The 57,671-nt window shown below is 43.7% G+C and carries 36 protein-coding genes and 2 tRNA genes (1 of these 38 running past the window's edge); 20 read left to right on the top strand and 18 right to left on the bottom strand.

The features are described from left to right. From M23134_RS25960 to M23134_RS25930, 7 genes are all read right to left on the bottom strand, one after another. Nucleotides 1-512: the 5' end (the start) of a hypothetical protein gene (locus tag M23134_RS25960; protein ID WP_002701280.1), read on the bottom strand. Its footprint begins 1,420 nt before the window's first position; 512 of the gene's 1,932 nt are visible here — the first part of the coding sequence; it begins with the start codon at nucleotides 510-512; its stop codon lies off the left edge, out of view. A 230-nt stretch (nucleotides 513-742) separates the two neighbouring features. Beyond that, nucleotides 743-2,176 (bottom strand): fibronectin type III domain-containing protein, encoded by a 1,434-nt coding sequence (locus tag M23134_RS25955; RefSeq protein WP_002701278.1) that lies wholly within the window; start codon nucleotides 2,174-2,176, stop codon nucleotides 743-745. A 369-nt stretch (nucleotides 2,177-2,545) separates the two neighbouring features. Further along, complete coding sequence (locus M23134_RS25950; protein WP_082226697.1) at nucleotides 2,546-5,416, bottom strand: SprB repeat-containing protein; 2,871 nt, start codon at nucleotides 5,414-5,416, stop codon at nucleotides 2,546-2,548. Nucleotides 5,417-5,541: 125 nt separating this feature from the next. Beyond that, on the bottom strand, nucleotides 5,542-7,692 hold the full coding sequence (locus M23134_RS25945; RefSeq protein WP_002701274.1) for a hypothetical protein: 2,151 nt from the start codon (nucleotides 7,690-7,692) through the stop codon (nucleotides 5,542-5,544). Nucleotides 7,693-8,410: 718 nt separating this feature from the next. Then, entirely contained in the window at nucleotides 8,411-13,402 is a 4,992-nt protein-coding gene (locus M23134_RS25940; RefSeq protein WP_045114351.1) for a hypothetical protein, read from the bottom strand. A gap of 595 nt (nucleotides 13,403-13,997) precedes the next feature. Next, a complete protein-coding gene (locus M23134_RS25935) occupies nucleotides 13,998-14,636 on the bottom strand; it encodes a hypothetical protein (RefSeq protein WP_002701271.1) in 639 nt (212 codons plus the stop codon). 627 nt (nucleotides 14,637-15,263) lie between these two features. Continuing rightward, complete coding sequence (locus M23134_RS25930) at nucleotides 15,264-16,871, bottom strand: T9SS type A sorting domain-containing protein (RefSeq protein WP_045114350.1); 1,608 nt, start codon at nucleotides 16,869-16,871, stop codon at nucleotides 15,264-15,266. A 257-nt stretch (nucleotides 16,872-17,128) separates the two neighbouring features. On the opposite strand from M23134_RS25930, the gene M23134_RS41870 reads away from it, so the two are divergent. The 3 genes from M23134_RS41870 (at nucleotide 17,129) to M23134_RS25885 (ending at nucleotide 21,723) form a co-directional block, all read left to right on the top strand. Beyond that, nucleotides 17,129-17,413, top strand: coding sequence for a hypothetical protein (locus M23134_RS41870; protein WP_045114349.1), 285 nt, complete (start codon nucleotides 17,129-17,131; stop codon nucleotides 17,411-17,413). 1,165 nt (nucleotides 17,414-18,578) lie between these two features. Then, complete coding sequence (locus tag M23134_RS25900; protein WP_002701264.1) at nucleotides 18,579-18,773, top strand: BAR domain-containing protein; 195 nt, start codon at nucleotides 18,579-18,581, stop codon at nucleotides 18,771-18,773. Between the two features lie 730 nt (nucleotides 18,774-19,503). After that, nucleotides 19,504-21,723: a DUF5916 domain-containing protein gene (locus tag M23134_RS25885; protein ID WP_002701260.1), complete on the top strand. Its 2,220-nt coding sequence runs from the start codon at nucleotides 19,504-19,506 to the stop codon at nucleotides 21,721-21,723. Nucleotides 21,724-21,921: 198 nt separating this feature from the next. Here M23134_RS25885 and M23134_RS25880 read toward each other — a convergent pair. From M23134_RS25880 to M23134_RS25865, 6 genes are all read right to left on the bottom strand, one after another. Then, nucleotides 21,922-21,995, bottom strand: a tRNA-Ser gene (locus M23134_RS25880). A 1,028-nt stretch (nucleotides 21,996-23,023) separates the two neighbouring features. Further along, on the bottom strand, nucleotides 23,024-23,191 hold the full coding sequence (locus M23134_RS41865; RefSeq protein WP_002701258.1) for a hypothetical protein: 168 nt from the start codon (nucleotides 23,189-23,191) through the stop codon (nucleotides 23,024-23,026). Nucleotides 23,192-23,197: 6 nt separating this feature from the next. Then, nucleotides 23,198-23,365, bottom strand: coding sequence for a hypothetical protein (locus tag M23134_RS41380; protein ID WP_157558653.1), 168 nt, complete (start codon nucleotides 23,363-23,365; stop codon nucleotides 23,198-23,200). 477 nt (nucleotides 23,366-23,842) lie between these two features. Next, the gene (locus M23134_RS25875; RefSeq protein ID WP_002701254.1) at nucleotides 23,843-25,531 is read right to left on the bottom strand and encodes a PhoX family protein; all 1,689 of its coding nucleotides are present in this window, start codon (nucleotides 25,529-25,531) and stop codon (nucleotides 23,843-23,845) included. A gap of 29 nt (nucleotides 25,532-25,560) precedes the next feature. After that, a complete protein-coding gene (bla, locus tag M23134_RS25870; protein WP_002701252.1) occupies nucleotides 25,561-26,466 on the bottom strand; it encodes a class A beta-lactamase, subclass A2 in 906 nt (301 codons plus the stop codon). A 46-nt stretch (nucleotides 26,467-26,512) separates the two neighbouring features. Further along, entirely contained in the window at nucleotides 26,513-27,103 is a 591-nt protein-coding gene (locus tag M23134_RS25865; protein ID WP_002701251.1) for a DinB family protein, read from the bottom strand. A 362-nt stretch (nucleotides 27,104-27,465) separates the two neighbouring features. Between M23134_RS25865 and M23134_RS25860 the strand changes: the two genes are divergently transcribed. The 9 genes from M23134_RS25860 (at nucleotide 27,466) to M23134_RS25815 (ending at nucleotide 41,885) form a co-directional block, all read left to right on the top strand. Continuing rightward, the gene (locus M23134_RS25860) at nucleotides 27,466-28,080 is read left to right on the top strand and encodes a Crp/Fnr family transcriptional regulator (RefSeq protein ID WP_002701248.1); all 615 of its coding nucleotides are present in this window, start codon (nucleotides 27,466-27,468) and stop codon (nucleotides 28,078-28,080) included. A gap of 80 nt (nucleotides 28,081-28,160) precedes the next feature. Continuing rightward, nucleotides 28,161-28,589, top strand: coding sequence for a hypothetical protein (locus tag M23134_RS25855; protein WP_002701247.1), 429 nt, complete (start codon nucleotides 28,161-28,163; stop codon nucleotides 28,587-28,589). Between the two features lie 564 nt (nucleotides 28,590-29,153). After that, nucleotides 29,154-29,774 (top strand): restriction endonuclease subunit S, encoded by a 621-nt coding sequence (locus tag M23134_RS25850; RefSeq protein ID WP_002701243.1) that lies wholly within the window; start codon nucleotides 29,154-29,156, stop codon nucleotides 29,772-29,774. Further along, on the top strand, nucleotides 29,752-31,047 hold the full coding sequence (locus M23134_RS25845) for an N-6 DNA methylase (RefSeq protein ID WP_002701242.1): 1,296 nt from the start codon (nucleotides 29,752-29,754) through the stop codon (nucleotides 31,045-31,047). The genes M23134_RS25850 and M23134_RS25845 overlap by 23 nt, the downstream gene beginning before the upstream one ends. A 162-nt stretch (nucleotides 31,048-31,209) precedes the next feature. Beyond that, nucleotides 31,210-32,625 carry an exodeoxyribonuclease I gene (locus M23134_RS25840; RefSeq protein WP_157558652.1) on the top strand — a complete coding sequence of 472 codons (1,416 nt, stop codon included), beginning with the start codon at nucleotides 31,210-31,212 and terminating at the stop codon, nucleotides 32,623-32,625. A 749-nt stretch (nucleotides 32,626-33,374) separates the two neighbouring features. Beyond that, nucleotides 33,375-36,140 carry a type I restriction-modification system subunit M gene (locus M23134_RS25835; protein ID WP_002701238.1) on the top strand — a complete coding sequence of 922 codons (2,766 nt, stop codon included), beginning with the start codon at nucleotides 33,375-33,377 and terminating at the stop codon, nucleotides 36,138-36,140. Further along, on the top strand, nucleotides 36,133-37,443 hold the full coding sequence (locus M23134_RS38905; protein WP_002701237.1) for a restriction endonuclease subunit S: 1,311 nt from the start codon (nucleotides 36,133-36,135) through the stop codon (nucleotides 37,441-37,443). Before M23134_RS25835 ends, M23134_RS38905 begins: the two co-directional genes overlap by 8 nt. Nucleotides 37,444-37,909: 466 nt before the next feature. Beyond that, the gene (locus tag M23134_RS25820; protein ID WP_002701235.1) at nucleotides 37,910-41,200 is read left to right on the top strand and encodes a type I restriction endonuclease subunit R; all 3,291 of its coding nucleotides are present in this window, start codon (nucleotides 37,910-37,912) and stop codon (nucleotides 41,198-41,200) included. Nucleotides 41,201-41,204: 4 nt separating this feature from the next. Continuing rightward, on the top strand, nucleotides 41,205-41,885 hold the full coding sequence (locus M23134_RS25815; protein WP_002701233.1) for a M48 family metallopeptidase: 681 nt from the start codon (nucleotides 41,205-41,207) through the stop codon (nucleotides 41,883-41,885). 110 nt (nucleotides 41,886-41,995) lie between these two features. Here the strand turns inward: M23134_RS25815 and M23134_RS25810 are convergent, their stop codons facing one another. Then, nucleotides 41,996-42,238: a hypothetical protein gene (locus M23134_RS25810; RefSeq protein ID WP_002701232.1), complete on the bottom strand. Its 243-nt coding sequence runs from the start codon at nucleotides 42,236-42,238 to the stop codon at nucleotides 41,996-41,998. A 39-nt stretch (nucleotides 42,239-42,277) separates the two neighbouring features. Here M23134_RS25810 and M23134_RS41375 point away from each other — a divergent pair, with 39 nt between their 5' ends. Together M23134_RS41375 and M23134_RS25805 are read left to right on the top strand one after the other, a co-directional pair. Continuing rightward, nucleotides 42,278-42,442, top strand: coding sequence for a hypothetical protein (locus M23134_RS41375; RefSeq protein WP_157558651.1), 165 nt, complete (start codon nucleotides 42,278-42,280; stop codon nucleotides 42,440-42,442). Between the two features lie 21 nt (nucleotides 42,443-42,463). Continuing rightward, the gene (locus M23134_RS25805; RefSeq protein ID WP_002701231.1) at nucleotides 42,464-42,967 is read left to right on the top strand and encodes a hypothetical protein; all 504 of its coding nucleotides are present in this window, start codon (nucleotides 42,464-42,466) and stop codon (nucleotides 42,965-42,967) included. 105 nt (nucleotides 42,968-43,072) lie between these two features. Here M23134_RS25805 and M23134_RS25800 read toward each other — a convergent pair. Beyond that, nucleotides 43,073-43,147 (bottom strand) — tRNA-Pro (locus M23134_RS25800). Nucleotides 43,148-43,365: 218 nt separating this feature from the next. On the opposite strand from M23134_RS25800, the gene M23134_RS25795 reads away from it, so the two are divergent. Then, nucleotides 43,366-44,577: a site-specific integrase gene (locus M23134_RS25795; protein WP_075164077.1), complete on the top strand. Its 1,212-nt coding sequence runs from the start codon at nucleotides 43,366-43,368 to the stop codon at nucleotides 44,575-44,577. A gap of 351 nt (nucleotides 44,578-44,928) precedes the next feature. After that, a complete protein-coding gene (locus M23134_RS25790) occupies nucleotides 44,929-45,420 on the top strand; it encodes a hypothetical protein (protein WP_002701229.1) in 492 nt (163 codons plus the stop codon). Nucleotides 45,421-46,498: 1,078 nt separating this feature from the next. Here the strand turns inward: M23134_RS25790 and M23134_RS25785 are convergent. The 3 genes from M23134_RS25785 to M23134_RS25775 all read right to left on the bottom strand — a co-directional run bounded on the left by M23134_RS25785 (nucleotide 46,499) and on the right by M23134_RS25775 (nucleotide 53,054). Continuing rightward, nucleotides 46,499-47,131: a histidine kinase gene (locus M23134_RS25785; RefSeq protein ID WP_002701226.1), complete on the bottom strand. Its 633-nt coding sequence runs from the start codon at nucleotides 47,129-47,131 to the stop codon at nucleotides 46,499-46,501. A gap of 319 nt (nucleotides 47,132-47,450) precedes the next feature. Next, nucleotides 47,451-52,187: a PKD domain-containing protein gene (locus tag M23134_RS25780; protein ID WP_002701225.1), complete on the bottom strand. Its 4,737-nt coding sequence runs from the start codon at nucleotides 52,185-52,187 to the stop codon at nucleotides 47,451-47,453. A 315-nt stretch (nucleotides 52,188-52,502) separates the two neighbouring features. Beyond that, the gene (locus tag M23134_RS25775) at nucleotides 52,503-53,054 is read right to left on the bottom strand and encodes a Pvc16 family protein (protein WP_002698108.1); all 552 of its coding nucleotides are present in this window, start codon (nucleotides 53,052-53,054) and stop codon (nucleotides 52,503-52,505) included. 421 nt (nucleotides 53,055-53,475) lie between these two features. On the opposite strand from M23134_RS25775, the gene M23134_RS25770 reads away from it, so the two are divergent. The 4 genes from M23134_RS25770 to M23134_RS25755 all read left to right on the top strand — a co-directional run bounded on the left by M23134_RS25770 (nucleotide 53,476) and on the right by M23134_RS25755 (nucleotide 57,432). Further along, entirely contained in the window at nucleotides 53,476-54,789 is a 1,314-nt protein-coding gene (locus tag M23134_RS25770; RefSeq protein ID WP_002701224.1) for a hypothetical protein, read from the top strand. A gap of 107 nt (nucleotides 54,790-54,896) precedes the next feature. Continuing rightward, nucleotides 54,897-55,352 carry a hypothetical protein gene (locus M23134_RS41860; protein WP_198145093.1) on the top strand — a complete coding sequence of 152 codons (456 nt, stop codon included), beginning with the start codon at nucleotides 54,897-54,899 and terminating at the stop codon, nucleotides 55,350-55,352. Nucleotides 55,353-55,389: 37 nt separating this feature from the next. Further along, nucleotides 55,390-56,763, top strand: coding sequence for an ATP-binding protein (locus M23134_RS25760; RefSeq protein WP_002701222.1), 1,374 nt, complete (start codon nucleotides 55,390-55,392; stop codon nucleotides 56,761-56,763). A 375-nt stretch (nucleotides 56,764-57,138) separates the two neighbouring features. Continuing rightward, nucleotides 57,139-57,432 carry a GIY-YIG nuclease family protein gene (locus M23134_RS25755; protein WP_002701221.1) on the top strand — a complete coding sequence of 98 codons (294 nt, stop codon included), beginning with the start codon at nucleotides 57,139-57,141 and terminating at the stop codon, nucleotides 57,430-57,432. The last annotated feature ends 239 nt before the right edge of the window (nucleotides 57,433-57,671 follow it).

Here is a 57,671-nt window from a genome sequence, read left to right as displayed (position 1 = left end):
AATGCACTTACGCTCCACCTGCCTTTGGGGCGCACCTCTACGCCTGCCCCTAAAAAAATGTGTCCATTCATAGTATAAGGCGAAAAAAACATGCTGTTGTGCCCGGCATACAGCGTAACACTTTTGTAGGTGGGGCGTATGCCAAACTGGTTGAGGTCGAACGAGGGCAATGCCCCCTGAAAATCGGCATTCTGATTGGTAAAACTAAAGGACACGGGGATGGCAAGGTTGAACATCGAGAAACTAAAATCGCCAGAAACCAAATAGCTATAGGGCTGGCGCAGTGCCTCGGTACCCGATGCCCCATAAAATATCTGACTAATGTCTACCGAGCCGTCCAATCGTGGTTTTTTTTGGTCCCACATCCGCTTGACATCGCTCAGGCTTTGGGGCGTATTTTGGGCGTACACGTGGCAATTGCCTCCTATGGCAAACCATACTACGAGCCACCCACAACACATCATTTGTTTCAAATAAGTGCTATATTTTCTTTTATATACATTGGGGTTCATGAGGGTTAGTATTTTTATTTAGTTGGGAGTTGGTAGCTTCTACAGTCTTAAGCTTTTAGCCCTTAGCCTTTAGCTTTAGGCTGGTTTGCAAGCCTGTTGCCAATTTCACAGATCACTGATTATTAACTGTTTATGAAATCGAGAGTTAGTAGTAGGGAATCGGAAGCTACTGACTCCCGACTACGGACTACCGACTCCCAACTACGGACTACCGACTCCCAACTATAAGACTAATCATTCAATAAGTGATAATCTAGTTTAGTAATCGGCATTTTTCCCGCAATCATTCGATTATCGGTGTTTACCGTTATATTGTTGAAAGCCACCTTTAGGCGGGCATTGTTAAAAGTGCTGACCACTACATAACCTTCGCCCGAAAACTGTCCGTTGCCTCCGGTTACTGTAGTCAATTTTACCTCAAAATCAGCCACTTTTATCACATCGCCCTGCACCAAAGCAGGTTTAGGATTCTTGTTGTTCATATTATAAGCTGGCGGAGCGGCTCCACACTGTACTTGGTTTTTTGCGTAAGCTTCTGTTGTTATTTTTTGGGTTTGGGTAGGCTCACTTTTGATCTCTCCACACGCCGAAAACACCGCAAACTCGTATTCGGTACCGGCTTGTAGCTGGTCTACCTCCAGGGTAGTCAAAAACGTGCGCTTTTCGTACCACTTCTCGGCACCCACCTTGCGGTACTGAATCACATATTCGCCTGCCCGGCTAGTGGTGGCAAAACCCACCTCTATGTTTTCGGGGCTAATGTTTTTCAAGCGCAAGTTGACAGGAGGCTGACAGTTTTCGCCATAGATAAACTCTACCACCCGGCTACGTCCATCGTTCATAAACAAGTTGCGCCCTTCGACATTTTTCGCCTCTACCCAAAACGCATAGCGTTCGCCCGGTTGCAAACCCAGGGCATTGCCCGTGTGTACCATCAGGTTTGCCTGCGTAAAACCACCATCAATCGGGTTGATTCGCCCTGAGTTTACCGCCACATTCACATCGGTAATGTCTTTGCTTACTCTGGCAATTCTTAAGTGGTATTGCGCCGCAAAACCCGCATGGCGAGGCGTCCACTCAAACTGAATGGGCGCATTGTGGCTGTTGGTTTTCAGCAAGTTGCGGGTTTTGGTTACACTGTTGTACTCTAACCTCGTGATAAAAGGCTCAGGCGGAGGACTCAAGCGAAACGACACAGGCAAAGGTACTAAGTCAGATACTACCAGATTTTCGCGGCGGGCATCCAACACTTCTACCCCAATGATGTATTCGCCATCGGGCATCTTTTTGCGTCGCAGGTAATCCTGGGGCGCAATGCCTTTAAAAATCAAGTTGTTGTACTTAAGCATGGGCAACAAATCGCTGCCGCTCAAATACAAGGGTACCCCTCCCTGCAACGTAACAGGTATTGCACGCCTGGTTTGCAAGCTTGCCTGCGCTCCGGTAATGCTGATGCGTATTTTGGCGTTGTACTGCTTGCGGCGAGTATCTTTTAGCAGCAGCATTATCCGCATCTTGTTGGCGCCTACACTGGTATAGTCTTCTATATAAGGACTATAGGGCGGGGTAATGGCTATGTTCCCCGTCACGATTCTGGCTTGGGCGTGCAACTGTTGCCACCCTGCTGCCAGTAGATATATAAATAGTAATGTGATCTTTTTCATTGTTATTTTTTTTATTAGTCCAGAGTTGGGAGTCAGTAGTCAATAGTCGGGAGTTGGTAGTCAGTAGTCGGGAGTTAGTAGTCAGTAGTTGGGAGTCAGTAGTCAATAGTTGGTAGTTAGGAGTCAGGAGTCTATAATTAGTATCATATTCGCAAAAGTGATAAAAACTATCATTTTAGAGTTGAGAGTCGGTAGTCGGGAGTTAGTAGCTAATATCATCTTCGCAAAAGTGATAAAAACTATTGTCTACCGACTACGGACTCTGGTCTCCTGACTAAAAGCTCCTGACTACGGACTACCGACTCCCGACTAAAAACTATGGACTCTTGACTATTAAAAAACTCCCGTCTACCGACTACCGACTAAAATTTAAAAAACTACAAACCGAATCATTTTGCGCTCTTGCGGGGTGTCTACAATGAGGTAATGAACCCCTTGCGAAAGCTTGCCCGCTGCGTCGAAGCTAAAGGTATGGTTCTTGGTGGCTTTGCCCTCTTGCTTGGTTACCTCTTGCCAATTGTAGCCATCGTATATTTTGGCTTTTATATCGGTAGGCTTTTTCAACTCAATATTAAAGCTAAACTTGCCATTGTTAGGATTCGGAAACAGCTTGTATACCTTGATGTTGCTCTCCTCAGAGTTGCCTCCTCCTGCCAATTGCTCTTCGGGTTTTTGGTAATCCTTTACGGTAATGGTTTTCTCTACCACCGAGTAACAACCACCCAACCAGGCGTAGAGCCTAATGGTATAAGTACCCGTTGCCGGAAAGGTAAACACTTGTTCGTAGTGGCTTTCGTCTTTTTGCATGGTAGGTTGGTTGCCCTTATCGTTGGGTACCACTTCCCACTTCAAACGGTCGGGCAGGTCTTGCCCCACGGCTTGAATAATAGACGCCTCAATTGCCGATACACTGGTGTTTACGGCTACCTCTTCGTCCATCAAAAAATCAGCTTCTAACAAATTGTCCGATTCGGTCACTACCAAACGCTCAGTATGGGCACATTGCCCCTTTTGGTTAGTAATAGTCAAGGTGTATTCTCCGGCTTTAGCCAAAGTTACTTTTTGAGTATGCGACACAAAACTACCGTCTGCCGATGCCCAATGGTATTTTGCCCCAGGGTTACCCGCATCCAGGGTAACCGATTGCCCTTTACAGATGGTCACATCTTCGCCCAGGTCAGATTTAAGTTCACGTGGATTGTCTAAGGTATAAGTAGTGGTTACTTCGCATTGATTGCCATCTATTACCTTAAGGGTATAAGTACCCGCCGTTAAGCCCGACACCATTGCCCCTTGCTGGGGTTTGCCCGTAGCACCCGCCCAGATATAGGTATAGTTGCCCGCACCACCCGATGCTTGTGCCATCAATTGCCCATCATTGCCATTGTAGCAAGTAGGATCTTTAGACCCACCTATTACCTGAGTCACCTGCAAAGGAGTAGGCTCACTCAAAGTATAAGATTGGCTCAAAGTACAGCCGTTTTGGTCGGTAATGATCACTGTATACTTACCTGCGGTCAGGTTTTCGGCTTTGGTATTTTCACCGTTGGGGACGCTCCACTTATATATATAAGGCGCTTTGCCGCCCGATGCTTTCACCTCAAGGCGTCCGTTGTTGCCACCATTACATAGCAGGTCTTTTTGGTCTACCAATGCAATTTGCAAGGCAGCAGGGTTGAGCAAGTTGGCAGCATTGGCTACCGCCAAATAAGCATTCGGGGCGTCTTTTAGCTGGTAAGTATACTTGCCTGGCAATAGTCCGCTAATAGTGTGACTGCCTGCCGTGTTGAAAGTCTCGGTTTTGTTGGTGGCACCCATCAATTTGACCGTATAAGGGGTGATGCCTCCTTTGAATTCAAAAGTAATGCTTCCGTTGGCGTTGTCGGTACACAAAGGATCGGTGCTTGCCAGCAATGCTTTTTGCAAAGGATCGGGTTGAGTCATTTTCACGCTTCTTGTCCAGGTTTTCTCACAGCCAGTGGCGGTTTTCACCTTAATGTGGTAAGTACCTGCGGGTACAGCTATCTCTCTGGTGGCTTGGTTTGTTGCCGACGAATAAGTACGCCCACCGTTGATCGAATAGCGATAAGGCGCTTTGCCGCCACTCACTTTTACCCTGATGTTGCCTTGCCCATCGTGACGGGCAATTTGGTATTTGCGGCCGTCTACTGCAGTATATTCGTTGGCTGGTGCCACCGAAGCAATGTTGAACACAGGCACCAATGGTATGTGTATGATTTTGGTGGCAGGTTGGCAAGCGCTTAAGCTTCCCGCACTGTTTACATTGAGCAACCAATAAGCCCCTCCGCCCAGGCGGGTAAAGTCTATTCTGCCGCCATTGCCCTGCTTGGTATATTTGTCGCTCACACTTTTGCGGTAGCGTTTGCCTCCATAAGGTATACTCCCATTGGCATCTTCTATCAAGCGCACCAATGTATACTCAAAGCGGTTGCTGTTGCCATTCATCGTGGTAGAAGCAATGCTAATGGCTGCGTCTAAGTCGGCACTACAAGTGGTGCCTTTTACCCGAGGTGTACTAATCACAGGAGCCTTGGGGTAAAAGCGAATGTGGTTACTGGCAAGCGTCGACAACTGGGGCATACCTTTGGGGTACACCTGAAACCGAATGTTCTTGTTGTACTTGTTATTGATCACGTTGCTGCCGTAAATATCGCTTAAGCGAAAGTTTAAGTATTTGTGGCTGGTTTCTTTGTAGTACACTTTATTGTCTTGGTCTATTATTTTCCAGGTATACCTGCTGTAGTATTTGCCATAGCAAGTACGGTTGGTTACCCGCGCATAAGTATCATCGCAATAATTGGTTCTACTGGTAGTGGGCTTTTCTTCTTTAAATAGATTTACTATCAAGTCGTATTTGAAGCTACTACAATTGTTTGAACGCCCCCTAAAAGTGCTGTTGCGACAAGTGCTAATATCCCAGGTATTGTCATACCAGATGTGTTTGACTGGAATAAACAAGAAGGTCTTTCTTGCTTTAAAATATATTCTTATCTGATTGGGCTGTTGGTTATACACCGCAAAGCCATTGCGATAAGCCACAGGATATATCCTGTTTCCATTGCGTTTTACGTGGTAGTACTTGTCGGTTTGACTGTACCCACAACCTGTGCTGGTATTAAAGTTTACCTTCAGGTAATATTGCTGTGCCTGCCCTACTGCACTTATTCCCACCAGCAGCCACATCAAGAGTAGATATCTGAGATGTATTCGTCGTTTCATTGTGTATTGGGTTTGGTTAGTTTTTTAGTTGGGAGTCGGGAGCTTTTAGTCAGGAGTCGGTAGTCAGGAGTATTGTCTCCTAACTTTGGACTACCGTCTACCAACTACTGACTACCGACTCTCGACTATTGACTAACTATTATTTCTTTACTAAATACAGATTGTCCACCACCCTTAAATTCAGCCTTGAGGCAATACCTGTAGCTTACATTAGGGTGTATTTTGGTATCCTTAAATGTGCGGGTGTTGCCACCTACCGTAGAATACAATTGTAAAGGCTCAAACTCTTTGGCTCGGTAAATTAGAATCTTACTGACATTTTTGAGGGGGTATTCCCACTTTAGGCGAATGTGCTGCTGTTGGGTGTTTACCTCATAGTTGATCTTGCGAATGGGTTGCTTGAGTCCCCGGTCAATGATCTTGCCCGCTACAGGTTTTGCCGGAGCCGACTCCAGCCCTGCTGCGTCTACTGCCACCAAAGTGTATTGATACACCTTATTGGCTTCTATGTCCTTGTCGGTATAGTCGCTATAGACGTTGGCGCTTTCTTCATTATTTTGGGGCTTGTTTTTCTCAAACAAGGCTATTTGTTTCCATTCGTTGGTTCCTATTTTAGCCCGGTACAGCACGTGTTTGCGCACATCATGACTACTACTCTTGATCCATTTAATCACCACTGCCGTATCGGTTGACATGACCAACTGAAAGGCGGGTTGTACGGGCGGAATAGTGTCGGGGCGCAATACTACGTAGGCGTCCGACATGTCAGACTGGTTCAGGTATTGGTCTAGTGCCATTACCTTGTAGTGCACCGTGGGAGTAAGGGTATTGAGCGAAACCGTGTCGACAAAAGAGGTCTGGCTCACAATGCGGCGGCTCACCAAGGCATATTCGGCATTGGCAAAATTGGCTCTAAACACTTTGTAACCTTTCACGTCTTTGTCGGGCACTGCCTGCCAGCTCAACCTTACTACTCCGTTGCTGTCAATCTTACCCATGAGTTGGGTAGGCTTTACAGGCGGTATAGAGTCGGGCTGTTGGGCAAGGTAAGGAAACGTTTGACTGGTTTTGGCGGCTTTGTCTACCACTTTTATGCGGTAATAACTTGCACCACCGTTGCCCAGGTCTACATAGGCGCGTACATTGGGCACCAATATGCTTTGATGAATCGCTTGATACCTGCCATCGGCTTTGCGGGCACGCTCTACCCAAAAACCCTTGATACGCATCTCTTTGTTTTTTGGAAAACTCCAGCGCAACTGCACTTTGCCCCCTGGCATTACCTGAGGCTGATCCATTACTGGCATCAAAGTCTCCAGGCTTTTGCCTTTGCCCGATACCACTTTCGACGGCTTGCTTTTTTCGCCGAAAGGCGTTACTCCATACACCCTATAATGGTATACTTGCCCATTGGTGGGCAACGAATCATTATAAAACATTTGATTGTTAGGGCGTTGGGGGTCGTTTTGTACCGGATTGGTTACAGGCAAGGGGCTCGCCAACTCAAAGTTTTTGCCGTCAGCCGAACGCTCCACAAAATAACTTGTAAACAAGTGTTCGTGGTAGCTTCTGTTCCAGCGTAGTACTGCGGCTTGGTTGCCAAAATACGCCTTGAGGTCTACCGGAGCAGGCAGCGGTTGGTAGTCGCTGGCACCAGTATAGCGAAAGCCTCCCTCTATAGCATATTTTGCCTTGGGCACTTTGGGCACTACTTTGTACAAATACTTTTCGTTGGGGCGGATGTTGCGGTCTACCCAGGCCAAGCCCATAGCTTTAGCCACTACAAACGACTGATCGGCGGCAAGCAATGCATAAGTAAAACGCATGTTTTGCTCCCTTACAGTGTTGGCTATTTTGGTAAAGCGGTCTTTGGCAGTTTGGGTTTCGGCGCTAAAAGTTTTGCCATACAAAGCCTGGGCAGCAATTGCCGCTTGTTTTTCAATCGTTGGGTTAGCCACCAGTTTTTTCCAGGCAGCCAAAGGCAACGGCTTGAAGGTCTGTACGGGTATATCCAATCTGATCGCCTTGTCAAGCACTTTGCCGTCTTTCCATACCAAAAACTTTTGCAGCGTGTAGCCATATTTTGTGGTATACTTCCAGGCAACGGCATTGTTGGGCGCCCACCGCAAAGCAATAGAATCGGGGTAAGCGCGGGTGATCAGTCCCACGGCAGGTTTGGCGTCTTCTTGGGTAGACTGGGCATAACCAAATTGGCTAATGCCGATCCATACCAGCAACAACCACAACAGGCGCAGGTATTTTTGATGCAATATCATAATGGGCTTCAAGGTATGAGCTATCTAAGTAATTACGAATTATCAATTACGAATTACGAATGAATGAAGTCTTTTAGGTAACTGAAAATCAGTGCTTTAAAACCCCGGACACTCCTAATTGCGAATTATCAATTACGAATGAATGAAGTCTTTTAGGCAACTGAAAATCAGTGCTTTAAAACCCCAGACACTCCTAATTGCGAATTATCAATTACGAATAGATGAAGTCTTTTAGGTAACTGAAAATCAGTGCTTTAAAACCCCAGACACTCCTAATTGCGAATTATCAATTACGAATGGATGCAGTCTTTTAGGTAACTGAAAATCAGTGCTTTAAAACCCCAGGCACTCCTAATTGCGAATTATCAATTACGAATAGGTAGCTCATTGTGTAATATGTAAATGTCAAATAAGATTCTAATTTTTAAGCTAGTATGTTCAATTGTTGTCGTACCGATATACATCGGTATTCAAGCTCTTCGCTTGATTGTTTTATGGTTAAAATGGTTGCGCAAAGCGAAGAAAATCTTAATTAAGAATTAGGACTATACAAAGCTCTTGGCTAGGGCGACCACAAGGGTAGCCCCTACTCCTTGATTTATTCATAAACACTTGTATATCAATCATTAATAACACTTCGTATATTCTTAATTAAAAAAGCCTCGCTTTGCGAACCATAAAACCATTGAACAATTCAACAATTAATTTATCTACCAGCTTACCTCACCGGGTTATAAATCGTCATTGTTTTGGTCGATATTGGCTCGGTAGTACCCGGCAAGATGTACTTTACAGTCACATCGTATTTGCCATAAGGTATGCGGCTAAACTGACCTTGCATTAACGACTTCTCCTCGTTGGTAAGAGACAACCCTTGAGTAAGGCGATGAGCGGCTTGGTTTTGCAAATCCCTCAAATCGCGCTCGGCGTAATAAGGAATATTGTACACAAAAGCAGCGTTTGAAGGCATATTCATTGCCTGCCCACTCTTAATCTCTCCCGCTTCCAGCATTTGGTGGCTGATATCCTGCAGCAGCTCGGTGCCATATACAGGAGGCGTGCCTATGGTGGCAGTGTTGCGCCAGCCAATGCTTAAGTGGTGGTTATAAGGGTAGTTTTTGTATACCAATGGATAAATATCACGACGATACCAACGGCTGTCGGTCAGGCGGGCTTCTAATTGCACCAAAGGTTTGGCGGCAGCCGTACCCAACAAGTCAGCCTTGTCAAATATCTCACTTGTTGCTACTGTTAAACCAAGGCGGTCTACCTGCGGAGAAACAAACTCTTTCCACTTGGAACGGGTATTGAGCCTTGCCATTTTTTTGGCAAAGGTGGCATACTCGCTCGTGCGAAAATGATAGCCTAGGGGTCCTAGTATAGAGGTTTCTTTGCTGTTGGTGAGTACTTCGTCAATGCTTCCGGTATTGATGGTCACATTTTCGTCGCCTTCCAACTTGCGGCTTTGCTTGGTTACGTTAGCATCTATAGCTTTGCCTGCTTTAGGTATGTTTACCAAGTCTACCTGGTATACTTTGGCAGGGTCTAGCTTTTCGGGCATCGTAAAGGCTACTTTTTTAGCCGAAGCGTTGTAAGTAAGCGGTACATCTACGGGTTTTTGGGCGCCCGCCTGACGAATCCGTACTACTTGTTTTTCCCATTGATCGGCGTCGGGCTTAAACAAATAAGCTTGCCCTTGTGCCAACTGGATATAGCCTTGGCGGCTTTGGCTAATAAAGTAGTTGCGTTGGCTCACTACAGGGTAAGCATAGGCTACATTGGCAAGCGGCACATAAGTAGGTGCATCGCCCGACACAAAGTCGCTGGTTACTTCTTCGCTTACATCTTTTACTGGTTTCCAGGTATTGTTTACTTTTTCTTCAAAAACAACTTTCACCGTTACTTTACCCGCTTTTTGTGGGGCAAGCACTTCTTCAGGAATCAACGCCAACACCGTGTGGTCGTCGTTCCATTGCAGCTTTCCGGCTACTTCCTGGTTGTCTACAGTCAGTTTAAAATGCTGTAATTTAATTCGATAAGTTTTCTTGATTTCATCGATGTCTACCATTTCAAAAGGCTTGTCAACCGGGAGGTTAAACACCGCCTGAGGCGAGGTAAATACATCTACTTGTTGGGTTTGGTTGCGTGGCGTGAGTTCAGACACTACGTTCACCCCGCTGAGTACCGATCCGCCTACCAGTTCGCAAGGTTGCCCCAGGGTTACCTCAAAACGGCAATTGCCCTTGACCAAACCTCCCAAAATACTAAAGTAGCCACCTACGGTACCCTTCATCCAGGCAGGGTTGGGTAGTTTGGCTTGTAATAGAGCTCCTGCGCCCATTTTCAGTATTTGGTAACGTTTTTCAGAACCAAACAAGTTTACTTTAATGCCTATCTCACAGTTGAGTCCGGCATAAGCTTGCCCTTGAGCATACCAGCCATTGATACCCACTGTGCCCTGGCGTCCTTTACAGCGTACATTATCGCCGTATTTTTTCAGCATTACGTCAAAACCTGCATCGCCTTCAAATTTGCCATAAAATACCAAAAAGGAAAGGTCACCCGTATTGACGCCCATATTGGCACCAAACACTACACCGCCGCCTTGCAGCAACGACATTTCTTCTCTTGATTCGGGGTAACGTTCTTTGAGTACGTCAAGAATGTGACGAGGAGGAGTGGGCATTTCGGGAATACTGTTACCCGTCATAAAATATGCCCCAGTTTCGGCAAGCCCTAACAAACGCAATTTGATGCGGTTTTCGGGAGTACCTATGTGTACATACCATTTGCCTGGCTCTACGTGGAACACGGCTTGTCCGCCGCCGTCGAGCACACCACCTGCTACGTTGATGTTCACGTTGAGGTTGCCATGCAGGGTTTTATTGTCTACGTCGAAGTCTATGGCAGCATCGGCAGTAATGGCACCGTTTTCACCCGCTCCCGTATTGAGGTTGCCACTCGATGCTTCAGGAATTAATTTGTTGATTTGATCGCCAATTAAGCCGTTAGGCGCTTTCATTTTAGAAGCTACGTCGGCAAGGCGTTTTACCTGATCTCTCAGTTGGGCTATAGGCACAGGCAACTTTACGTTTAAGAAAGTAGCGCGTCCTCGAAAGCCTACATATTTCAGACCGCCCGAATTGTTGAGGGTCATCTCAAAAGTAGCTTTTATCTTGTAGGTTTCCAGGGTAGGACCTCCCAAAACAACGGAGGCTTTTAAGCCAAGGAAGGCGTCTTTGTTGGGCAAGTAGGTAACGCCCGAAGGAGTGTAGCCCAGTGCAGCATTTGATACGTTTTCGCTGAATCCGGCAGGAGCCATTTTGTAATAAGCACCACCACCAAAACCATAAAACTTAATGCTACCCTCAGGGGTGATAGGAATACCAGTAGGCAAGGTAGCCATGGCGTCGGCATACCAATAACGCATGCTATTTACATTGCCAAACATGACAGTTGCCTGTAGCTCTACGCCCATATTCTCAGGACCAAAGCGTACATCCATCATTCCCTTAAAGCCATCGCCAAAGGTAAAGTCTTCTTTAAAAAACTCTACGCTTCCCATCAGTTTAAAAGCACCTGCATCTACGTCTACCAGTACTTTGTCTACCTCAATGTCGCTGTATACAAACTTCTGACTGATGTTGCCTTCTTCCAAAGCGCCCCAGATAGTAAAACCACCTTCGCCTTTGAAACTTAAACTTTTAGATTTACCACTTTTGCTCCCTCCTACCAGGTTTACTCCAGCCTTAAACTTGATCCCGAACAACTCTTTGCCCGAATTATCAATCTTGCGTACTGTGCGTATTTCCTGAATTTCCAAGGGATACTTGCCCAATTGGGTTTGGTCTACCTCTGAGCCCGCCGAAAATTTACCTAAATCTATGTAAGGCTTTTGGGTTTGAATCACCAATTGTTCGAAGCGCATATCGGGAACATACACAAACTTGCTGTCTTTGTCTACCTTTTCTTTGCTTGCTATGGTGGTTTTGTTTACTGGCTCGGGCAACCCTGGGCTACTAGGCGTACCTGGCTTACCAGGGGTACCCGGTGTACTTGGATTATCTGCCTTTTTCTTACCAATGGTCAGCTTACCGTTCAAAGTAGCTTTTGCCACAAACTGGTTGTCTTTGACCGATACCTCTAACACCGACGAAGGGTCAAAAGTCATGGTGGCAAGCCACAAAGGTACATTTACTGGTTTGCTGTAGTTAGCGTGAAACAAGTATTCGTCCTTGATCGGGTCAATCATACCATCATAAGACACAAAGCCTTCGGCAATGGGTAGTTTGATGCCTCCGTTGAAACGCGCATATTTTACCTCGTTCGACAAAAACGACATTTCGAAATAGTCTACCGAAAAGAACCATTTTCCCATTTTGCCTTCGTCGCCTGCAATCAAGTTTTGGGCAATAAAAGTCCCGCTAAATCCGGTTTTGTCCAGCAATACATCCTTTCCAGAAAAAGAAGTACGCGCCTGAGCAGTGCCTTTGTTAAACTGGGGTGGTAAAAATACGGTTACTTCTGATATAAAAACACCTCGCCAAAGCTCTACTTGGTTCCCCGTGATAGAGGTCAAGGCAAGCTCGCTGCCAGGGTTGGTAGGTAAACCAGGGTCGCCAGGAGTGCCAATGGGTCCTCCACTAGGGTCGCCAGGATTACCGGTAGGGAAACCTTCAGGCAAACGAAAATCGGGCGAGTTGCGGAGGTCACTAAAATCAAAAATGGCGTTGGTTACTCTAAACCCAAAACCATTCAGCGATTTTACCTGAAAAGTTTGGTCAAAACTTACTTTTGCCAATAAATCGTTCCAGCTTTTAATGTCTGCTTTAAAGTGTCCCTTTACGCGTTGGTTGGGATCGGTGCTGCGTGAGCCATCCGGGTTTTCTGGTATCAACCAATCACGTGAAAAATCCAACGATGCCGACAAGCCCAATTGCTTAAAACCGTTGCAGTCAAACGATACAAAAGTTTCGTTATCGCCGCCTTTCAAGGTAAGCAAACTATTGCCAATGTCCATCGGAAAATCTTCGAGCAAACTCAACCGCCCGTTAGAGATACCGCCTGTACTGCTAATGTGGATGTTGCTGCCACGAAAAGCCAACCTACGTTTACCCGCACCAGGTTTTTTACCTTCTTCGCCTGGCTTTAGCTGGGCTTGTTGGTCGGTGGGTTGGGTATCGGGTAGCTCTAGTGACATGTACGCCACCAAAGTAGCTCCGGTAGGGGTCAATATCACACTGTCTATCACCACCACATACGCTACGTTGCCAATGGTGCGCTTAATGCCCACCGGAAGCTCGACCAGGGTTTGCGGCTTTAAGAAAGACACGAAACGGTTTTCGCGATCGACTTTCTCTAATAAATCGTGGGCTTTCTGAATCCACTCCTTGACGTTGGGAGGAGTTTTGGTCTGAGCCACACGCTTTTGCCACAACTGCCCCATGGGGTCATTGGTTGTTGAAAAAGCATGGGCAGGAAGTGAAATGTTTTGTAATTGTGTAAAACTACGGGTTTGCCCCAAAGTGTATCTTTTTTGGGCTTTTGTCCGTTGGGTTTGCAGGGTGTCTGTTATCACCCGATGTGCTTTAGCCTCAATATGACAAAGCAGTGTAGCGAGCAGGAAGGCGAGCACAGCCAAAGCTGTAGTACTCCCTCGTGCTGCATGCAAGTAGCGTATGCGCCAACATGCAAAACTTGTTCTCAGCATTTTTAAGGTAGTTTAGTGGTTTGAGTAAATGGTATCGTGAAATACCTAAGATAGTATAAGCTTATCATCTTAATTCAGAACAATATTCGGTAAAAGAATATGTAATTCAAATATTTATACCCCTACAAATGGTATACATTCAATTAATTTGGCATTTTTGAAGACATGTTAAAAGTAAACAGGTAGGGGCGTACGGGGTACTCAGGGCAATTTTGAAGTAAACAAAGGGGTAAATGGACAGCCTGTAAAAAAAATGAACGATGGTCACTAAAAAGTACTTTTTGTAGTGCCTTTTTGGAGGTTTGGGGAGGAAAATAAGACGATAAAAAGGAAATACTCTCTAAAACGCATTGTTTTTTGAGAAACTTTACATTTCAGTTTGAAAACATTTAGTTGCAATACACAAATAAATCAACCACTTTACTACCTTTACAATGCGCACTTAGAACGGAGTGTAAAAGCAATAAGTTGTGTAGAAAGAGAAGTTTTTTAAATACTTTTTTTATTTATTCGAAAACCTGCCAGGATTCTATGACGACGCTAAAAAATCCTGGCAGGTTTAAAACTAAAGGCGTTTGTAAAAAAGCATTGCCCCCTAATCATTGTTGGGCAACACAACAGGAGTTTTGAGAAGTGAAGACACCATTTTTTTTGTAAATTCAGCCGCCGCAGTTTGAACGCACGAAGGGTTGATCAATGTAGATTGACCCGACCATACAATGCTGCTTTTTCCCTGAACAGGACGCTGCTTGAGATCGTACAATGCCGCTTCAATCAAATAAGATTTCTCGTTGAGGTAATACCCTGTTTTTGACACTTGTTGGTAAGTTTGATAGTAATATCCTTTAAAATTTCCATAAGCATCGGCTACATTGGCAGGATCTCCTGATACATACTTTTTAGACTGTTCACTCTTGAGCAAACTCATAGTAATGACCCCGTCTAGCTGATGGTCTTGAAGTATTTGCCTTATTTTTGAAGTGTCTTTTCGGTTAACTTTTTGGTCAGGAGGAAACACCTCTACCCCTGGCACTGCGTTGATTCCTTTTTCTTTCAAAAGTTGTACGGCTTTCTTTTCGAACGCATTGCGGGCGGTTAAATCCTGACTCACTCCTATGACTACAATTTTGGCAAAGCGGGTGGCCTGATAATTGGGTTTTGTCCAACTGGAATGTAGCCGTGGGGCACAACCCATCATTCCTGATAATATAATTATTGATAAAAAGTATTTCATTGTTTTGTGGATTTAAGGGCTTGTGTACACTCTATTACACATCCAACATCGTTATTTTCTTAGTATGACGGCAACTGTCAGGAGACTCAAAGTAAACATTGTTTTGCACAGATCACCCCAACATTGTCCAAGCCAAATATACACATAAGTTGGTAAATGATTAGCCTATATTACCTGTTATACATAGCCCCGACAAGGTTCTAGTGCACTGGGAACTAAATTCCTACTACATTATTCGGAGTCTTTAGCCCGCTGACTTTACTTAAAAAAGTTTGCGTAGCTTTGGTTCCGATATACATCGGAATTGTAAACTAACTCTGCGCACTTTTTGAAGTGCGTCAGCAAACAAAATACCCTCGAATAAATAGCGCATTTATTTAATCCCCAGTGCACTAGGTACGCCCTATTCCATAGGTAGCTAACAAATTCATAGTACACTCATTTTCAAGAGGCTATAAACTTGTTAGTTAGAAGCACAAAAGCCATCTCAAATTTTGAGATGGCTTTTTGTTTTGGTGCATTTGTAACAAAAAATGCCCAGCCTGAGAATAAAACGTAAAAAAAGGTAGTGTAAACGTCTTTTACACCACCCTTTATCAACTGAAAATCAACACTATGCGTGCTTCATTACTTTACAAAAAATTTGGTTTGACTCGAAGACTTCTCTGTCACCACGTTCAGAATGTATAAACCTTTTTTCAAACCATTGACTGATAAACGTTGAGTGGCAGTTTGATTGCCTTCTTCCTGTACCATTACCTGCCCTTTGAGGTTTACCACTTGCAATTGCACTATTTGCTCTTTGCTATTGGTTTGTATTTTCAAATAATCAGTAGCAGGGTTAGGGTATACTCCTACCTTACCAATGGTAATGTCTGCGCTGGTAGAACGACAGGCAAACGAAGGGTAATTGGTAAACGAATGGCTTGTACTACATCCTGAGGCATTGTCTCTTACTACTAAAGTGTGCTGCCCTCTGCGACAAAGTTTTACAGATATTCCAGTGGCTACCACTCCCCCAAAGCTATCGTACCAAGTATAAGTATAGTTGCCACTTCCACCCGTTACAGTTGCTTGCGTATTGCCATTGACCATCATCATCAAATATATAGTCAATGGGCTAGGTGCTTGGTACACAATCGTTTCGCCGTCTACTTGTTCTGGCAAAATGAGTGATCCGTAGTAGTTGCCTGGAGTGGCAGAAGTACCAGTAATGGTATAAAGAATATCATTGGTAGCAGTAGCGTATAGTTTACCATTGAGTCCCAACTCAATGTTACCTGTATGATGAATACTACTGGTGCCTGTTACAAATGTACTGGATTGAGGATTGGACAAAGAAGTTCGCACAATGCCCTGAGAAGTCGTTACATAAAGGTCATTGCTGTTGGCACCAAACTCTAGTTCACTGTTATGGTCAATATTAGAGACCTGGATATCGCTTATAGCACCTGTAGCCACGTTCATTACAGCTATACGAGCCCCTACTCCACCAACCCAATATATCCAGGCAAGCGACGCCTGATTGGGCGAAAGCTCTAGCGTACGTGTATTGATAATTTTGTTTGCGGGGTCTTTGGTAGACATCAAGCTTCCGTTTTTGGTTAACCCGCTGTTGTTGAGCCTCACTTTCACAAGTTGGTCGGTATTAAAGTTTGGGCTGGCGCTTCTTCTAATGGTCGCATATAAGGTTCGCTCACTGTTGCTTTCTTTCGAGAGGGCGGTTTCTATGTTGGTACTAATTACAAGAGGAAAATCTGCATAGGTAACCTTTGATATTGAGTTAGACACTGTAATATTTTGATTGGCATCTACTGTTACTCTAATCGCTCCTATTTCGTAACCATCATAAGAAGCACCTCCATTAGGAAAAGCTCCCAGTTCCGTTACTTTGACATACACCACATAATACTCGCCACAACTGCCTCCGGGCACTGGTACAATATGGAAACCCCTCACACAATAAGACGGTCCAGGAATGGTAAAGGCAACGCCTCCTGTTTTGTTGTAGATGCGGTTGTGCAATACATAAAATACCGGGTTGCCGTTGGCATCAAACAAGCCTTTGGTGTTTGCTGTGGCACAGGTAACAGCGGTACCGGGCAAGATGGTCATGGAGTTGGTAGACAGTGTAAACTTTTTCAACGGATACAAAGCCCAGTAAGGGTTTTGTGCTTGCGTGGCGTAACTTCCAACAAGGCATAGAACCAATAAGGTAATTTTAAAATTTCTCATAAGTGATGTTTTGTAATGGTTTGTTAAGCAGGGCTTTTCTTATAAAATTATGGCAAGCTGTACCTGATATTTCCTTACATACCTTCACAGGAGTAAAGAACTGTTTTGGTTGCGTCTCATAACTTTAAAAGCATTCTTATTTTTAAATCAACAGGAATGCCCTGAGTGTGTGAATGAAGCTCAAACATAACAAAGTTGGGCAGCAAAACTTGGGGCAACTTCACCAAACGTGGGTTTAGGTTCATAAGCGGTAAGTTTTGGAAAATAAAGGTTTTGAGGGAAGAGGTGCATGGGCACGAATCAGAAAAGTAAAAGCTTGTTTAAAAAACAACTATCCTCTTTACCTCGCGAAGGTCTTACCGCAGGGCGACATTAAAGTCAAGAGTTGGGAGACAGTAGTTGGCAGTTTTCGCTTTGCACACGCTGGCGCAAGTCTCCACACGCTGGCGCAAGTCTCCAGACTTGTGTCCATCGTAGCAAATTCAAGATTGAGTATTTGTTTTTTGCAAAAACATGGAAACAAGATGCTTCCGCAATTATAAGCATAAGCGAAGGAAGCTTGCGCCAGGGGCGCCTGACGAACCATCACACGCTGGCGCAAGTCTCCAGACTTGTGTCCATCGTAGCAAATTCAAGATTGAGTATTTGTTTTTTGCAAAAACATGGAAGTGAGCCATCCCGAACTTGCTTCGGGGCAAGATGCTTTCGCAATTATAAGCACAAGCGAAGGAAGCTTGCGCCAGGGGCGCCTGACGAACCATCACAACATTATAACACCTCCCGCGAAGGTCTTACCGAAGGGTGACCTGAGCAACGTTAAAGTCAAGAGTTGGGAGACGGTAGTCAGTAGCTTTAACACACACGCTGGCGCAAGTCTCCAGACTTGTGTCCATCGTAGCAAATTCAAGATTGAGTATTTGTTTTTGCAAAAACATGGAAACAAGATGCTTCCGCAATTATAAGCACAAGCGAAGGAAGCTTGCGCCAGGGGCGCCTGACGAACCATCACAACATTATAACACCTCCCGCGAAGGTCTTACCGAAGGGTGACCTGAGCAATATTAAAGTCAAGAGTTGGAAAAATCACTTGTCCATCAAATGAGGGGTTAGTAAAAACTCATTTACAAGCCCTTGAGTTGGCAGTGGTTGGTCGGGCTAAAGCCTGAAGACCAACACGGGAGAGGTAGTTTTTTTGTTGAATTGACTGCGAAAACCTTCCAGGATTTTTTAGCACATGCTGGCGCAAGTCTCCAGACTTGTGTCCATCGTAGCAAATTCAAGATTGAGTATTTGTTTTTTGCAAAAACATGGAAGTGAGCCATCCCGAACTTGCTTCGGGGCAAGATGCTTTCGCAATTATAAGCACGAGCGAAGGAAGCTTGCGCCAGGGGCGCCTGACGAACCATCACAACATTATAACACCTCCCGCGAAGGTCTTACCGAAGGGTGACCTGAGCAATATTAAAGTCAAGAGTTGGAAAAATCACTTGTCCATCAAATGAGGGGTTAGTAAAAACTCATTTACAAGCCCTTGAGTTGGCAGTGGTTGGTCGGGCTAAAGCCTGAAGACCAACACGGGAGAGGTAGTTTTTTTGTTGAATTGACTGCGAAAACCTTCCAGGATTTTTTAGCACATGCTGGCGCAAGTCTCCAGACTTGTGTCCATCGTAGCAAATTCAAGATTGAGTATTTGTTTTTTGCAAAAACATGGAAGTGAGCCATCCCGAACTTGCTTCGGGGCAAGATGCTTTCGCAATTATAAGCACAAGCGAAGGAAGCTTGCGCCAGGGGCGCCTGACGAACCATCACAACATTATAACACCTCCCGCGAAGGTCTTACCGAAGGGTGACCTGAGCAATATTAAAGTCAAGAGTTGGAAAAATCACTTGTCCATCAAATGAGGGGTTAGTAAAAACTCATTTACAAGCCCTTGAGTTGGCAGTGGTTGGTCGGGCTAAAGCCTGAAGACCAACACGGGAGAGGTAGTTTTTTTGTTGAATTGACTGCGAAAACCTTCCAGGATTTTTTAGCACACGCTGGCGCAAGTCTCCAGACTTGTGTCCATCGTAGCAAATTCAAGATTGAGTATTTGTTTTTTGCAAAAACATGGAAGTGAGCCATCCCGAACTTGCTTCGGGGCAAGATGCTTCCGCAATTATAAGCACGAGCGAAGGAAGCTTGCGCCAGGGGCGCCTGACGAACCATCAATTATAACACCTCCCGCGAAGGTCTTACCGAAGGGTGACCTGAGCAACGTTCAAGTCAAGAGTTGGGAGACGGTAGTCAGTAGCTTTAACACACACGCTGGCGCAAGTCTCCAGACTTGTGTCCATCGTAGCAAATTCAAGATTGAGTATTTGTTTTTTTGCAAAAACATGGAAGTGAGCCATCCCGAACTTGCTTCGGGGCAAGATGCTTTCGCAATTATAAGCACAAGCGAAGGAAGCTTGCGCCAGGGGCGCCTGACGAACCATCACAACATTATAACACCTCCCGCGAAGGTCTTACCGAAAGGCATTTATAGACATTTGAAATAACAAATGTAAGTAATACATCAACACTCTATATGCAACAGTGTTGCATTTTATTATTTTAAGTATATTGCAACCTTGTTGCATTAAAATTAAAACCATGAAAAATTTTAAAACAATTCTATTGAATGTTATTTCTTTCTTAATTTTCAAATTAGGTATATTTTCGTCTGTTTATGCCCAAAAAATTTTTGAACCCCCTCCCCAAGATCAGAAAAAAATCATCAAAGCCACCCAAATTACTGCCAACCTCAAGATAGATGGAGTGTTGAATGAGTCGGTTTGGGCGAAAGCAAAAAAATACCAGGCGTTTACTCAGGTAGAACCCAATCAGGGACAAGTTTCGGATTTTATTACCGAGGTAAAAGTTTTGTACAATGACCAATACTTGTACATTGGGGCTTTTTGCAAAGATAGTTTGGGCAAAAAAGGACTGAGAGTACCCAACTTGCGCCGTGACTTTGACTGGGGCAGCGGCGACTTGTTTGGGGTGGTGATAGATGCTTTTCGAGACGAACGCAATGCCATCAGCTTTCAGACCAACCCCTACGGAGCCCGACGCGACATGCAGGTGTTTGACAGCAATATTTTTGATACCGATTGGGATGGATTTTGGAAAGTGCGCACCAGCCGTACTGATGAGGGATGGATTGCCGAAATGCGTATTCCCTGGGCTACCATTCGTTACCCAAAGGGTGATCATCAGGAATGGGGAATTAACTTTGTAAGGCGGGCCCGGCGGGTAAACGAAATATCGAGTTGGGCAGCCTACCCCAGGGCTTTTAACCCTTACCGCATGAGTTATGCGGGCATTCTCAAAGGTATCAAACCTCCCCCACCCTCTACCAACATTCGCGTCCAACCTTATGTATTTGCTTCTGCCAATCGCAATAACGATTCTACCAACTTATTTGCCTCCGATAACCTGTTTACCAAAATGGGGGGCGAAGTCAAGTGGGCTATTACTCCTAATACGGTGTTAGACTTCACCGTCAATACAGACTTTGCCCAAACCGATGTAGACCGCCAGGTAGTAAACCTGACTCGTTTTTCGGTCTTTTTACCCGAAAGAAGGCAGTTTTTTCTTGAAAACGCCAGTTTGTTTGCGGCAGGGAGCAATGACCATGTACAACCTTTTTTTAGCCGAACTATTGGCTTAGACAATCAAGGTAATCCCATTCCAATTGACGCAGGTTTGCGGCTCACCCATCGTAGTTCTAAACGAAGCATGGGAGCCTTGATGGTACGGCAACGAGGTCTCGGTGATAGTCCAGCCGCCAACTTTGGGGTATTACGCTACGTGCAAAACTTTGGTAAACAAAACCGCCTGGGGGGAATGGTGACCGCCCGATACGACGAAGCACTAGAGCATCAAGGGATACAAGACCGTTATAATTTTACGGGGACAATAGATGGCTTTTTTCGCTTTAATCGCCCCTTGTCATGGCAGTTTTATGTATCAGGCTCCGAAACCAAAGACCAAAACAGCAATGGCTGGGCGGGATATTCGAGCTTGCGCTACAGAAGCAATCAATGGTATTTTTACTACGATTATCAATTTATTGAAAAGAACTACGAATCTACGGCGGGTTTTGTCCGGCGACGCAACTATATGGCCAATAGTGGGGGAGGTTATGCTATTTTGCGTCCAAGCTGGAAACCCAAGTTTATTCGTTCCTACGAGCCAGGGGTTTTTGCCACGGTGATCCACCGCAACGAAGACCGACAGTTTTTGGAAAGTTCGGTCACCTTTTTTCCCATCTGGATATTATTTCAAGACGGAAGTCGATTGGTTGGCGAGATAGAGCCTACCCGCCAGAATTTACTCAACACTTTCAGCCCATTGCTTGTAGACATTGCTCAAGGAGAGTACGATTATACTCGTTACAGGCTTACCTACTCCTCCGATATTTCTAAAAAACTTTCTTTTTATCTGCAATACGAAACAGGTAATTTTTTTGATGGTCAGCTGGACACCTATCAGGCACGATTGACAACTGCCCCCATACCTCACACCTATTTTTCGGTAAACTATCAATACAACAATGCCCGACAATTAGGGACAGAAAAGGAAAGCAAAGAAGCTCACTTGATTGCTCCTGAACTAAGGCTGGCGCTCAATGCAAGGGTTCAATTAAACGCTTTTTATCAATACAATTCTTTGTCAAAATTTGCCAATTGGAATATTCGTTTTTCCTGGGAGTTTCAACCTTTGTCATTCATTTACCTGGTCTTTAACGATACCCAAAACGAAGGGCTTACGTCGGTTCAACACGCTCAGCAAGTCATAGGAAAAGTTACTTATCTAAAACAATTTTAGTGGATGCTTATTGCTCCATCAAAAAGCGGTTTTCCTCAATATTGGGAAAATCGCTTTTTACCTTCTTATAAGAGCGTCCAAAAGATTGTCTGTTTCAAGAGGGTCAAAGCGCTCTGCGATGTTATTGACAAGGTATCTCTTTATTAGATGATGCCCATAAATAAAAAAATGGCAGCCGCTCTAACCTTACGGCTGCCGAGCCAGAGACGGGAGTCGAACCCGCGTCCTACTGATTAGCAGTCAATTGCTCTACCTAGCTGAGCTACTATGGCGGTTTGCTTGAGGTATCACCCCCAACGCAAGTATTACTCTTCAACAATCAACACAGTTTGTCATGACCTGCTACCCTTGCTCTGCCACTGAGCTACTCTCTTATGTTGTTTTTTGTTAAGATGGTAAGAGAGAGGGGAATCGAACCCCTGCACTGGGTGTTTACAAACTGTTTGTGGCTCAAGAGCAATTAAGTCTAAAGCTGCGGAGCGAAAATCTATAGCTAACTGGGCTAATTTGCCTTGCTTCTGTCACTAAACAAAGTAAACTGCCACTTCACAATAAACTTAAGTCTGAAGCTATCTCCGTGGCCTAAATATGCTAAAACTATGGGGTAAAAAAAAGAATGGTTTAAGTAAAAACAGAGTTATCAAGCGAGATATAGTGCTTGGGTTGAATATTCCAAATTATGACTGACCTTTCGCAGGTCAAAAATTTGTTTAATAAAATGATATACCATTCGGCAAACAAGCTAATACAATGCTTTGGGTGTCTATGAGCCGTTATTTCCCCTAATTAAGTTCGGCTTAGAGCTCCGAGCTTGCACTTGGGGAGCAGGCAGACCTGTTCTTGGAGAGGTCAAGCACATCAACTGTAACTTGTTTTGTCTAAACTACGCCAAACCGCAGGGCAAATCCAGCTAACGCGGTCTCAATTATTCACTGTATTTTTTATCACGTAAACAAAAGACCAGTTAATTTTTTGGGGAATAAAGATAAGGATTTTTAAGTCTTGATGTTTTTAGTTCATAACAACTTTTAACCCTCTGGCACAAAAGCAATGACTTAAAACTTCAACGGAAGAAACATTTTAGTAGCCACGTTTTGTTGATTACACTTTCCTGGAGTCCAAGCCGGCATTTTCTCGAAGATTTGTAATAAGAGTATGTTTAAAAATCATAATCTGGGCTAAAAAAGTGATTTTTACGCGCTAGCTTCGTTAATTTTTGCGTCAATAACTTTGGCTATTCACTTAAAAATATGCCTCGCCAGCACAAAAAACTCATCATTTTTAACTCCGAAGACAAAATTTAAACATACTCTAATCTCGTTTCAGCTTTGGTGAGCTTCTCCTTCGGTTTACCTTTTATTCGAGGCGCGGTCACTTTACCTTTTTTATCTACCACAAATTCTACCATGAAACTGGCCTGAAAATAATCTTGTTTGGGATGTTGAAAGCGATTGGTCAGGTATTTCATCAAAGCCTATTGCCCGCCAGAGTATTGGGGCATCTGTTCTACAAAAACATATACTACTTGTTTGCTTACACTATCGTAGGTAGCCACACATTCTTGGTAGTATTGAATATGAGGGAGATGATTAACACTCAAAGATGATAATTGAACGAAAAGGTATAAGGCTAAAAGTTTCATAGGTACTAGAATTTTACTTGGCACTGGATTTTACACCTTATTTTATCCAGTTTGATAGTATGCTGATTTTTAACAACTTATAAAATCAGTAGATGGAGGTAGTCCTACCTTTCACCGTGTATGATTGAAAAAATTTCCATACATACTTTAATGTGGTACTACAGTGAGTGAAAATAAGGGCGTTTTTCCTTGAAGGGACATATTATGCGCTCAGGTTTGCTCTTTATGAGGGCTCTTCACTAGGGCAACCACAAGGGATTGCCCCTACATCACCTTGATTTAGACATAAATACCTGTATATCAGAGATTTTAAAAACTGGTAGTCCTACCTTTCACCGTGTATGATTGAAAAAATTTCCATACACACTTTAATGTGGTACTACCGTAAATGGATACATATCAGAATAAATGTTTACCCGGTGAATAACGGTAGGTAATATAGCCCGACACAGTTTTTACCTGAACCGGGCGATGCATTTAAATTTTATTCAACTTATTCATTTTCTCTATCAAATCGCCCGTGATGGCCACCACCGCAGGTTTCGGAATATTGTCTTTATCAAAAGGCCATTGGCTTGTAGGATTTTTCACATCTTTAGTTTGCTCGCCCGGATGTTGCACACTCAAAAATAATGTCTTGCCATCGGGCGAAAACCAGGGACCAGTGAGTTCAGCATCTCTTGGAGCAGAAGCTACCCGAATTACCTTTCCGGCGTCTTTTCCGTGGCGTGGAATCACAAACAAACCATTGTTTTTAAAAGGCATATAAGGTTTTCCTTTTTTGTTCATCGAGCTACCCGATATATCGGAGGTCATCCAAAGGTTTCCTGCCAAATCAAAGGCTAAATTATCAGGGCAAGAAAAGCCGTTTTCTTCGCCACCTGCCAGGTAAGTAGAGGCTTTAAAGGTGAGGGCATCGAAAGCTCCCTTGGTTTCTTCAATTTTTAGAATGGAACCGTGAAAATCTTTTTTGCTATTATTGTTGGTGAGCGAAACAAATATATTTCCAGTAATGGGGTCAATTTCAATGTCTTCAGGACGGTTTAACTCGGTGGCTCCCAATAGTTTGGCAGCTTCCCTTGCCCTGATTAAAACCTCGGTTTGGTCTTTGAATTTTTTCTTTAATGCGGGTTGTGTTTCCCAATCCAGCGCAAGCCATTGTCCTTTTTCTGTATTGGCTACATACAACGTTCCTTCTTTTAAAGAACCTGGTTTAGATGAGATAAACTTATACAAATGTTCATTATTTTTATCATCTCCAGTATAAGCCACTATTCGCTTATCGGCTAGTTCATACAAAGTACAACATTCATGGGCAAACCTTCCAAGGGCAATGTGCTTTTGGGCAGTGCCGTCTTTTGGGTTTATTTCTACTACCCAACCATAATGCTCTGGTGGATAGTTATAAAATTTTTCCCAGTCATACAGGCTTGGTATATGGGTGGCTTGGTTGTTTTTATCGTACTCGGTTTCGCCAAAAAAACTATCGTAGTTTTCTTCACAGGTAATAAAAGTTTTCCAGGGAGTAATGCCACCCGAACAATTACTATGGGTACCTATTACTGTAGTTTTGCCCTTGATGGGCATATCCCAGTTGAGTCGCATGGGAGTTTGTGCAGTAATTCGTCGATTGAGAGGATCGTTCTGTACTACCTTCCATTGACCATTTTCTTCTTTCACTCTGACAATGCTTCCACCCACATTGTACATCTCCTTGTCTACCTGTGCTTTGGTTCTATGTTTCTGTGGGTTTTCGTATTTTTCATAATCAAAGTCAGACACAAAAAGTGGGTTGATATATTCATGGTTTACCCATAACAGTCCGTCTTTAGGGTTCTTTTCATCAAGGGGAATAAAACAAGTAAAATCATTGTTGAACCCAAAGGTGTCTTTATCACTGATTTGATCACCCCATTTGATTACGATATGATAATCTAACCCTTTGGCAAGTAATAAATCATCTTTATCCGAAGCAGGCAACGCTTCCAATACCAGCGTTTTCAAATTTTCAAGGTTTCCCTTAGATAGGGTATCAGTAGTATGAGCAGGGGTACTGGTGCCACCACAACTTGTTAAAAACGGAGGAGCTAACATAGCTCCTAAACTAGCTTTGCCCAAAAAGGACATAAATTCTTTTCGGCTATACTTTTTGTTTTTAGTCTCCATTTGAATTGTTTGTCAATGATTGCCCATGTTTATTTATTTTTGAAATAATCCCAAGTCAATTTTGCGATGTCAGCAATTATCTTTTGGTTGGTGGCATCACTTTCTAAAGAGTTGCTTACCAACACACTTACATAGAAATAAGAGTTGTCTGGCAGAAAAACAATCCCAATATCATTTACAGCTCCTGTTAAGCCTTGTTTGTTTTTTCCTGAATGACCAGTTTTATGAGCCACCACCGCATCTTTAGGTAATAAGCCTCTGATACTTTTTTTACCAGTTTTGGTACCTTTTAGCACATCCAACAGAAAGTTATAGCTCTTGGTACTTAATAGGTTATCATTGTTTTCAAAAAACAACTGCAGCACTTGATTGGCTGCATTGGCTGTAGTCCAATTTTCATACTGATGCTTCCATTTGGCTTGCATTACAATTTCGTTATGGACAATGGCAATGTCTTTAACCCCTATTTTATGGACATAAGATTCTACTACTTTAGTGCCTCCTATTAGTTTAAAAAGCACATCACACCCTAGGTTATCGCTCCAGGCAACAGTATATCTAAGTATTTCGGCTAAAGTTAACTTTGCCCCGTTTGGGTACTTTTTTCTTAGAGGGCTCCACAAATGGCTATAAGCGTTAACCATTTTTTGGGTAATGGCAATTTTTTCGTTCAAGCTAAACTTTCCTTGGTCAACTTGATGCAATACTGCCAATGCCAGGTGATATTTAAATACACTTTGCATGGGCAGACGCTTATTACCGTTAATAGAAATGGCATCTGCTGAATTACTCCCTCTAATTGCCACCCCAACAGTAGCTGATTTACCTTTGAATACCTGATGGATTTTTTGTTTAAGAACCTCAATGGATTGCGCTTTTACAAATCCAAAAGCGAGTAAGAAGAATAGAGTAAATAGTGATGTTTTACTTGTCATTTGTTTTCTTTAAATGATTACCTGATTGTAGACAATATTGTCATGTTTACCATCCATAATAACCTTTTGGCACTACTCCTTTTAGACGTAAGTATACTACACATTGTCCCCTATGATGGATGATGTGATTTTCCAGGGCATAAAATAAACGCCATACTGGGATAGTGTCACCTGCAAACTTACAGCTAGACAGGAGTTTTTCATTGGATAGCTCGTCAATTGACTGTCGTACAAAGGTGTACATTTTTTTTAATTCTTTAATAATATTCTCCTTAGACATTTGCACAGGAAGCTTTACATCCTTGTAAGGGTTTTTGAGCCCTGCACGCCCAGACAACTGCCCACAGGTATAAATTACACAATGTCGCCATTGCTCGGTAAAGGTCATCGCCTCATCGGTATATTTAAAGGTGAACAACTCAGCAGGCATTTGCCCTACATTAGTCAGCGTCATGGTTTCGGAGCGAAGCCAGGCTGCCTTCAGTTCTTGCCGGAGCGATTTGATGGCTTGGTCATCCTGCTTTTCTGCAGTACCCTTCAAGACAGCCAGCCTTGCTTTGCTACTTTCTGTTTGACAGCCCCATAATGAAAGCAGACTTAGGCCTAAAAAATTCTTAAGAAAACGAGTACGATTCATTTCAAATTTGATTTATAAATTAAGGATTATTGCAGCGAATAGTATCTTGTGTTGATCAATTTATTTCAACCACATGGTAAAGTAAGTGATTTTTTTCAAATGCAACAATGTTGCATTTAATATATATAGGTGAAAGGCGTGAGAAAGTCAGTCAGTGCTTTATCAATCAAAGCTATGGACATATTTTTACAAGAAGCCTGGCGATAAGAGATTAGTCAAATGGCTCAGGCTATTTTGGTAGTTTTACTAATTCTTATGAGGTAAGCCTGAACGAATGTTGTATCATTGGGGTGTGAGGTACAATTAGTCAAAATCCATCCTCAAAACCATTTTTGTTTAAGTGTAAGTCCTACAGTTTTCCTATGAAAAGATACAGCACAATACAAAACCAAGATGAAGTTAATCACCTCTTTCAGGTGTTCTTCGATTATGTGAGATTATTAACAGCTATTCCCCAAAGCGACCAGGATTATTGCCGTCAACTCTTTGAACCCGTTTATGCTCCCAAAAACACATTACTGGAAACCCAAGGAACTGTACATAAATACCACAATTTCATTGTTTCTGGATTTATTCGGAATTACCACCTTGATGGTAAACAAAGAGAGGTTACTATAGATATTAATGATGGTCCAAGGTTCTTTACTTCTTACAACCACTTTGTCCACCAAACGGTTTCTAACGAAAACCTACATTGTATAACTGATTGTAAGTTGCTTAGAATCAGTAGAGAGAATGTAAGCAAAGCAAGAGATGTGGGGATTACATCGCAAGAGTATAGTGAGAAAATGCTTCAATATTATGTAGAATCAAGTAAGCAAAGAATGATTGATTTAACCACTTTGACAGCAAAAGAACGCTACCTTAAATTAATGCATAACCGTCCAACAATCATCAAAAATGTCCCTTTAATCTATATTGCATCATATTTAGGCATAAACCCCGGAAGTTTAAGCCGAATTCGTCAAGAAATATAATGGGTTGATTTCTTCACAAATGTGAAGACCAGTTTTTTATGATTTTATGTACATTGTGAACTTTAAATAAATTCATAAAAATGATAAAAAACTTATTCAAACCTTCCGAAAAATATGAGGGCGTTTTGCCTATTCAGGTATATGTGATGAAACTCTTCTTTTTGCTCATGTTTCTGTTTGCTGCCAAAGATGCCTGGATAGAACTATTTACCCATCAAAAAAAGTGGAACCCTGAAATTGCCATTGCTTGGTGTGCCATAGCTGCCTATACCACATTGGCAGGTGTAGGGGTGTTTCGCACGTTAAAAATGTTGCCCATCATGCTGTTCATGTATTTTTATAAAGGCCTGTGGCTTTGTTTTGTGGCATATCCTCTTTGGAAAACCGATCAACTTTCGGGAACCGAAGAAGAAGGGTGGACTCAAGTTTTTATCTTGATTGTTATTCCAATTATTTTTACCCCTTGGAAATATGTTTTCAAAACCTATATTCTTGGAAGAAGTAACTAAACTGCTCGGCAGCGTGTAACCAAAACCAAGTATATTATCTGTCTTTTATATTCCTGAGTTATCACTTCGCTCAAACCTAGGTTAGAACACTATAAGTCATTTCGTGTTTACAAAAACCACCGTTTAAAAAAATAGCCAGCAGGAACACCCACTGGCTAATCTTGATAACAATGATACTTAGGAACGTGATCGCAATAACTGTCCGGTTTAGAACATATCTCCTAATGCATCGAGATCAAGTAACTTTAAAAGGTACTACTGATTGACTTGTGTAAAACTGAATATGGTTGAATATCATGAAGCTTGATGAATGTCAGTTGTGGGAAGTTTTTTACCAAACAAGAATTTTTCGAATATTTATCCCTCTATCTTGCTTGAAACAAAAATACATGCTACCTTTGTCATACAAACCTAAAAAGTATGGGTGATTACTTGCCGATTGTGGCAAAAATAGATAAAACCTTTTTTATCCCTCTATATTGGTTAAATAATTATTACTACCTTTGTTTCACAAAACTTCTTTATCAAAAAAAGAAAGTTTAAACAAAGTACAAGAGACAGCTTATGGAAAAGGTAGAAAAAATACCATTGGGGGAATTGTTTATTATAAAAAGTGGGGCAACCCTTACCAAGCGCTACACCGAGAGCGCCAAGGCGCGCCCTATGCAAGTAGTAAAAATGAAACACATTGACCATAGTTTGGGCAAGGTAGATTGGGGCAAAGTGGAAGCAATGGCGTTGGAAATACCCAACGAAGACCGTTTGCTACATCGCAGCGATTTGTTGTTTGTGGCAAAGGGCGACCGAAACACTACCATACCTTTGAGCAATTTGAGCACGGATGAGTATGCAGTGCCTAGCAACCATTTTTTTATTCTGAGGTACAAACGCGACTGGAAAAGTCGCCTACACCTAGAGTATGTGGTGTGGTACCTCAACGAAGCGGCACAAGGCTATTTTGCCCAACAGGGCACGGGGGCAACCGTCAAGAATATCTCTATGAAGGTATTAGAAAACATAGAAGTACCCTTGCCTGCCCTACAAGTGCAACAAAAAATAGCGCAAACTTATGCCCTGCTTCAGCAAGAGGCGCGAGACTTTGAGGCATTGCAAGGGGTGCGCAAACAAATATTGAAGGGAGTGTTAAACAAAATAACGGGAGATGAAACAAAGCAAAAAAACTAAATTACTGCAAGAGTTTGAGGAGTTGAGTCAAAAGCAAAGCAATGAGTACATAGGGCTACAGCTGTTTTTGTTGGTGTGGGCACAGGCAGGCAAAAGGCTAAAGCTGCCCAAAAACCTTGATATAATGCCCTTTTTAAGGGGGATGTACTCCACCATAGAGGAGCTCAAAGAAGTGGCTGACAAGCTGGGGGCGCACTTGGGCATAGACCAGGCAGTGCCTTTCAGAAACCTACTCAACCTTAGTAAGCGCTTTGTAGATGCCGAGGCTATAGCTCATTGGCGCAGCATTATAAATAGACTGTGGCAACGCCCCGCTCCGCCCGAAGACTGGCAGCAAATATATGTACAGGTGGTAAACCAATATTTGACCCATCCCAGTGCTACCGATGGTTGGGGCGACCCTGTGGGTTTTAATCAACTATTGGCAACCTTGGCGGCAAGGCTTTCGCCAGAGCTACGGAGTCTCTATTGCCCTTTTGCCTATGGCAATGGCATAGCCCTGGCACTGCACCAACAAAAGCCTAGCACGAGTCGCGAACTATGGGCGCTCGACCAAGTAACCGATGCGCACCTCATTAGTCAGTGTACTGCTTTTGTCATGGGTTGGCAAAATACGCACTTAGACATTGGTCCTTTTTTGCGGGTAAAAGACTACGCGCTTACCCCTGTAGACACGGTGTTGGGCATATTACCCGTGCGCAAACAACATCCGCATAGCTTGGTGAGTGAGCTATTGCCTTATATTAAACAAGCGCGCATGTCGGCGCTGGTAACGAGTGCCGCTATATTGTATAAGGGCAGTCCGCGCAACGAGTATGAGGTGGCAAATTTGAGAATCGAACTATTGAAAAGCGGCATGTTGCGGGCTATAGTGGCGTTGCCTTCTAACCAGAAGTTTTACTCGCGCATAAAAATGGTGATGTTGGTGTTTGACACCAGCCAACGGTTCGACGAGGTGGTGGTGATCAATGCCGAACACATCAACCAAGCAAAAACCCGTTATAAAACGCTGGAAACCGAAGATATTGAAAAAATTGTAAATACTATAGAACAACGAAAGGAGGTGGAATTTTTTAGTAAAGTGTATAAAAACGAACAACTTTATGATGCCCATATGGGTATGAACATCGCTGCATTGGTGCCTGCCAAAGCTACCAAAGAAGAACTAAAGTCTTTGGAAGAACTGGCGCAGGAGGAGCAAACGCTCAAGACTCGTTTAGCTGAGCTACGAGGTACGCTAGATAATAATATTGGTGATCTTTTAGATTTATGAGTAGCTACAAGCCTTGAGCCATCAGCTACAAGTAAACTAAAGCTGTAGCAAGCGATTGGTGTTAAGAATTTGTGCGATTAAATCGCTGATAGTAAATCAGTTAAAAACGTACTATTGTTTACCAATAACTTTGTCTTGTTACTTAATTTTAATCCATTTATAATGATAAAAAACAAAAATTTGGTGTTTTACGACACCAGGTCATCGGGCGACAACCCCGTTTTTGACCAAATACTACGAGCGGACACGTATGTTACCGACCACGCGTTCAACCTATTGGAAACGCATCATATAGAGATAAAAAAACGCCCCGATGTGGTGCCTAGCCCAGAGGCGCTCATTGCCAACAATTGGCTCCCTTCAGACTTAGCTAAGGGCAGTACCGAGTATGAGGCAATGCGCCACATACACGAGTTGTTCAATACGCCCCATAGCTATAATGTAGGCTATGGCAACCTGAACAACGACGACCTCTTGGTGCGCTTTGGGTTTTACCGCAATGGCTTAACCCCCTATACCCACCAATGGCAACGGAGTTGCCGACGTGTAGACTTGCGGACTATAGTGACGTTGTATTACCTCCAAGCACCCAATGCATTGGTGTTTTCGAAGAATGCGGCGGGCAAGGTGAGCCTTGAACTGGATGATATAGCGCAGGCAAATGGCTTGACTGTAGGCAAAGGTGCTACCAATGCCCAAACCATCATGGAGCTGGCAAAACTACTGCACAATGCCAACCCTATGCTCTGGGAACAGGCTTTGGGCTTTTTTGACAAAAAAGAAGATCAAAACAGAGTAAAAGCTGCCCAAGGACAAATAGAAGGGGTAAATGGGGCGCTCTTGGTAGACGCACAACTAGGCGCTGACGCTGGTTTTCAACAGCCTGTGCACGTGTTGGGGCAGGTAGGAAAAGATGTGCATTATGTACCGCTCGATGATCCCGACTTGAGCACTTTGAACACCAAAAACCTCGAAAGCCGTTTTTGGGTGCAAAAGAAAAAGTTGACCGACGAAAAGCTATTGCTGAACTGGAAACACCGCGATCCTGCTGTGTTTGATGCGGCACGTGGGGCACTTATCAAACGCAATGCAGCTTTTGTGGCTAATAACCCAAACTTGATGCAGCAATTGGGCGAATATGTGGCAGGAAAAAGTTTTGCCCACCGCAACAATGTAGACCTGGACGCTCAGTTGTACCAAGGAGGTTTTTGGGCAACAAACGAAAAACGTTTTTTTGCTGAGTTTCACGAGGCGCCCAATGCCCAGGAAAAAATGCAGGTGGTAAACACGGCGCCTACTCAACGGACGGCAGCTATTGGCCAACGCATTTTGTACCGCAACTTTGTGCACGACATGGGGGCGTTGGGTATGACTACCGATTGGCAAAGGTTTATTGCTGACAGTGTGGCTCCAGTGAGCGACTTAGCCACTTTGAAAGACTACAAAGGCGGCAGAAAGAGGTCGATAGAACGGTTTTTGGCAGATGCCGAGGCGCTATTGAACGCGGGTGGGCTCAGCCAACACCAAAGCTCACTCTTGGAGGCTTGGGTAGACGTTTTTGCAGAGTCAAGCTTTTAGTGACAAGTGATTGACTTAGCAACTGATGTTACACATTGTGATCCAACACTACTTACTTTAATTGTTAGATGGCTTTATGGTTTTATGGTTGCGCGAAGCGTTGCTCAACTCCTAGTTATTCAAACAATAAATCAAATTTGCGTAACTTGACTTAGAAAATAATTGATTGACAATAAAAATAACACAGAACGCTGACAAAACATTGAACACAAAAAAAGCAAGTGTGTATACACCTGCTCTTCATTAAGTTGATAAGGGAATCTGACAGTTTGAAAACCCAAAGCAGTAACTTTGGCGAGTGTGCTTTGAGGATGAGTAAAACTACAGGAGAGGTTTGTCGCCTTGCCTGAGATTCCTTTTTTTTATTATATACAAAGATACAGAAAACACCAAGCCTTTGCAAAAAAGCACTCAAGGGTCGCTGTTCGCAATATAGCTTTTGTATATTTACGCTTGGATGTATGAATGTATGGTTTTATTGTTTTATGGCTTTATGGTTCGCGAAGCGGCTGCTTCATTAAGTTGTCTGTTTTTCGCTAGGGCGACCATTCCGATAAATCGAGAACTTCCATTGCATTACAGCAAGGGGTAGCCCCTACAAATTTGCCCTTAATTTACACGTAAACACTTGTATATCAAGGATTTTCGAAGCTTCACACACTCCTAATTGGTAATTATCAATTCTGAGAAACTATCGACTAAATAAGAAGCTACCGACTCCCGACTATTGACTAAAAAACTAATAGATATTGAAAAAGAAAATTACTTTGGCATGGCTCGAAAACTTTTTGTTTCAAGCCTGTGATATTTTACGAGGCAACATGGATGCCTCAGAGTACAAGGAATACATTTTTGGCATTTTGTTTTTAAAACGCCTCAACGATAAGTTTGAGCAAGACCAAGAGAAACGACGCAAAGCACTAGAAAAAAAAGGGCTGGCTGCCGAGGTGGTCGCCCGTGCGCTCAACAAAGCCAATGCCTATGATTATTACATCCCCGAAAACGCCCGCTGGAAGGGCAAAGACGGGATTCAACACCTTAAAAAACACGTGGGCGATGCGCTCAACAAGGCTTTGGCGGCTATAGAAGACGCCAACCTAGATAAGCTGTCGGGGGTGCTAAAGAGCATTGATTTTAACCGCACCATTGGCAAAAACAAAAAAACGCTCGACGATACCAAGCTGATTAATTTTATTCAGCATTTCGACACGGTAGACTTGCGCGACGAAAACTTTGAGTTTCCTGATATATTGGGGGCGGCTTACGAATATTTGATCAAGTTTTTTGCCGATAGTGCGGGCAAAAAGGGGGGCGAGTTTTATACCCCTGCCGAGGTAGTAAAGCTGATGGTGCAATTGCTAGAGCCCGCCCCCAACGCCGAGGTATACGACCCTACTTGTGGCTCGGGTGGGATGCTCATTCAATGCAAAAACTACGTAGAGGCACGCTACAACAACGCGTCTAAGTTGAGTTTTTATGGGCAAGAGCTCAGCGGCACCACTTGGGCGCTGTGCAAAATGAACATGCTCTTTCACGACATTTATGACGCTAAAATTGAGCAAGGCGACACGATTAACAACCCGCTGCATGTAGTAGATGGCGAGCTTCAGCGCTTTGATGTAGTGATGGCAAACCCGCCTTTTTCGGCAGATTATAAGCAAGATAACATCATAGGTTTCAAAGACCGCTTTAGGCACTGGATGCCCGAAAAAAGCAAGGCTGATTTTATGTTTGTGCAACACATGGTGCGGGTGCTCAAAGACAACGGCAGAATGGGCGTGGTGATGCCGCACGGGGTGTTGTTTAGAGGGAGCACCGAAAAAGACATGCGCCATTGGCTGCTTGAGCGAGGCTACCTCGATGCGGTGATTGGCTTGCCTGCTTCGTTGTTTTACGGCACAGGCATACCTGCCTCTTTGATTATTATCAATAAAAAAGGGGCTGACAAACGCCGCAAGGTGTTGTTTATCAATGCCGACCGCGAGTACAAGGAAGAGAAAAACCAAAACAAGCTGCGCCCCGAAGACATCAGCAAGATTACTTATGTGTATCATCAGCGCCAAGAGCTGCCCCAATATTCACGCTTGATGAGCTACAACGATTTTTTGCGCGAAGATTATAATTTTAACATTCGCCGCTATGTAGACAACTCGCCCCCTGCCGAACCTCAAGACGTGCGGGCGCATTTGCACGGGGGCATTCCTGCCGCCGAGGTAGCCGCACTAGAGGCTTATTGGCAAAACTACCCTGGGCTGCGCGAACGCGTGCTGGTGCCTTACCCCTCACAAGCTGGTTATATGCAGTTTGCCGACAGCATAGCCGACAAAGCCACGCTGAAGGCAGCGCTGGAGCAAAGCCCCGAAATAGCCCAAAAGCACCAACAATACGAAGACAGCATCGCCCAATGGTGGCAACAGCACTTGCCCCAGCTACAAGCCTTGCCTGAGCGCAAAAATGTGTATGAGTTGTTGCAAACTTTTTCGGAAACTATAGCCCAAGATTTTAGCCGTTTGGGGGTGTTGGATTTGTACAAAAGCCGAGGTGCTTTTGCTACTTATTGGGACGCTATAGAAACCGATTTGAAGTCGGTGGCGGCGAGTAATTGGAACGCCGAACTGATTCCTGACGACGAGATATTGCAATCGCAGTTTCCTGAGGTGTTGCGCGAGCTTGCCCAAAACGAGGCACGCCGCGACGAAATAGAGGCGTTGTTTGCCGAGGTAAACGCTTTGAGCCCCGAAGAATACCAAGAAAAAGAAGACGAGCGCACGGGGTTAGAAGAGGTATGGGTGTACCCCAAAGACGAGCTCAAAAGGATGAAGGAGAGGCTCAAGGGGCTGAACGGCAAAATAGGAAAATATGATAAATTGCTCAGAAATGTGCACGCGCGCTACAAGAAAAACGCCGCCGTGCCCGAAAAAGCCTTGAAAGCCGACAACGCAACGCGCAAAAAAGCTTTAGCAGATTTGCGAAAGCAACTCAAAACTGCCGAAACTGGCAAAAAGGCAGATTTGGAAAAACAAATAGCCGAACACCAACAACAAAGCGACGCCAACCAAGCCCAACTTGCCCAGCTCAAAGCAATGGAAGAGGGCTTGAACGAGGCACTCGCAAAATTGATAGCCGAATGGAACAATTTGCACGCCGAGCGAGCCGATGTAGCAACCGACCGCGACGCCTTGCAAGCCGAGCTACAACCCCACCTCGACCTAGAAACTGAGCTGAAAGAATGCAAAAAAGTGATAGGCGAAATACGCAAACGCAAGGAGGACTTGGTAGACAAAGCCCGCGAAAAGATAAGCCAAGCCGAGGCACAAGCCCTTATTTTGGCGCGTTGGCAACGCAGTTTGCACCACATTATTATGGATTATGTGCAACGCTACCAGCGAGGTTTGGCAACCGCTCTCGAACGCCTTTGGGACAAGTATAATACTACTTTGCAGGAGATTTTACGCGAAAGAGAGCAAGCCAATGAATTGTTGAATGGGTATTTAATGGAATTGGGGTATGAGTAATTGGGAAGAAAAAAAAATACAAGACTTTGCAGAAGTAAAAGGAGGTAAAAGATTACCTGCGGGAAAAGAATTTTCGCTAACTCCTACCAAACACCCATATCTAAGAGTAACAGATATGGTAAATGGAAGCATTGACACTTCTAATTTACAATATGTAGATGAAGAAATAGAAAAAGTTATTCGTAACTATAGAATATCAGCAGATGACTTATACATTACTATTGCAGGAACTATTGGCTCCGTAGGAAACATACCTGAATTACTTCATAATGCCTTACTAACAGAGAATGCGGCTAAAATCACAAACATAGACAAAAGCATTATTGACAAAAATTATCTGCAATACTACCTAAGTTCTGAAGAAACCAAATCACAAATTAACAAAGAAATAGGTATTGGAGGAGGTGTACCTAAACTTGCTTTATACCGCATATTAAACTTAGTAGTACAGTATCCTCCATTAACTTATCAACGCAAAATCGCCCAAATATTGAGCACAGTAGATCGGGTGATTGATGGCACCCAACGCGCCATTGAGAAATACCAAACGCTCAAAGAGGGGCTGATGCAAGATTTGTTTAGCCGAGGCATTGATGTAAGCACGGGCAAGTTGCGCCCGCCTCGCCAAGTAGCCCCCGAATTGTATCAAAAAACGGAGTTGGGCTGGATTCCAAAGGACTATAGTTTTGTACGGTTAGAAGACTTAACTTTGAAAATAATAGATGGGACTCATCATACCCCTAAATATACTGAAAGTGGAATACCTTTTTTAAGAGTAACAGATGTTCAAACAAAGGATATTAATTTTGATAAACTAAAGTTTGTCTCACTAGAAGAACATCAAATACTAACTAAACGATGTAATCCTGAAAAAGGAGACTTACTATTATCTAAGAATGGTACAATTGGGATTCCTAAGGTAGTTGACTGGGATTGGGAATTTTCTATTTTTGTTAGCCTTGCTTTAATTAAACCAAACCATAGACTAATTAATGTAGAATATTTACTATACTTTTTAAAATCAGAACTTATAAAAAATCAAATAATAAGACAAGCTAAACAAGGTACGGTAACTAACCTACACCTAGAGGAAATTAGAGAGTTTAAAATTGCTCAACCCCCAAGTATTCAAGAGCAAAATAACATTGTAGAAAAATTGAATAATTTGGAGAAGCAAATTGAGTCTGAACAAAAATCATTTCAAAAACTAAAAACCCTCAAACAAGCCCTTATGCAAGACTTGCTCACGGGCAAGGTATCGGTAGAGGCAGCCGAGGCAATGGTTTCCCCGAAAGGGGCATAAAAACAAGCCTACAATACAGGCAAACACCAGTCGGGTTTGTGTGACAACGCTAAAAAAACCTGACTGGTGTGGAATAAGTAGCATGCAATGAGTTTCTTGGTATTTTAACCAACTTCAAATAGCCTAGATTATTTACTCAAGTTACGCAGCAAACACTAGAACTACTTATTTTAAATATTTTAGTTGTTCAACCATCTCAAATAACTAGTTCTCAGGGTGGTGGTCTTAAGCGCAGCAGACCACCACCCTTGCCTCACTACTACCTTATTAACCACGCTTTTGGTCTGTCTTTTTTATAAGCAAAACAGACCTAGAAATCAAGCAATGATGGTAGCATTGTGTTGGTCAGGCTAAAGCCTTAAGACCAACACAGGAGGTAGTTATTTGAGATGGTTGGTGACTTAATGCCTTTGCATCTGCGTAACTTGAGTTATTTATATTACACCAACATCCAAAACTTACTATCATGTCGGAATACACAAATGTAGAACGCCCTTTTTTAGACCAACTCAGCGGTTTGGGTTGGCAAATACATCGCCCCAAAACCCGCAAGGGCATCCCAAAATCGGCTAAAGAATCGTTGCGCAACAACTTTGACGAAGTGGTGCTTGCCGAACGTTTCAAAGAAAGCCTCGACCTTGTCAACTGCCTACCCAATGGCAAGCCTTGGCTCACCGCCAAACAAAAAGACGAGCTCTTGCAGGGGTTTATCCAACTAGAGCAGAGTAGCTCTACTTTGCACGAAACCAACAAGGCGATTTTTGAGCGGGTACAAGAGGGCGACACGGTGGCTAAAAACGAGGTGACCCAACAAAAAAATGCCTTGGTACAATTTGTCGATTTCGACCATTGGCAAAACAACTTGTTCGATGCCGTGCCCCAGTTTAGGGTAAACACGCCCCACGGAGTAAATAGCTGCATCATTCCCGACATTGTGCTGTTTGTCAATGGGTTGCCCTGGGTGGTGGTAGAGTGCAAAGACCAAGACGTAGCCGACCCGCTCTCTGATGCCTTCGACCAGCTCAGGCGCTATGCCAACCAACGCCAGGACGATGTTTATAATGCCCACACTATAGAGGGTGAGCCGCGTTTGTTTTATTATAATTTGTTTAGCGTGCTTACCCACGGCATAGAGGCTAAAGTGGGCACCATTAGCGGCGAAATGGAGCATTATGCCCATTGGAAAGACATTTTTCCTGAGAAATATAAAACGCGCCCCATTGCCCAATACACCCCCAACCAACACACCAAAGACCCTGCCGTGCACCAAGAGGTGATGATTAGTGGTTTGCTCAACCCTGAGGTGCTCATAGATGTGTGGCAAAACTATACGCTGTTTTTTCAGCCCAACCAACAGCTAGAGGTCAAGATTATTTGCCGCTACCAACAATACCGCGCGGTGGGCAAGATACTGGAGCGGTTGCACCAACAAAGTAGCCCAATGGAGCGGTCGGGCACGGTCTGGCATACTCAAGGCTCGGGCAAGTCGCTCACGATGGCTTTTTTGGTGAGAAAACTACGCAATACGGTAGCACTCAAAGATTTTAAGGTGGTAGTGGTGACAGACAGAGTAGACCTAGAGAGTCAACTCTCGGAGACTTTGGCGTATACCAAAGACCAAGTGCGCAAGGTAAACAATAGGCATGACCTGCCTACTGCCCTTTCGGGCAATAGCTCTGACCTCACGATGGTGATGATTCATAAGTTTTTGGAAGAAGAGCAAAAGCACGCCCAATCGTTGCAAAAAGCAATGCAGCAAACAGACGATGTGCCCCAGTTTAAGCAGTTTTCTACGGTAAACGATTCTGACCGCATATTGATGATGGTAGACGAGGCGCACCGCACCCAAGGCGGCGACATGGGCAACAATTTGTTTTTGGCTTTTCCGAATGCCACCAAGTTGGGCTTTACGGGCACGCCCTTGCTCACCAACCGCCACAAACAAACCACCCAACAGCGTTTTGGCGGTTTTATAGATGTATACACGCTCAAAGAAGCGGTGCGCGATGGGGCTACTACCGATATATTATACATAGGCAAAACCAGCAAAGATAGGGTAGACTCGACAAAGCTGCACCAACAGTTTGAGGACGAGTTTAGCCAACGCACGCCCAAAGAAAAAGCTGAGATTGAGCGCAGGTACGGCACCATCACGGCTTATTTAGAGAGCGATGACCGCATCAAGAAAAACGCCCGCGATATGGTGGCGCACTATATTGCCGATGTGCTGCCCAATGGGTTTAAGGCGCAAGTAGTGGCTCCGTCGGTAATAGCCGCAGCACGCTACGAAGCTCAAATACTTGCTGCCATCAAAGAACGCATTGCCGAAGAAAAAGCCCGCTCCCACCCCGACCTTGAGCTGATAAAAAAGCTGGAGTTTTTGGATGCTTGCACGGTGGTGAGCATTGGCTCGCACAACGAGCAAGGCTACGTGAAGAAGGCGTATAACAAGGCTAAAAAACTGAAGGCGGAGGCGAACTTCAAAAAAGATTTTGACTATCACAAACCCGCCACGGGCATTGCTTTTTTGTGCGTGTGCGACCGCTTGCTCACGGGCTTCGACGCACCCATTGAGCAGGTGATGTATTTGGACAAAAACCTGCGCGAACACGAACTGCTTCAGGCTATAGCCCGCGTAAACCGTACCCGTAAGGGCAAAACCCACGGTTTGGTGGTAGATTATTTTGGGGTAACCAAAAACCTGAAAGAAGCCCTTGCCATTTATGCCGATGATGACATAGACAGCGAAGAATGGCAGGAGTTTACTGACTATTTCCGTGACATTAACAAGGAAATACCCATTTTAGAATCGCGCTTTGATCGCTTTATGCAGTTTTTGGTAGAAAAAGGTGGCTTGCCCGATATTGAAGATTTTGTGTACCAAAGGCTCAAAGACAAAGACCTAGAGCTAGACATAACGGAGGCTTGCGTAGAGGCTGCCGAAAATATTGCTTTTAGGGCGGAGTTTGATGTATTGCTCAAAGACTTTTTGCATAGCCTCGATACTTTGTTCAATGTACCCCAAGCTCAAGAATACCACATTCCGGGCAAACGCCTGGGCTACCTTGCCAACCGCATACGCCAACGTTACAAAGACCCTACAATGGACTTGGGCTGGGCAAAAGCCAAGGTGCGCAAAATGATAGACCAACACCTAGAGTCGTTGGGCATAGACACCAAGGTGGCACAGGTGAGCTTGTTGTCTGACGAGTTTCCGAAAGAACTTGACCGCAACGCCCTCACACCCAAAGCCAAGGCATCGGAGATGGCACACGCCATGCGCCGCCACATCAAAGACAACCTGCAAGACGATGAGGTGTTGCAAGCCGACTTTAGCAAAAAAATAGAGGACATCATGACCAATCATGCGGGCAAATGGGAGGAAATAGCAAGCGAATTGTCTAACTTGCGCAACGAAATGCGCAAAGGTCGCCAAGCCAACCAAGACCTGGGATTGAGCAAGGAGGGAATGTTTTATTATGATTTAATCAATGTGGGCGAACTACACCAAACCAACGATGAACTCTCTGACGAGCAAAAGCAACAATTGGCGGCAGTGGTGCGGCGCATTTTGGAAATATTGGGCGAGTATTTAGACATTCCGAACCTGTGGAACAAGGAGTCTAAAGTAAAAGAGTTAAGGTCTGATATAGACGATTACCTCGACTTGGAAAGCGGTGTGCCTGAGGTGCAACAAGCCCACAAAAAGATTACAGCGGCGGTGATACAGGCTGCCAAAAAACGAAACCCCAGATAAAAGTATGCTAAACGACGACGTAAACTATACGATTAAACGCAGCAAACGCAAAACTTTGAGTATTTATATAGAGCGCGATGGCACGGTGTCGATATTGGCACCCCAACACTTGAGCGAAGAAAAACTTGCCAGTGTGGTGCAAGCTAAGGAGTATCAAATATATAAATACCTTGCCGAGTGGAAGGCTGCCAATGCGGCCCGTATAGAGCGTGAGTATGTCAATGGGCAATCGTTTTTGTACTTGGGGCGCAACTACCGCTTGTCGATAGAGGCTGAACAAGCGGTGCCCCTACAACTCAAAAATGGGTATTTTGTGCTCAACAAAAACGACGCACCCAAAGCCAAAGCCCATTTTATTGCTTTTTATAAACAAAAGCTTTTGCCTAGAATAAACGACCGTATTGAGCACTTTGCCGATGGCATGGGGGTACGCCCCAACAAAGTGCGGGTGATGGAACTGCAAAATCGTTGGGCGTCGTGCACGGCGCAAGGCAACCTCAATTTTCATTGGAAATGCGGCATGGCACCATTAGAGGTGCTCGACTATATTGTAGTACACGAAATGGCTCACTTGATTTACCTCAACCACTCCCAGGCTTTTTGGCATGAGGTAGACAAGGCACTGCCCCAATACCGCGACCACATTGCTTGGCTTGAGGCACATGGGGCGGGGATGGATTTGTGAGATAAACTATACATTACTCCCTTCAACTAATTTTCATCGTTTTCATCAGTTGTAAACTGAGTTAATTTAGCCTTTACACAATCACTTAGTTGCTCCATACTTGGCATAATTCATTGTTTCTTAAACTCTTCTATACAAGCTAACCCTGCATGTCGACGCCTTTGCTTCACTTGCATTCCTATAAGCATTTGCCAAATCTCCTGCCAATGGTCTTGCTCCATTAAGCCAATTTTAGGCACTGATAAATCAGTATTTAACAAAAGTGGTAAATCGTATTTTTTTGACAATTCAAAAAAACCATCCGGAGTTTTTGCAAGGTTAAATATTTGGTTTTTAAAGGGAATACAACACATATTATCTATATTATACTTTTAAAGCAAACATATTAACTTATGAAATTTGGAAATTGCAAAATTTGTGGAGCACCACCCAATAAGACTCAAGTAGAACAGCTAGAAGCCTTACCTCCAAAAGAAAAAGAAGGTATTCTATATATGGGTTGGGAACATCTAGATTGTGCTTTAGCCACGGGCAGTATTAAACAGTGGAATGAATAACAAAACCTTCAAAATATCATTATGCAAACAAATCAACCACCCCAAAATCTATTAGTAGCGGTGTTGGGGCATCGCAAATCGGGCAAGTCGTACACTTGGAACACCTTGTTTGGGCGTACCGTAAAAACTGGTACAAAAGAGCGTAGACTATACTTTAATAGTACAGAATACACCTCAGTATATTTGGTAAGCGGATCGTCTGAAGAAAGGCAGGCTTATGTAGGCGACTTGATCAAGGTCAAAAACCCTCGCATTGTGTTATGCTCTATCCAATATGTAGCCCACGCCATGAAGACCTTTAATTATTTTGTCGACCGAGGCTACTCTATGTATGTGCATTGGCTCAACCCAGGGTGGGACGATCAAGGCGGATACCATGATGAGCATCAACTTGGTCCTAAAATTTTATCAATGCATAGTATGCTGGGGAAACGTTCTGGAAAAGTTGATGCTGAGGCAAGGGTTGGCGAAATGCGCCACTATATTTATGACTGGGCAAAAGGAAAAGATTTGGTTCACGGTTGAGTAAACAGGAAAAAGACATAGGTTGGTTAGGAGTTTCATTCTACAGTTTCAACCAAGCACTCATCTAAAGCAAAAAAAACCTGTCAAAAGACAGGTTTCAAAATGTCGGGGTGGCAGGATTCGAACCTGCGACCCCCTGCTCCCAAAGCAGGTACGCTAACCGGACTGCGCCACACCCCGAACAAAAAAAAATAAAAGTGCTGATACTTTGTGGATGATCAGCACTTAACAACTTTGTGATTCCAGATGGACTCGAACCATCAACCTACTGCTTAGAAGGCAGTATGCCCTTGAAAATTAATTTTCTTTAGTTATTGTAAATCAGTCACTTAACTTTTTACCCATCACTCAATAGGTGACATATAGTGCTTATTTTTTTACACTATATTTACACCAGAATGTCAAACGTCAAGACAATTCTCTACAAACAAAAGACTTTAAAGGATGGTACTCATCCTGTGATGCTCTACATTTACGAAGATAAACCTTACCGTTTATCTCTTGGCTATAGTGCTTTTCCTAACGAGTTTGATACTACTAAAGGTAGATTTCGCAAAAGTCACCCCAACGCAAAAGCTAAGAATTTAAACATTCGCAAACACGAGCTACATGCAAGCGAAATCATTGAGGAGTTTATAAGGCAAGGCGAACGATTTGACTACCAAAAGTTCAAAAAATTGTTCAAAGGAGAGAAAGATGACACAAGAACTTTCTATCAGTTCTTTGAAGAAATGATTGCTGAAAAAAAGTCACTTGGTAAAGCTGGCACGCTCAAGGCTTACAAAGATGCCTACAACACTATTAAAAAATATCATCCTAAAGATTTTAGCTTTGATAAGCTCAATTACAATCTCTTAAAGGGCTTCGAGACTGAACTATTTGCTCGTGGAAATACCGCAGGTGGTATCAGTGTAAGAATGAGGTCTATCAGAGCTATTTATTACGAAGCTGTAAGACGTGGTTATGCAAAAAAAGAGACCAACCCATATAGCACTACAACCAATAAAGATGGCTATGCGATATCAAAGCTTAAGTCTAAGAAAAACCCTAAAAGCTTGACAGAAGAAGAGCTGCAAAAATTCAAAGACTTTGATGTAGATGGGTTTCCTGATTTAGCTAACTCTTGGAGATACTTCATGTTTTCGTTTAAACTGTTTGGCATCAACTTCATTGATATCTGCAATTTGCAAAGCTCCAACCTCACCAATGGACGTTTACAATATGTAAGGCAAAAAACAGGGAAACAGTTTAGCCTACTGGTTACTGATGAAGTACTAGAAATCATTGAGCATTTCAGAACGCATAAAAAATACATATTTCCTATACTTGATGAAGAAGTACACATTGACCCCATTCAGAAAAAAAACAGAAGTGAAAAGATACTTGGACAAGTAAATAAAGATTTAAAGGCAATCGCCAAAATCCAAGGTATTGAAACCCATATTACTTTTTATACTGCCAGACATACCTCGGCTACTACCATGAAAAGAACAGGGATTGCCACCGATGTAATATCAGAAGCTTTAGGGCATGCTGACCTTAATACTACCCAGCATTATTTGAGTAAGTTTGATAATGAGGTTTTGGACGGAGTGATTGTGGGGTTATAGTACCCTCTATCAATAGCCTTTTGTAAAACTGTAGTTTTATAGGAGGCTTTTTTTCTTCAAAAAAACACACTCAATCCCGTTCATAAGTCACTGACTATTAATTCAATATATTTTCACTGCCAGTAATCCCATATTTTTTTCAAGAAAATTTACAAAAAAACCACCTAAGTATTGAACATATATAATAGAGCCTTATTGAATCAATTTTTTACCACTAACTACCATTTTGTCAAGTAGTGGATTTAGCTATAGTAATAGATAATTGTGTTCTAAGCTCTTTTGAGTAAAAGTGGTTAAGTCTTCTTACCACTCAAAATATGTAGAAGGCAAAGCAAACTAACAACAAAACAAATGAAAAATTTAAACAAGACCTTGATGATGGTTTTACTTAGTTTGGTTACTTTTTCTTGTAATCAGGAGGAAAATATCAAGCCTACAAAAATCAATCAACAAACACCATCTATCTTTGGCAATATCCCTTACAAAGGACCTTACACTTGGAGAAGTACTACATCTACTGCTAGATGGGACAAAGAGAAAACAGTATCTCTGAGAAACGCTAGTGACATGAAAGTAGCATTATATCAAATCAAAGCCTTTTCGACACAAGGAAATAATCAAAATGGAAATTATAATACTTCTTCTATAAGTTTGTATGTAAAATACAAAGGCTCTTCCTCATACACTTTCGTGGCTTATCATAAACCCATCTATAATGATCCTAAGTACCCTAAACTCAAGAGTGTTACTTTTTCTGATTTCCCTAATATTAAGAACATTGAGTCTGTAAAGTTCACTTTCAGAAATTTATATCAGGTGAAATGCTCTATTTGGAGAGATTAGGAGGTATAAGGCGCTAATAAATTTAGACCTTTAAAAATAGAGATTGTCACGAATCATTTATTATGGGGGAAATTGGTGTCATAGATAAATTATTTATTGGCAAACTTCAAATATTTAGTTTGAACTCATATAAGTTGAGTCGTGATAATCTTTCATTTATTTTATAATTTTTCAAGCTATGCTAAATAAAAATTATGTATATATCTTTTCGTCTTTTATCTTATGAGCCACCTCTATACTATTTATTTTATTACAGCACTTTAAAATAGACAAGAAGGTTCAAAGTATTGATAACTATCAATCCTATCATATAGATGAACAAATAGTTTTTTATAAAAATCACAAAACTTCCATCAATCCAACCTACTTCTCAACTTTGGATAAGTTCAATTGATCATCAAATGAAAACGTTAAAACTCGTTTTTTTGGTAATTGGTGATGTAAAGAGAATGCATTAGAAAAATGCTATTCTGTTAATCATGTACTTGAACCTTATGCAATTGATAACCATAATATATATTTTCAGTGAAAAGTAATTTCAGGAGCTGATATGAGTTCGTTTACCCCTTTATCACAATACCATAGTTATGACAAAAACTATATTTATTTTGGCAATAAACCAGTTATAAAATCGACTATTTTTATCCCTGAAGCATTAGAATTGCGATGAGATGGTAGATCAATGGTTCACTTGAAGGATGGCTTCTACTCAATAGTATGAAAAGTAGTAGATCAGTACGATGAAGCTTTTTTTGAGGAACACAAAAGTTCCACTTATCAATCTCGCTATAAGTCTGAAAATGTATTCTACAATGGAGAAGAAGGCAAAATACTATTTTTCAAATTTGATATTATTGGAATAGAAGAAAGTAGGCTAAATCAATTTATTAATGATGCCAACACAAAAAGAAATTAAATATAACCAACCTAACACAGCATTACTTTTTATCAAAAATAACACCAAAGTCCCCCTAACTATCAAAACCAACTTATAACCTGCTTTGAAGGGTGTTGATAGAATACTGATACTTAAGGGATACAGAACTACCTAAAGAATAAATATTCCTATTTAAACATATCACAACATACCTGGCAACAAAAAACACAGTTTCAAGCCTGTACCCACTTTGTCGACGGGGCACACCTTGCCCCCTACCGAGTGAGCCCACTGCTGGATGGCAGCAAGCCCTACTCCCGAAATTGCTCCCGTAATCCGGCGTTTGAACGAATGGTCGAAAATATCTGCACTGCTGGTCGGATACAGGCCATTGTCTTCTATATACATCGCAATAGTTTGGGCATTGTAGGCAGCCGCTTCAATGCTAATAAAGCGATCTTCATCGGGGTCAGCGTGTTTGCCCATGTAGTGTACCAAACTGAAGAACATTCTAAAAAAACTCATCTTGTCTACCCTCACGTGCAAGTTTGCCACGTAGCTCGAAAAACAAATGTCCTGGCGACTAAAGTAGAGGTGGTACATTTGGTAAGCTGTATCAATAAGCGCCTTCAGGCTGCACTTTTCTATGTGCAGGGCTTCAGTAGAGATATTATTGACATCATCAATGCTGCGAAGGGTGTCTTCGAGTTCACTGATTCTTTTGAGCAAATCGGTATTTGCCAACTTGTAAGCTTTTTGCTTCATCGTCTGCACCAATTGCCTGGCTTCCTGCAAGCCTTCTGATATTAATGATTGTTGGATTGTATCTATCATTTGAATATTTGCGAATTAAGAATTATCTAAAACTAATCTGTCAGTATTTGAAAACTTGTGGCTTGAATCTTGTCACTTTTTAAAAAAAAGAAGGACAGGTTCAGCAAACCTGCCTTCTTGGTTTATCCCTGTTATCCATCCATCTATCACTAACCTTCACTTGGTAACTATTTAAGAACACACACATACATCAGCTCTAGTTACTTTGCTTATAGATGAGGGTAAAACAGGACACATCAACTAAATTACACTTAACTATTACACTACTATTACTTTATGCCTCTGGAACAGCTATTGACTATCGTCTGAATGCTATCGGCTATTTAATTTTCTTCACCTTCACCTCAAAACTGTTCCGTTCAGGGCTTGTCGCATCGTACACCCGCACTATATACACCCCATCGGGCACGTCAGTCAAATAAATTTGGTGCTGGTGGGTGCGACTTGCCCAATGTCCCTGTTTTATTACCTGCCCCAAAACACTCATCACCTGCCAACGAATATCGGGCGAAGGGGTCAGACCCTTGGGCAATGCCAGGGTCACTTCTTGCCTCACCGGATTGGGGTAGGCAAGAAGCCCAGTAGCATTTGGTTTTGGCTGCTTATTTAACCCGGTGACCGTACTTTCATCAACATCGCGCTTAGCCTGGGCAGGCACGTTTGCGGTAGCTACCTGATAGATGCCCCTACTTTGATAGTCTGCTACAAATACCAATACCTTTAAGTTTCTGGATTTTGTGGTAGTTGGTCCCGCGTTGTAGCTAAATCCAAAGGTTTGAACTTCGCCTTTTTGCCACACGCTCCCTCTAAAAATCCCTGCGGCATCGGGCAACATCTTGCGCAGAACCTGGGCGTAGGTTTCGCCTGTGCTACTGGCTACCCGACTACTATCTACAATGACCGCGTGAAAAACCACTGGGCGTTCAAAGGCAGTCAAGGCAGTAATCTTTGCTGAAATTTTGAGCTGTTTGTTTTGCCATTGCATAGGATCAATTGTAATAGCAAAAGCCGCAGGCAATAGGGTCTCTTTGAGTAGGCTGTCTTTGAGTTGTGCTGTAGACAAGGAATCTTTCACCCTGCCATTTACCACCGTAGCGGGTACGTTGCGCAAACCATAATGCAAAGTCCGGGCGCTGGGGTCTTTAGAGTTTTCGGTGTTGAATTCATCTATCGTGGGGAAGCTGGTATGGTAATGAATGCTCACGATTTCGCTGTTGCTGCTGGCACTCATTACCTGAGCTAATTGAGTGCTTTTAATCGCCGCATTTGCTATGCCTTGATTGATAAAATATTCCAGGAGTGCCACCCGGTTGCGATTACGCAGCTCGAAGTTGTCAAAAGTAATCCCTTGGTACGTGCTGCCCGGTGGGTTATCAGGATTGGAGCCAAAAGCAAACCTGAACCGGATGATGTTGGGATTGGCAGCAGCAGCAGGTAAATTAGAAATGGCTCTATCCAAGGCAATGCGTGCCGTGCGCCAACCTTTGAACTTGCCTGACCAGCCCTGAGCATCGCCGTTGCTAGTCGTAAAACGATCACCTGGTTTGCCCAAAATGGGGGTAGTATTGTACCAGGCAATCCCTTGACCTACTGCTCCCAAACGCTTCCAGGTCTTGCCATCGTCAAGCGTATAAAGCAACACCAACCCATCGGCACCTACATCAGTACAAATCTCGTAATCGAACGAAAGTACGGGGCGGGTCAGTTCACTAATGTCAAAGGCAGGGCTTGCTACATAAGACTGCTCGTGGTGGGCATAACCGTCTGGCATTTGCCAGGCATCATTTACAAGTTGCCAGCTGCTGCCTTCGGTAGTGCTCTCTTTGGCTATAGTGCCGTGGGTAAGCCAGCCACCTGCGGTGTTTTCGAAACTACTATAGTAAGGAGTCGTTTCAGTGACTTTTATTAATGGAAAAATATCAATGCGGCGATGCAGCGTATAAGCCGCCACTGAGGTGCGAATAGTAAGGCTTACCTCATAAGTGCCTGGGCGTTGGTACTGGTGCACGGGGTTTTGTGTGTTGGAAGTCGCCCCATCACCAAAGTTCCAGACATAAGCCTGGATAGAATCGCCTACTACCAGCGAAAGATCAGTAAACCGGGTGGGATACGACTCCCCTTTACCGACAATATACTGCCCCGCAAAATCAAAATCTACTTTGAACGCCTGGCTGATTTGTTCGCTACAACCGGAGGCATTGGTGGCGTTTAGGCTATAATTCAGTAATGGAATGCTTCCTTGCTTGTCCGGGCTTACCGGATAAGACACGCTCGCGGTGGTGGCGATCAAATTACCAAAATTCCACGCCCAACTTGACACAAGAGTGCCAGCAACCGCAGTAAAACGGAGGGTATCCTCGTTCCAACGCCTTTCGGCTACTACCTGCACGCTCGCGGGTGGGTCAATTACTTCAAAATACACCGTTGTATCGCGGCTGGAGGTGTTGGCGCAGCCCGTGCTGCCTGTGCTGGCAAGTGCTAAAAACAACTCATATTTGCCCGCCGTGAAGTCGGCAGGGTTGAGTAGGTTGCCCCCCAAGGCTTTTTCTTCACCCGTGGCTGTATTTCTTGCAATAAAACCGGGCAAAAGCGGGGTGAGTACCCCGTTTTTGAATGCTGACAGCATTACAGGTGAGTCGTTACTGCAATACTCAGCAGCAAGCCCGGTGAAACTAAGGGTAGGCAAGGGTTGGATGGTAATAGCATAGGCAGCCGAGTGATTTACGCAACCGTTGGCATTGGTATAAGTATAGCGAATAAGGTACTGCCCGGCGTTGAGGTTGAGCTCGTTCGTGTTGGCATCCGTTGGAATGGCAGCTTCACCTGAGCCTATTATAGGAAAAGCAGGCAACCAGCGATCAGTAAGGGCTCCACCTTGCGCCACCAAGCGAACAAAGGAAGCTGACGCTGGTTTGTTACCTGCTATGCGCTTGATTTCAAAATTGCCTGTGGTGAGGTAATCAGCAGGTAGCGCCGCAGTACCACCAAATACGGGGGTAAGTACCACAGGAGTGGCATCTCCTACGCAATAACTGCGCTTGGCATTGAACCCTTCAATGCTGAGCGTGGGTAATGCCTTGATGATAATGGCTACCTCAGCGCTTTTAGTGCAACCATTGAGGTTTTGGGTCACTTTAAGACTGCCGTTGGCGTTGCCCCACTTGATCGTTATCTGAGCTTGATTGCTTGCTCCTACAATTTGCCCGTTTGCTACCTGCCAACTGTAGGTGCCGCCGCTTGCGTTGCCAACCTGATCTAAAGTATAAGTCACCGTTTCACCCGCGCAGGGGGTCAAATCCCCTACAATGCCGGGGGCAGGCAGGGCAAAAACTTTCACCGCATAGTCGGTAATGGTAGTACAACCATTGCGGGTTTGGGCAAGGCGCAAGATTTTGCTGGTTCCCGTAGGGGTACCTCCTGACCAAACTACCGATGCTGTCGCCTGGCGGTGGATGCCTCCTACAAAAGTAGCGCCCCCTGCGGGTGCCGACCATTCAAATTCGTCGGTGGTGGCAGCAATGCTGGAACTATAATTATAAATAGAGCTGCCATCGCCGCATACCTGGGCGCCTGTGCCTCCGGTAATGCTTTGGGCGGGAGGGGTAGTAATTTGAAAAGACACCTTGATAGGTACGCTTGCCCCGGCCTGGGTCACCTCAAAACGGTATGCCCCTGCCCCGTAGCGTTTATACAAATCTTGGCCGCTAAAAGTGTAGCGGTAGTTGTTGCCGCCCAAGGGCAGTAAATTTAAAGGGGCTACCCTGTTTGTAGGACTGTAAAGTTTTGCCCCCAACGCTGAACTTAGATTGGCAATGGTCACAGCCCTGCTGGTAACTACATTACTGCAATAACTCGTGGCAAGCCCCAATACCACTGCATCGGCATCGTATACGCTGAAAGAGGTACTCGCCGTCACCGTACAATTGTTGATGGCATAGTCGTAATACACCTTGTAGCCCGTGCCCGGAAAAAGTAGTCCTGGATAGAGTTTGTTACCGATTACTCCATCGCCCCGGAGCGCGCCTATGCCTCCAGCGGGGCTGTTGGTCACGGTGATATTTACCGGAGAAAAATCGTTGTCGGGAAAGCTCGTGGCGGGTAAGCTTACCTTGGGGTTGGGTGGAGCTGCTACCCGAATGGTTTTGCTGCGTGCCGTAGTACTTATTTTGCAATCATTCACGCTTTTGACCTGTAGCAGTTTGTTTCCCACGCTTGCCGAAGTTGCCACGTCCAGAGTGATGACATTGTCGGCAGTGTAATACTGATCTGCCGATACCTGAATTGCGTGCGGATCATTGTTGGCAAGAAAGCCCACGGGCAGCTTCCACAAATAGCCCGTGACATCGGGCACCGGATCGGCAGTATAAGTAAAGCCATTGCCCCCGGCACACACTACACCAAAGCCCCCAATATTAGTTGGGGCAGGAAGCGCACTGCTTGTGGTGGCATTGATGCCTTGTACAGTGGCAAAAACGGCGCTAGTAGTCAATCCCGTAAAGTGGGCGTAACCACTCAGGGGTTTTAGTTGAGCTACTATGCCTTTATTTTTACTGTTTGACCTCACCTCCAGCCCACTCAGCACAATGCCCCCTACCTTGGTAGTACCCACAAAATCATAGTCTATGTAGAGTTTGCCTGATTTTAACTTTACAGTAGGAGCAAGGAAATCGCCAGGGGCTCCCGTTACTGTCACTCTGGGCAACTTACTGATCACAAAATCGGGATGATCAAATGCAAGCACCAAAGTACCTTTACCCACAGCAAACGAACCAGGGCTTTGCTCGCTGATGATAATGGGCGAAAGCTCCACGGGTTTGCCACTGTTGCAGGCAGTAGTAAGCGTAGCAGGAATAACTGCCACCGGGTCGGCAAATGTGCTTTCTTCTCCCACCGAGGCACTTTCTTCTTCTTCTATATAAGTAGGAGTACTAGTAGTAGTGGTGGCAGCCAGCGTGGTAATGACAAAGCTGGTGCCCCGTCCCCGAAGTTGGGTTTGGGCATAGGAGGGCTGGGCAAGGCACCAGAGGAGCACGCAAAATAGGGTGAATGTTTTCATTTTAGTTTTTTAGTTGGTAGTCAGGAGTCGGTAGTTGACTTGAGCTACCCTGGGTTGGGTTTAGAGTTTGATTCTTTTATTGGTCTTTTAGTCCATAGTTGGTAGTCAGTAGTCAGTAGCCTTTAGGCACTACCGACTCTCAACTCTTGACTTACTAAAAAACAGCACCTTGCACTATGGGAAACAAATTTAATCGCTGTGTAAACAATTGAAATGCGGCAAGGCACTGCTTGAGAATTATAAACTTTTGGAATTACGAATTAGTCTACGCAGTGCTTACCGTAATTGACCAATTCGTAGTTGCGTAACTCATAATTAATTAAACTGAGGAACACGATTTGCCATTTGCCTGGTCCCCAGACTTACACTGCGTACTTTGTAGAGCACCGAAGGCGCGTGTTTGGCTCCGGTCATTGTCCAGATGTAGCTGTTTTCGCGCAGATTTTCGTTGGCAAGCTCAAACTGGAGGTACTCCACACTGGCAGGCAAGTTGGGATGGGTCAAAGGAGTAAAAGTGGGGTATTGTTGAAAAAAACTCAATACCGCATCGAGGTACTCCATTCCCTTGAGGTAGTCTTGCTGGTCGCGTTGTTCTTCTTTTTCGTGCACCGATAACAACAACATCAGGTTGAGGTGATAAGGTGCTCCGGAGTCGCTGGTACGGCTACGCTGCACGGTGCGTTCTTCCTGGATGTCGAGCAGGGTAATGACTACCTGATTGAGCGCCGGGTCGAGGGTAGACTTACCATCACGGCTCACGAGTTTGTCTACCACCACGCTAAATGTGGTAAATGAGTTTTGCATAAACTGACTTGTCAGGTGCTCGGTCAATGCACTTTGTAATAGTCGTAGTATAGGAGTAATCATTTGATATATTAATTTAGATGGTTTTATTACTTTATTGTTTGAGCGAAGCCATTCGTAATCCCGAAAGACTTGTAATTAATTGACGATGCAAGGTTAGGGAGAAAGGCAAGCGAAAGGCAAAATCTGGACGTTAAGATGTGCCAAGAGGAGTATATCGATTACTATAGTTATACAAAAAACTGTATTAATACTATCTACATCTAAAAAAATGCAAAAACATCCTTGGAAGCACTTAGAGGCATTATAAACAGGAAGAGCAGAAATTTTACATAGTTTGTTTTATAAATATAAAAATTAATAATATAACTATATAAAGTATTTTTCACCCTATTTGCACATCTTGACATGTAAACTTTGATTTTTTGACGGATAGAGACCTAACATTGCGTCAGATTTTTTTTACAAACCAAAACTAAACCACATGCCTACACACGCAAACCCCGAACACGATTTGCAGCCCCAACATGAGGCACCGCAATTTACCCAAGAACAAGCACCTTTGCTCATGGACGAAGTATTAAAAGACAAGCCCAAACGCAACCCTGAAATGGTAGCTGCTCGTCGCGCCAAAAGGGATGAGATAGTGAGAAAATATAATGAGCGCCAAGCCCAGGCTAAAGCAAAAGCCCAGACAAGCCCCAAGGAAACGACTGAGATAAAAAAGCCCGATCTTGAGGCATTGGTAAATAAGTACCATGGAGTGGTGCTGGTGCAATATGTATTTAGCCACTATAGAGTAGAAATGGGCAAAGCCAAAATGCCCACCAACGACAAACAAATACTTGCCCAGGTTTGCCGCGACTTTCACCTAAAAGCAGTAGAAGGTGGGAACCGGCTGACAGCAATGCCAGGAGCCTCGAAAGCCGCTTTAGTATTTGGGTCTGCCTTTAACAAGCTCCGTAGTAAACACGCCCGTCGGTACCAACAACAAGTATTGGCAAAACAACAGGCACACGCTAAACAGCTTACCGTACAAGAAGCGCAAGCCTATGCCCAAACCGACATAAAAACCAAGCGCAACCCTATGGATAAGAAAAAGGTGGCTCCCGAAAACGAATACCAGAAAGAAAATAGTTTTTTGAAAAACTGGGGAGTGTCTATTACGGGCAATGGGCAATTTCATGTAATAGGCGGAATGAAAGGTTCGGCAAAGGGCAGTTTTGATATGAAAACATTTGCTAAATATGCGGGCATTGCCTTTGAAGGAGGCAAGTTGAAACTTACTTTGGGGGTGGCAAGAAAATTTTACAAGGCACTGGACACCGTGCTCAAGTCAAAAAAACAACTGGACACCCTCAAACTAGTCGATGGAGTAACACGAGGACTCAAGCATTTGCAGTCTGCCGATGGCAAAAGCAAGCAATTGGGTGATAATATACGCTCCCTTACAGGTATTAAAAAAGGACTGGACGAGATGGTCATGGATGCACTGGGTTATGTACAAAGAGGGCTTAACGGTAATGAAAACCAACATACCATTAGCAAAGAGTTTAACCAATTGTTAAGCAAACACCGATTGCCCTCTTTAGATCATGAGCTTTATATGCAAGTAAAAACTCAATATAAAGAACAAATGCAAAGCTTTTACAAGCCCTCTAAAAAATACCCTGGGTATTATGTAAGAGCAACTGGTCAAAAAGGAGTATATGAAAACGAAGGCCTGGCGAACGCTACCTTTTGGAAGCTGGAAAACGGTAAAATGCAATCTTATCACTTAAACCATCAGAAAAAATAATGAAGGCGTTCGTTCAAATAACCTTAGTAAGCTTGTGCTTATGGATAATAGGCTGCAACTCTAGCAAACATCAATATAAAAGTGATAGGCTTACTAATATAAGTAACATGCTTTGGTCATCAATTGTGAATTATAGCAGAAGCATGGATGTCAGTATAGCAACCTTAAAAGACACTGCCACTACCCAAAGGAGCCTTGACAAATTAAGCAAACTAGAGTACTTGTATGGTAAAAGTATAGGTACAAGTTCTAAAGCTACATCAAAAGTAATCTACATCAAACGCACTAACAAGGTGGGCTTGTTGTCTGGTTTTATAAAACAGCTAGACAAGTACAACGATTACCTCAAAAAAAACTACACGCCTTACCTCAAAGATACCACTTCTTGGAGCAGACGCTATATCAAGACTTTGCCTAAAACTAAGCAAAAAAATCCCCCTAGTTTTACCGATTTTTACTTTAAGGGCACCAGCCCCCAAGAAGCAATTGTCATACTGTATACTTTTAAGTTAGGTATTTTACAAGAGGCACTTGACATACAACATAAAATTTTAAAAGAGTAAAGTAGACTACAAAGAAAACCACAAAACGCATTGAAAAATGAAATCAATCAACACCGAAACATACCCTCCAGACCTACAATGGCTTATTAGCTACTTGCAGGTGCGCTGCCAACAAGTGGCTAAGCCCGGCACGACTCAGGTACTACCTCATTGCCCAGGGCTACTGGAGGCCGAAGATGATCAAGCCTGGCTATTGCCCTTTAGCCAAGATGAACGACTTGTGATTGCCCTAGCTCTGGCCAATGCCAGTGCTCCCGAAATATGGGGCAGGCTGTTGGCTGATGCTGTAGATGCAGGGTTCGACGAACAAGCCATTAATCGCTTGGGCTTAGTACAAATCAGCCAAACCAAGTATTTACAGGCAAGCGTGGGTACAGCACGTTTTTTATTGGCTAAAGATGACGAGCATTGGGCATTTTGGCAACTCTTTTTGCCCCAAGCTGCGCTCCGTCGTTTGGGGGCGCTTGCCTTGCCCGCTACCCGTGCCGTTCCAGCTATAGACATGGTGCTACAGCTCAACTCTAGCTACCAATGCCAACTACTGACCCAACAACCCTGGCAACCCCAATACGGGGCAGAGTTTCCGGCTACTTTGCTGACCACCAGCAAAACCTGGGACGACCTGGTGATGGATGAAAAAACAGGCATACTGCTAGACCAAGCCCGCAAATGGGTACACCACTACGACGAGGTACGCCAACAACCAGGTATAGTAGGAGCCAAAGGCTATCGTTTGCTGATGGCGGGACCTTCGGGCACGGGCAAAACCCTGACTGCGGCACTACTGGGGCAAGCAGCGGGCAAACCCTTGTACCGCATAGATGTGTCGAACATAGTAGACAAATACGTGGGCGAAACCAGTAAGCGTCTGCGCCAGGTGTTTGACCTTGCCGAACAACACGACTGGATTTTGTTTTTTGACGAAGGCGACGCCCTCTTTGGCAAACGCAGCAACGGTACAGGCAGCAGCAACGAACGCTACGCCAACCAGGAGGTGGCGTATTTGCTCTACAAACTGGAAGAATATCAAGGGATGATTTTTCTGGCGACCAACCACAAAGGGGCGATTGATGCGGCTTTTGAACGAAGGTTTGATTCGCTCGTGACCTTTAGTAAACCCGATGAAGGTACCCGCCGCCGTTTGTGGCAACACTTTTTTGGGCAGGCAAACACGCTGGAGCTTGACCCACGCATTGGCGCAGGCAATTGGCGCGAGCTTGCTGAGGCTGCCCCAGTAAGCGCCGCCTGGATTGAGAAGTTTTACCAGTATTGCGTGATGCAAACCACCGCCAAACGTGACCGCTACATCAGTGCCGAAGATATGCGCACCTACTTGCATTGGTTCAGTGCCGAGCGGGGTTATTTTGACGGCAAGGCGCATCGTTTGTTTTTGAGGGAATTGGTGGGATAACAACTTCAACTAAAGTCCTCCCGAAAAAGTGAGGGAACTGGTACTTGGTACAATCAGTGTATGAGTGCTCCTGAACTGATATGAGATCAGCGCCAGATTAGCTACGCTGAGCTCGCAAGCTCGGTTCTTCACGTGCGTTCAGTATGACCAAAGGGCGAGTGAGGGAACTGGTGTAAAACAGGTAGCTTTTACTATAATCACAAGGGGATCAACGCCAGATGCTTCACGTGCGTTCAGTATGACTTACGAGTCCTCCCGAACGTGTGAGGGAACTGGTGTAAAGTGAGTGTCAAGCACTTTTATTAGAGCCAATGCAAGGGGATCAACGCCAGATGCTTCACGTGCGTTCAGCATGACTAAAAAAAACATAAAAAAATGAACGGCAATTACTTTGTTTATATCACTACCAACCCCAAGCGAACCACCTTGTATATTGGGGTAACCAATGATCTTGTAAGGCGTTTGGAGGAACACGCTAGTCAGGCAGGGAACCCTAAAACTTTTACGGGAAGGTATTTTTGCTATCACCTGATCTATTGGGAGCGTTTTGATACACCACAGGATGCCATAGACAGAGAAAAAGAACTGAAAGGGTGGAGGCGGGAGAAAAAAGAAGCCCTCATTAACGCAGAGAATCCACAGTGGATATTTTTGAATGATGAGATTTAACACCTACTGGTTTTCAGTCTTCTGACTGAAAACCTGAGAATAGCGCCAGGTTTTTAACTTGGTCTTGAACAAAAGTTAAAAGCTTTCTTCTATTTAGGAGCTTAAGTTGAAAATACTTAAGCCATTAGAGTTTGTTCAAAAAAACATTTCATAAATAATTTTAAACTAAAACTACATGAGATTTATTGTTAGCTTTTTTTTAACTATTTGTCTAAGTCTGAGCGGGTTTGCAACAAGAA

This window comes from Microscilla marina ATCC 23134 (genome assembly GCF_000169175.1).
Taxonomy (GTDB): domain Bacteria; phylum Bacteroidota; class Bacteroidia; order Cytophagales; family Microscillaceae; genus Microscilla; species Microscilla marina.
The sequence above is the reverse complement of the archived record's forward strand: the minus strand, read 5'-3'. Positions and strand labels throughout refer to the sequence as shown.

What these genes read in the sequence shown, in the direction of transcription:
- M23134_RS25955 (WP_002701278.1), bottom strand. Translation starts at nt 2,176, where the DNA reads ATGAAAAAGATCACATTACTATTTATATATCTACTGGCAGCAGGGTGG.
- M23134_RS25785 (WP_002701226.1), bottom strand. Translation starts at nt 47,131, where the DNA reads ATGATAGATACAATCCAACAATCATTAATATCAGAAGGCTTGCAGGAA.
- M23134_RS25795 (WP_075164077.1), top strand. Translation starts at nt 43,366, where the DNA reads ATGTCAAACGTCAAGACAATTCTCTACAAACAAAAGACTTTAAAGGAT.
- M23134_RS25935 (WP_002701271.1), bottom strand. Translation starts at nt 14,636, where the DNA reads ATGAAATACTTTTTATCAATAATTATATTATCAGGAATGATGGGTTGT.
- M23134_RS25865 (WP_002701251.1), bottom strand. Translation starts at nt 27,103, where the DNA reads ATGAATCGTACTCGTTTTCTTAAGAATTTTTTAGGCCTAAGTCTGCTT.
- M23134_RS25885 (WP_002701260.1), top strand. Translation starts at nt 19,504, where the DNA reads ATGAAAAATTTTAAAACAATTCTATTGAATGTTATTTCTTTCTTAATT.
- M23134_RS25805 (WP_002701231.1), top strand. Translation starts at nt 42,464, where the DNA reads ATGCAAACAAATCAACCACCCCAAAATCTATTAGTAGCGGTGTTGGGG.
- M23134_RS25860 (WP_002701248.1), top strand. Translation starts at nt 27,466, where the DNA reads ATGAAAAGATACAGCACAATACAAAACCAAGATGAAGTTAATCACCTC.
- M23134_RS25755 (WP_002701221.1), top strand. Translation starts at nt 57,139, where the DNA reads ATGAACGGCAATTACTTTGTTTATATCACTACCAACCCCAAGCGAACC.
- M23134_RS25775 (WP_002698108.1), bottom strand. Translation starts at nt 53,054, where the DNA reads ATGATTACTCCTATACTACGACTATTACAAAGTGCATTGACCGAGCAC.
- M23134_RS41380 (WP_157558653.1), bottom strand. Translation starts at nt 23,365, where the DNA reads ATGAAACTTTTAGCCTTATACCTTTTCGTTCAATTATCATCTTTGAGT.
- M23134_RS41865 (WP_002701258.1), bottom strand. Translation starts at nt 23,191, where the DNA reads ATGAAATACCTGACCAATCGCTTTCAACATCCCAAACAAGATTATTTT.
- M23134_RS25930 (WP_045114350.1), bottom strand. Translation starts at nt 16,871, where the DNA reads ATGAGAAATTTTAAAATTACCTTATTGGTTCTATGCCTTGTTGGAAGT.
- M23134_RS25875 (WP_002701254.1), bottom strand. Translation starts at nt 25,531, where the DNA reads ATGGAGACTAAAAACAAAAAGTATAGCCGAAAAGAATTTATGTCCTTT.
- M23134_RS25940 (WP_045114351.1), bottom strand. Translation starts at nt 13,402, where the DNA reads ATGCTGAGAACAAGTTTTGCATGTTGGCGCATACGCTACTTGCATGCA.
- M23134_RS25770 (WP_002701224.1), top strand. Translation starts at nt 53,476, where the DNA reads ATGCCTACACACGCAAACCCCGAACACGATTTGCAGCCCCAACATGAG.
- M23134_RS25780 (WP_002701225.1), bottom strand. Translation starts at nt 52,187, where the DNA reads ATGAAAACATTCACCCTATTTTGCGTGCTCCTCTGGTGCCTTGCCCAG.
- M23134_RS25845 (WP_002701242.1), top strand. Translation starts at nt 29,752, where the DNA reads ATGAAACAAAGCAAAAAAACTAAATTACTGCAAGAGTTTGAGGAGTTG.
- bla (WP_002701252.1), bottom strand. Translation starts at nt 26,466, where the DNA reads ATGACAAGTAAAACATCACTATTTACTCTATTCTTCTTACTCGCTTTT.
- M23134_RS25850 (WP_002701243.1), top strand. Translation starts at nt 29,154, where the DNA reads ATGGAAAAGGTAGAAAAAATACCATTGGGGGAATTGTTTATTATAAAA.
- M23134_RS25950 (WP_082226697.1), bottom strand. Translation starts at nt 5,416, where the DNA reads ATGAAACGACGAATACATCTCAGATATCTACTCTTGATGTGGCTGCTG.
- M23134_RS25810 (WP_002701232.1), bottom strand. Translation starts at nt 42,238, where the DNA reads ATGTGTTGTATTCCCTTTAAAAACCAAATATTTAACCTTGCAAAAACT.
- M23134_RS25900 (WP_002701264.1), top strand. Translation starts at nt 18,579, where the DNA reads ATGGAAGTGAGCCATCCCGAACTTGCTTCGGGGCAAGATGCTTTCGCA.
- M23134_RS25820 (WP_002701235.1), top strand. Translation starts at nt 37,910, where the DNA reads ATGTCGGAATACACAAATGTAGAACGCCCTTTTTTAGACCAACTCAGC.
- M23134_RS25855 (WP_002701247.1), top strand. Translation starts at nt 28,161, where the DNA reads ATGATAAAAAACTTATTCAAACCTTCCGAAAAATATGAGGGCGTTTTG.
- M23134_RS25840 (WP_157558652.1), top strand. Translation starts at nt 31,210, where the DNA reads ATGATAAAAAACAAAAATTTGGTGTTTTACGACACCAGGTCATCGGGC.
- M23134_RS25760 (WP_002701222.1), top strand. Translation starts at nt 55,390, where the DNA reads ATGAAATCAATCAACACCGAAACATACCCTCCAGACCTACAATGGCTT.
- M23134_RS25790 (WP_002701229.1), top strand. Translation starts at nt 44,929, where the DNA reads ATGAAAAATTTAAACAAGACCTTGATGATGGTTTTACTTAGTTTGGTT.
- M23134_RS38905 (WP_002701237.1), top strand. Translation starts at nt 36,133, where the DNA reads ATGAGTAATTGGGAAGAAAAAAAAATACAAGACTTTGCAGAAGTAAAA.
- M23134_RS41860 (WP_198145093.1), top strand. Translation starts at nt 54,897, where the DNA reads ATGCTTTGGTCATCAATTGTGAATTATAGCAGAAGCATGGATGTCAGT.
- M23134_RS25815 (WP_002701233.1), top strand. Translation starts at nt 41,205, where the DNA reads ATGCTAAACGACGACGTAAACTATACGATTAAACGCAGCAAACGCAAA.
- M23134_RS25945 (WP_002701274.1), bottom strand. Translation starts at nt 7,692, where the DNA reads ATGATATTGCATCAAAAATACCTGCGCCTGTTGTGGTTGTTGCTGGTA.
- M23134_RS41375 (WP_157558651.1), top strand. Translation starts at nt 42,278, where the DNA reads ATGAAATTTGGAAATTGCAAAATTTGTGGAGCACCACCCAATAAGACT.